At 41.3% G+C, this 43,116-nt stretch carries 38 protein-coding genes and 1 other annotated feature (1 of these 39 cut by a window edge); of the genes, 7 read left to right on the top strand and 31 right to left on the bottom strand.

Annotated features, from left to right (window positions below; translation table 11 throughout):
• Window positions 1–151: 151 nt before the first annotated feature.
• From CSV80_RS01460 to CSV80_RS01420, 9 genes are all read right to left on the bottom strand, one after another.
• Window positions 152–1,408 (bottom strand): YeeE/YedE family protein, encoded by a 1,257-nt coding sequence (locus CSV80_RS01460; RefSeq protein WP_099669296.1) that lies wholly within the window; start codon window positions 1,406–1,408, stop codon window positions 152–154.
• Window positions 1,409–1,571: 163 nt separating this feature from the next.
• Entirely contained in the window at window positions 1,572–3,035 is a 1,464-nt protein-coding gene (locus CSV80_RS01455; protein WP_099669295.1) for an MDR family MFS transporter, read from the bottom strand.
• A gap of 153 nt (window positions 3,036–3,188) precedes the next feature.
• Window positions 3,189–4,058 carry a conserved phage C-terminal domain-containing protein gene (locus CSV80_RS01450; protein WP_099669294.1) on the bottom strand — a complete coding sequence of 290 codons (870 nt, stop codon included), beginning with the start codon at window positions 4,056–4,058 and terminating at the stop codon, window positions 3,189–3,191.
• A 167-nt stretch (window positions 4,059–4,225) separates the two neighbouring features.
• Window positions 4,226–4,579 (bottom strand): hypothetical protein, encoded by a 354-nt coding sequence (locus CSV80_RS01445; protein WP_099669293.1) that lies wholly within the window; start codon window positions 4,577–4,579, stop codon window positions 4,226–4,228.
• Between the two features lie 573 nt (window positions 4,580–5,152).
• Window positions 5,153–5,677, bottom strand: a complete 525-nt coding sequence (locus CSV80_RS01440) for a YceI family protein (RefSeq protein WP_099669292.1) — start codon at window positions 5,675–5,677, stop codon at window positions 5,153–5,155.
• Between the two features lie 152 nt (window positions 5,678–5,829).
• Window positions 5,830–6,426: an NADPH-dependent FMN reductase gene (locus CSV80_RS01435; protein WP_199083905.1), complete on the bottom strand. Its 597-nt coding sequence runs from the start codon at window positions 6,424–6,426 to the stop codon at window positions 5,830–5,832.
• 377 nt (window positions 6,427–6,803) lie between these two features.
• Window positions 6,804–7,541, bottom strand: a complete 738-nt coding sequence (locus tag CSV80_RS01430; protein ID WP_099669290.1) for a pirin family protein — start codon at window positions 7,539–7,541, stop codon at window positions 6,804–6,806.
• A gap of 97 nt (window positions 7,542–7,638) precedes the next feature.
• Entirely contained in the window at window positions 7,639–7,944 is a 306-nt protein-coding gene (locus CSV80_RS01425; protein ID WP_099669289.1) for a monooxygenase, read from the bottom strand.
• A gap of 2 nt (window positions 7,945–7,946) precedes the next feature.
• Window positions 7,947–8,870 carry a DsbA family protein gene (locus tag CSV80_RS01420; RefSeq protein ID WP_199083909.1) on the bottom strand — a complete coding sequence of 308 codons (924 nt, stop codon included), beginning with the start codon at window positions 8,868–8,870 and terminating at the stop codon, window positions 7,947–7,949.
• 264 nt (window positions 8,871–9,134) lie between these two features.
• Between CSV80_RS01420 and CSV80_RS01415 the strand changes: the two genes are divergently transcribed.
• Window positions 9,135–9,695: a TetR/AcrR family transcriptional regulator gene (locus tag CSV80_RS01415; protein WP_099669287.1), complete on the top strand. Its 561-nt coding sequence runs from the start codon at window positions 9,135–9,137 to the stop codon at window positions 9,693–9,695.
• 448 nt (window positions 9,696–10,143) lie between these two features.
• Window positions 10,144–10,395: a binding site (T-box leader), on the top strand.
• Window positions 10,396–10,643: 248 nt separating this feature from the next.
• On the top strand, window positions 10,644–11,945 hold the full coding sequence (gene brnQ / locus CSV80_RS01410; RefSeq protein WP_099669286.1) for a branched-chain amino acid transport system II carrier protein: 1,302 nt from the start codon (window positions 10,644–10,646) through the stop codon (window positions 11,943–11,945).
• A gap of 57 nt (window positions 11,946–12,002) precedes the next feature.
• Here brnQ and CSV80_RS01405 read toward each other — a convergent pair whose 3' ends face one another.
• The 4 genes from CSV80_RS01405 to CSV80_RS01390 form a co-directional block, all read right to left on the bottom strand.
• Window positions 12,003–13,811 (bottom strand): M3 family oligoendopeptidase, encoded by a 1,809-nt coding sequence (locus CSV80_RS01405; protein WP_099669285.1) that lies wholly within the window; start codon window positions 13,809–13,811, stop codon window positions 12,003–12,005.
• A gap of 107 nt (window positions 13,812–13,918) precedes the next feature.
• Window positions 13,919–14,416: a peptide-methionine (S)-S-oxide reductase gene (locus CSV80_RS01400; RefSeq protein WP_099669284.1), complete on the bottom strand. Its 498-nt coding sequence runs from the start codon at window positions 14,414–14,416 to the stop codon at window positions 13,919–13,921.
• A gap of 105 nt (window positions 14,417–14,521) precedes the next feature.
• Window positions 14,522–14,722, bottom strand: a complete 201-nt coding sequence (locus CSV80_RS01395) for a cold-shock protein (protein WP_029054604.1) — start codon at window positions 14,720–14,722, stop codon at window positions 14,522–14,524.
• A gap of 211 nt (window positions 14,723–14,933) precedes the next feature.
• A complete protein-coding gene (locus tag CSV80_RS01390) occupies window positions 14,934–15,455 on the bottom strand; it encodes a GNAT family N-acetyltransferase (protein ID WP_099669283.1) in 522 nt (173 codons plus the stop codon).
• Window positions 15,456–15,696: 241 nt separating this feature from the next.
• On the opposite strand from CSV80_RS01390, the gene CSV80_RS01385 reads away from it, so the two are divergent.
• On the top strand, window positions 15,697–16,395 hold the full coding sequence (locus CSV80_RS01385; RefSeq protein WP_099669282.1) for a pseudouridine synthase: 699 nt from the start codon (window positions 15,697–15,699) through the stop codon (window positions 16,393–16,395).
• 84 nt (window positions 16,396–16,479) lie between these two features.
• Here CSV80_RS01385 and CSV80_RS01380 read toward each other — a convergent pair whose 3' ends face one another.
• The 7 genes from CSV80_RS01380 to CSV80_RS01350 all read right to left on the bottom strand — a co-directional run bounded on the left by CSV80_RS01380 (window position 16,480) and on the right by CSV80_RS01350 (window position 27,268).
• Window positions 16,480–18,237, bottom strand: a complete 1,758-nt coding sequence (locus CSV80_RS01380) for a GMC family oxidoreductase (RefSeq protein WP_099669281.1) — start codon at window positions 18,235–18,237, stop codon at window positions 16,480–16,482.
• 27 nt (window positions 18,238–18,264) lie between these two features.
• Window positions 18,265–19,056: a gluconate 2-dehydrogenase subunit 3 family protein gene (locus CSV80_RS01375; protein ID WP_099669280.1), complete on the bottom strand. Its 792-nt coding sequence runs from the start codon at window positions 19,054–19,056 to the stop codon at window positions 18,265–18,267.
• A 300-nt stretch (window positions 19,057–19,356) separates the two neighbouring features.
• A complete protein-coding gene (locus CSV80_RS01370) occupies window positions 19,357–21,036 on the bottom strand; it encodes a hypothetical protein (protein WP_099669279.1) in 1,680 nt (559 codons plus the stop codon).
• 162 nt (window positions 21,037–21,198) lie between these two features.
• Window positions 21,199–23,502, bottom strand: a complete 2,304-nt coding sequence (locus tag CSV80_RS01365) for a PAS domain-containing sensor histidine kinase (RefSeq protein WP_099669278.1) — start codon at window positions 23,500–23,502, stop codon at window positions 21,199–21,201.
• A gap of 210 nt (window positions 23,503–23,712) precedes the next feature.
• Window positions 23,713–24,978, bottom strand: coding sequence for a YbfB/YjiJ family MFS transporter (locus tag CSV80_RS01360; protein ID WP_158231842.1), 1,266 nt, complete (start codon window positions 24,976–24,978; stop codon window positions 23,713–23,715).
• 606 nt (window positions 24,979–25,584) lie between these two features.
• Window positions 25,585–26,340, bottom strand: a complete 756-nt coding sequence (locus CSV80_RS01355) for an SDR family NAD(P)-dependent oxidoreductase (RefSeq protein WP_099669276.1) — start codon at window positions 26,338–26,340, stop codon at window positions 25,585–25,587.
• The gene (locus CSV80_RS01350) at window positions 26,327–27,268 is read right to left on the bottom strand and encodes an MBL fold metallo-hydrolase (protein WP_099669275.1); all 942 of its coding nucleotides are present in this window, start codon (window positions 27,266–27,268) and stop codon (window positions 26,327–26,329) included. The genes CSV80_RS01355 and CSV80_RS01350 overlap by 14 nt, the downstream gene beginning before the upstream one ends.
• A gap of 191 nt (window positions 27,269–27,459) precedes the next feature.
• On the opposite strand from CSV80_RS01350, the gene CSV80_RS01345 reads away from it, so the two are divergent.
• From CSV80_RS01345 to proC, 3 genes are all read left to right on the top strand, one after another.
• Window positions 27,460–28,599: an SPFH domain-containing protein gene (locus CSV80_RS01345; RefSeq protein WP_099669274.1), complete on the top strand. Its 1,140-nt coding sequence runs from the start codon at window positions 27,460–27,462 to the stop codon at window positions 28,597–28,599.
• Between the two features lie 10 nt (window positions 28,600–28,609).
• On the top strand, window positions 28,610–29,716 hold the full coding sequence (locus tag CSV80_RS01340) for a TFIIB-type zinc ribbon-containing protein (protein ID WP_099669273.1): 1,107 nt from the start codon (window positions 28,610–28,612) through the stop codon (window positions 29,714–29,716).
• 307 nt (window positions 29,717–30,023) lie between these two features.
• On the top strand, window positions 30,024–30,833 hold the full coding sequence (gene proC, locus CSV80_RS01335; RefSeq protein ID WP_099669272.1) for a pyrroline-5-carboxylate reductase: 810 nt from the start codon (window positions 30,024–30,026) through the stop codon (window positions 30,831–30,833).
• Between the two features lie 48 nt (window positions 30,834–30,881).
• Here proC and rnz read toward each other — a convergent pair whose 3' ends face one another.
• From rnz to mce, 6 genes are all read right to left on the bottom strand, one after another.
• Window positions 30,882–31,829, bottom strand: coding sequence for a ribonuclease Z (gene rnz, locus CSV80_RS01330; protein WP_099669271.1), 948 nt, complete (start codon window positions 31,827–31,829; stop codon window positions 30,882–30,884).
• A gap of 16 nt (window positions 31,830–31,845) precedes the next feature.
• The gene (locus CSV80_RS01325; protein ID WP_099669270.1) at window positions 31,846–33,036 is read right to left on the bottom strand and encodes a DNA polymerase IV; all 1,191 of its coding nucleotides are present in this window, start codon (window positions 33,034–33,036) and stop codon (window positions 31,846–31,848) included.
• Between the two features lie 108 nt (window positions 33,037–33,144).
• A complete protein-coding gene (locus tag CSV80_RS01320; protein WP_029054587.1) occupies window positions 33,145–33,609 on the bottom strand; it encodes a chemotaxis protein CheW in 465 nt (154 codons plus the stop codon).
• Between the two features lie 36 nt (window positions 33,610–33,645).
• Complete coding sequence (locus tag CSV80_RS01315; RefSeq protein WP_099669269.1) at window positions 33,646–34,770, bottom strand: M20/M25/M40 family metallo-hydrolase; 1,125 nt, start codon at window positions 34,768–34,770, stop codon at window positions 33,646–33,648.
• A gap of 18 nt (window positions 34,771–34,788) precedes the next feature.
• Entirely contained in the window at window positions 34,789–36,336 is a 1,548-nt protein-coding gene (locus tag CSV80_RS01310) for an acyl-CoA carboxylase subunit beta (protein ID WP_099669268.1), read from the bottom strand.
• A gap of 3 nt (window positions 36,337–36,339) precedes the next feature.
• On the bottom strand, window positions 36,340–36,747 hold the full coding sequence (gene mce, locus CSV80_RS01305; protein ID WP_099669267.1) for a methylmalonyl-CoA epimerase: 408 nt from the start codon (window positions 36,745–36,747) through the stop codon (window positions 36,340–36,342).
• A gap of 124 nt (window positions 36,748–36,871) precedes the next feature.
• On the opposite strand from mce, the gene prli42 reads away from it, so the two are divergent.
• Window positions 36,872–36,967: a stressosome-associated protein Prli42 gene (prli42, locus tag CSV80_RS17445; RefSeq protein WP_155979530.1), complete on the top strand. Its 96-nt coding sequence runs from the start codon at window positions 36,872–36,874 to the stop codon at window positions 36,965–36,967.
• Between the two features lie 171 nt (window positions 36,968–37,138).
• Here the strand turns inward: prli42 and CSV80_RS01300 are convergent, their stop codons facing one another.
• From CSV80_RS01300 to CSV80_RS01280, 5 genes are all read right to left on the bottom strand, one after another.
• Window positions 37,139–37,579 carry a BrxA/BrxB family bacilliredoxin gene (locus CSV80_RS01300; RefSeq protein ID WP_099669266.1) on the bottom strand — a complete coding sequence of 147 codons (441 nt, stop codon included), beginning with the start codon at window positions 37,577–37,579 and terminating at the stop codon, window positions 37,139–37,141.
• Between the two features lie 117 nt (window positions 37,580–37,696).
• Window positions 37,697–38,746: a methylmalonyl Co-A mutase-associated GTPase MeaB gene (meaB, locus tag CSV80_RS01295; protein WP_099669311.1), complete on the bottom strand. Its 1,050-nt coding sequence runs from the start codon at window positions 38,744–38,746 to the stop codon at window positions 37,697–37,699.
• Between the two features lie 32 nt (window positions 38,747–38,778).
• Window positions 38,779–40,935 carry a methylmalonyl-CoA mutase gene (scpA, locus tag CSV80_RS01290; RefSeq protein WP_029054581.1) on the bottom strand — a complete coding sequence of 719 codons (2,157 nt, stop codon included), beginning with the start codon at window positions 40,933–40,935 and terminating at the stop codon, window positions 38,779–38,781.
• Window positions 40,928–42,601, bottom strand: a complete 1,674-nt coding sequence (locus CSV80_RS01285; protein WP_099669265.1) for a methylmalonyl-CoA mutase family protein — start codon at window positions 42,599–42,601, stop codon at window positions 40,928–40,930. Before CSV80_RS01285 ends, scpA begins: the two co-directional genes overlap by 8 nt.
• Before the next feature lie 503 nt (window positions 42,602–43,104).
• Window positions 43,105–43,116, bottom strand: partial view of a dihydrolipoamide acetyltransferase family protein gene (locus tag CSV80_RS01280; RefSeq protein ID WP_099669264.1) — the end only. 1,311 nt of this gene lie beyond the right edge of the window; 12 of the gene's 1,323 nt are visible here — the last part of the coding sequence; its start codon lies beyond the right edge, outside the window — the gene reads right to left on this strand; the stop codon is at window positions 43,105–43,107.

Genomic DNA, 43,116 nt, shown 5'->3' with positions numbered 1-43,116 from the left:
TCAGGAGTCGGCCTTTCTCCGTTCCGGTACACTCTGATACTCTAAAAAATATTTACTGATAAGAACAGAAAAAAGCGTAAAGGACTCATTCCCCTTACGTTTTTTCTGTTCTGTCCCAACCTCTTTTGTGAATTTCATTGTTTCATTTTCATTAGCATATTGAATCATTGGATTTCGGTACCGTAAGTCCAAACAAAGGCCGGAGATATAAGGCCAAGAACGTTCCAGCAAGTGCGAGAATTCCCCAAATATATCCGTGTAAACTAAATGATGCAATGCCGCCGAAGTAGGCACCGATATTACAGCCAAATGCAAGACGTGCGCCATAGCCCATCATCAAACCACCTATGACAGAAGCTGCGAAATTACCAACAGTCACTCGTGTAAATTTGAATAAACCGCCAGCTGCTGAAGCGACGAATGCTCCGATTATAACCCCAAGGTTCAATACCGTAGTGGAATCAGTGAAAATGGATGCTTCTAGCGCGGATGCGTTGGCCCCTTGCCAATACCCCCAACTCGCTACATCAAAGCCCATTACAGAAGCTATTTTGGAACCCCATAACGCGAAAGCAGAAGTAATGCCCCAAGGCGTACCACGCGTAAGTAATGTTAATGCGTTCAACACTGCTAATACAATTGCAGCTGCAAACAAAGGCCAAGATCCACGGAAAATTCGTTTCCATCCTCTCTCAGTAGGAAGTGCCGCCATTTTCGGCGCTTTTTTCTTTTTCTCGATAATTAACGTAATCCAGGCAATGAATCCAAATAGCGCAATTGATACAAGCCAAGCGCCACCATAGCCTAAACCAGTAGAAGTAGCCAATGAAATTGGAGCAAATGCGGGCATTTCTTCCGTCCAGAATGGTAAGTGGTACGCGCCAACTGTAGCGCCGACAATGAAGAATGCTAGAGTTACGAACATAACAGTACGTCCGCCACCTATAGCATACAGAGTACCGGAAGCACAGCCACCGCCGAGCTGCATGCCGATTCCAAAGACAAAGGCACCTACGATGAGGCTAACACCTACAGGCGAAACATAGCCGGCTACCGGGCCGCCAAAAAATGTAGTGCCATAAGCTAAAATGGGAGCGAATAACGTCACCGCTATTGCCAACATAAGCATATGCGATCGCATCGCTTGGCCGTTTCCGACTGACGCCATGCGCCGGAATGCGGATGTAAAGCCAAAGCGCGCATGGAAGAGAGTGAAGCCAAGTAATAACCCAATGCCGAGAAGCATCGATTGAGAAATATGCTGAGTGGCTAGTAAATAAGCGAATAACACTACTGCCACAAGTACGCCACCCGCAATCAATAGTTTTTGCGGAGAATTTAATAAAAGATCTTCTCGTTCAACCGGTCCTTTTACGTCATTTACCGGTTGTACTCTTATCGTAGTCATTGCATAACACCCTTTTCCTATTAATTTACTAGGTATACTAATTCATATTAGTATTATATGTTTTTAAAGTCAACTTGTTGAGCTTATAGCGATTTTTACATAGATTTGCAGTAAACCACATAAAAAAACCTCAACCCTTTTGTAAGGATTGAGGATTCTTCATTTATTTGATTCCTTCCACATCTTCCCGTGGAGTCGCACGGTACACAATAAACGACAGCACAACCGCCACAAGCGACATGGCAAACGCGATAAAGTACACAAGCTCCACACCTGCAACGAGAGCCAAATCAGCAGTAAGCGCGTCTTCAGGCGTCGTAGACTTCTTTAGGAAGTGCAATTGTCTCGCGTTCATTATACTAATAAATACCGACACGCCGATAGCTCCAGCAACAGGTTGTAGCGTCGACATCACTGCCGTGCCATGCGGGTATAACCGCTTAGGTAATTGATTCAGTCCATTCGTCTCGGCTGGCATCATAATCGCAGAGACACTGAGCATAAGCAAAATATAACTCGTGACAACAACCCAAATCGGTGTATCGAGCGTCAATCGACTCATCATGAACATCGTTCCACTAAGAACGATTGTGGCTGGAATCATCAGTACACGTGGACCAAATTTATCGAATAATGACCCCATGAATGGAGACATAATACCATTCAAGATACTGCCTGGCAGTAGGATTAAACCTGCTGTCGCTGCGCTAAGTGCCAGTGGTCCTTGCATATAGATAGGCAAGATGATTTCAGAAGCGAACATCGCCATAATAATGATCAGGAACAGGAAGACCGCGTGTGTGAACATTGGGTAACGGAACACGCGCATATCCATGACCGGCTCCTTCAACTTTAGTTGCCTTATAGCAAAGAGCGCAATTCCGATTACACCGACACCAATCAACAGCAAGACGCGAGGATTCGCAAATCCATCTGCACTTTCACCGACTGAACTGAATCCATAAACGAGTGATCCGAAACCAATTGATGAATAGACCAATGAAATATAATCAATTTTAGGTTTTGTAACTTCCGTAATATTGATCAAGTATTTATAACCGAATCCGATAGAAAATAATGCGAATGGAATGACGAGGATAAATAAATAACGCCACCCAAGATATTCCACGATCACACCTGATAACGTGGGACCAATCGCTGGTGCGAACATAATGACGAGTCCGATGATGCCCATAACCTTACCGCGTCTATGCGGTGGATAAATGAGTAAGAATACGTTGAAGATGATCGGCATCAGTAACCCTGTTCCAACAGCCTGTATTAGTCGACCCGTTAATAGAATAGGAAACGTCGGAGCACTCGCAGCTACGATCGTTCCAATCGTGAATACGGTCATCGTACCGAGGAATAATTGCCTCGTCGTGAACCATTGTAAAAGTAAAGCCGAGATTGGGATGACGACTGCCATGACAAGCATGAAGCCTGTTGCCATCCATTGCACCGTCGGTAACGTGATGGAAAACTGATCCATCAGTGTGATCAGTGCGATGTTCAATAGTGTTTCATTCAAAATGGCGAAAAATGCACCGATGATGAGAGCCAACATAATGGGCATTACTTTACTATTTGGGTTATCCGCCAAGTATTCATATTTCTGTTCTTCCATCTCAAAACCTCTTTCGTTGATCACGTGTATTCGGCAATATAATTACCGTACATTTACTCTAATCATGCTTTTTTATAGGCGACGTGTCAATCTTTCGAGATCCAAAATGACAATCTTTTTTTAACGTTATAGTTTCTCGTTTACGCAGGCGGTCTAGCCTAAATTTTCCCCTTGGCTAAAATCCAATACAGGTGACTGAGGCACGCGTCTTTGCGTAGCTTGTACAGGAACTGCCGGTTGTTCATTCAAATAGTTTTCAAAGTTCGTCGGGTTGAATAACGTCGAAGGGCGTAAGTATGCTCGGTATTCGGGATTGTTATTCCACTGTGACACTTTGAGATCAATAACCTGTACGAAATCCTGTTGTGTATAGCCCTCTTTCACTCTTGCGTTAATAAATTTCTTAGTAGCTGCAGATGCAGCTTTAAATTGCTTACCGGTTTTCTCATTCAAATAAGCAATGACGAAATGCGTAACGTCGAGAGGCTTCTCGACAAGCTCTTTATTCTTTATTTTTCTAAGTTCTTTAAGTTCTTTGGTTATAGGCCGTACCACATTGGTACAGTCCTTCGTTTCACTTTGGTACGACACAGCGTTTCGAAGTGAAACGTCCGTTGTATCAGATTGAAACGTCGCATGATCTATTTCCAGTTCACTATTTGCCGGCACCACTTCTTCAACCGACGTATCATTTTGAATAGAAAAAGCGGGTAGTTTGGAGTAATCAATCCGATACCATTTCGTCTTATCGATTTTCATCTTATTGTATTCTGAAGTCGAAATGAGGTAGCCTTGTTTTTCCAAATTATAGATCGTGCGTTTGATCGTCATACGTGACAAGAATGAAAATTCCTCTAGCCATTGATCATACGTTTTATACACCCACAGATGACCGTCGCGCTTATTTTGGGAAATGAGTGAACGGAAATGCAGTTGTTGCAGAAATAATGCCTCATTTAATCCGACTAAATGTACAAGTGACGGTAGTAATTGTAATGGCTGTTCATTGATTAATAACTTCATACTGAATTCCTCCTAGAATGTATGTAAGTGATAGCAATCCACCACTTCACTTACTATATAGAAGGCTTTTTGCATAAGGATACTAGTTTTGAAACTATTTTTTCAAGTTAAAAATGCACACGACAAAAGAGCGGATGCGCTAGGCCTCCACTCTTCGGTATTAGTCGTTAATTGATGTTCAATACTTCTTCACTCGCTGGTTGTAGCAGATGTATCGCATTCGACTCGCATACTTCATAATTTACGAGATACATCTTTTCCCCAAAGTTCTGTCGCTTTGAACGAATGTAGCCGGATTTCTCCAGTTTTCGTATCGCGCGGATAATCGTAGCCATTGACCAGAAACTCATCCCGGCATACCACTCCTTATACGACCGGCTCACCCATTGTGTTCCTTCTTCCGTATCAGTCGGACCGAAAGACAGCTCATGGATTTGTTGCAGGAACATCGATTCATTGAGTCCGATCTTCGCTGCTGTGTGTGGATGAAATTGCAGAAATTCTTCATGGTTCATTTGCATTATGGTTTCCCCCTACTAACTTGTTGTAAGCGACAGCTATTTGCCTCTTCACTAGCTATATAGAGAGCTTTTTGAATAAGGATACACCTTTTTAAAATTTTTTAAAGATACGCACTAAAAGAAGCTAGTTCAGAATGAAAATGTCGTTTGTTAAAAATGTAACGAACATTTAAACTCTAATCACTAGCTTCTTTTAGTTTATACATCGGGAAAAGATCAGTAGATGTGTTGTAATTTACGCAATAACCATTCTCTGAAGCCACCCAATCGTTTAGTCTATATTACATGGTCTACCCGTTATTCCCAAAACTTTAGCGCTCCAGTCGAAACAATATACACTTAGCACCAAACCATTTATTATGAATTCGAGATATCAAAGGACAAAACTACAAATTTTATTGTAGCATATATAATCTGACGATTTTTCGGACGCGGTTATCTTCTTAACACGTTTTTCTTTTCTAACTAATCTACCACGGATGTAATGCATCTATTGGCAATTAACACGTTCTCACCATTTTCTGTATCGGTTGATCGCCTTTTCTGTAAATAAACTCAACAACTGCAAATTCATTATGCTGGATTTACTTGAAGTTCCACTGTGATTTTAATATCATCGCCTACTAATACGCCACCTGTTTCTAGTGTTTGGCTCCAAGTCAAACCATATTCTTTTCTAGAAATTTTTATTGCTGTTTCAAAACCAACTACATCTACACCCCAAGGGTTTTTTCCTGCTCCCGTACGCGTTACGTTAAACGTAGTTTTCTTCGTAACATCTTTAACTGTCAGATCCCCTGTTACATCATATTCGTCTTCTCCTGTTTTAACAATTTCAGTCGAATCAAATGTAATATTCGGATACTGTTCTACATTAAAGAAATCAGCTGAACGAAGGTGGTTATCACGATCTTCATTATTTGTATTAATGGTGTTCACATCAATCGTAAAGTGAATTTTTGCATCTGTTAAATTGTCTAGATCTCCAGTAACTGACCCTTCAAGTCCAGTGAAGCTACCTCTTACATTTGACACCATCATATGTCTAACCGAAAATCCTACGTTCGTGTGCACTGCATCTACATTCCATTTTGTCATTTAAAACTCTCCCCTTTTTGTAAGTGTTAAGATGATCACATAGTATGATTATCTCTTACTCAATATATTTTACTTAGTTGTATCTGAAATCATAATTACTTAGTTCATAGCTCAATTCCTATGAACCATTTAGAGATTTTTATACTTTTGCATTATTTACGAATTGTATTTAATGCCGTTGTCCATGGGATGACTTGGTCTAACATTTGATTGACTGAAGCAGCTTGCACATTAGCTGGTTTGAGTTCTGTGCCGTTTTCAAAGTCTGTAAATAATGATAATGCAGGGTGAACACGAACATGTGCCACGGATAATTCACTCAAAATACCACGTAAATGTTCTGCAGCACGAGCTCCGCCTACCGAACCGTATGAAACGATACCTGCTGCTTTGTCGTTCCACTCTACACGAAGGTAATCTAATGCATTTTTAAGTGCAGCTGAAATGGAGTGATTGTATTCTTGAACGATGAATACGAATCCGTCTTGTTTTGCGATGATTTCTGACCAAGCTGCTGCGCCTGATGCATCGCCACCCGCTTCACCTAAAAATGGTAATTTATAATCAGCGATATCGATAATCGTGTAATGTGCGTCTCCACGTTGATCTGCCAATTTCTTTACCCATGCTCCCACTTGTGGACTAACGCGTCCCTCACGTGTTGATCCTAAAATAATACCGATGTTTGATTTTGTCATAATAATGTCCTCCTCTTGTTTTGTTCCAAATAATTTACTAAAAAAGCTCATTCAACATTTCAACTCCCGGCAATTACTCTTTATCGATTAGTTTCACTGCTGCTATTATTTTGTTCCTTTCAATGAAACCATTTTTTCACGAAATGCATTTCTAATATATAGGTAAAAAATTAAATATTCTTTACCTTAGCTAGATATAGCTGTTACGTAATAAATTGCTTTTAATTTATTCGAAATACTCCCCTCTATCATTAGACTGAATTAGCATATTATTAATTCGAGGTAATTTTACTCAAAAAAAATGAGATTGCGTGAATTGGAAATCCGACTACATTTGCAATTAATTAATTTATCTCGAATTCGATATAAATATACCATGGGTCCATTTCATATGTCAACACTTTAAATTATGTTAATGAATCCGTCGGCTAGTTCTTCCAACCACTAATAGTTCCATCCATAGACATGGGTGCATTCAGATCAACAAAGAACAGTACAATAGTAGAGTCTTCATTCGCAATAAACGATGGGAGTGGATTGACTACATCGGTTACCGCTTCTTGTTTGCCGATTGTGAGATGCTGCATCGTAATCTCCCCGTTCATGACGTATAGAAAAGGAGTGAGACCTGTATAGGCTGGGACGTCTACCACTTCACCCGCTCTAGGATGCGCGTCTAGTATGTAGACATGTTGTTGTACATAAAGAGGCGCTTCGCTTCCTTGAGGACCTACCATGACATACCAATCCTCATTGTCTACCGGCTTATTATGAAATTGAATTTCTGGTGAGAGATCCGTTTCATTCGGTCGGATGAAGATTTGCAACATTTCGACCTCATCTTCTTTCACTTTTTCTTCATGCCAAAAGCCAGCACCTGCATTCATCATCATTAATTTCCCTCGTGCAATAGGCGCTTCAAAACCCGCCGAATCTCGATGATGCATGACGCCTGTGCTAATATAGCTTAAAATTTCATCATTTTTATGCTGATGCATGTTAATCGTTAAACCTTTTTTCATTACCGCATGATCAATGATAGCTAACGGTCCAAATGCAGTGTCTGTCGTTTCATCTCCAAGAATATCACCCGGTTGAACGCGTGTAATGGAGAATGGCCCTCTAAACGGCACTGCATGATTTCCTGCTGTAAGTTTTTGTAACACTAGTAACTCCCTCTTTTCACCGTATATAATAAAATCGACTATCCTAAAGGAAGTCGATTTTATATTGTTGTAAGTGTTTGTACAAATACTTCAATTTTTATTTTACAGGTCCTTTATTAATCGCAGTAAGTGTAGAATTGACAGCAAAGATTTTCGCGTTAATGTCAGTAATGCCAAAGCTAGCTAATCTCTTTGTGTGCATCTCTACATATTTTTCAGCTGATTCCTTTGTTTCAAAATTGTAAATTCCACCGGCTTCATTTGCTTCAGGATCTTCTGTCCATATTTTCCAAATGAATCCCTCTTCCTCATTGATACTTTTCGCTAAGTCAGCAAATCCCTCTGCCATTTCTTCTCCAAATGGCCCATTCATCTTAAAATCGACTTGTAATACGTATGTCATGATCATTCTCCTTTTGATTCAGTAGTTGTGAAATAGATTTCTCCTAGCATTTCTTTTGCTTGATAACGATTTGATGGTAGTTCTTTTTCTACATAAGAAGGTATATCGGATTGTTCAACACCGTACATGACTTCAATTTCTTTTGAAAAAAGCAGTCTCTCTTTTTCAAGTAAGCTAGAAAGTGCTGGTTGTTGCTTCGGCTGAAGTACTTCCACGTCTAGCACTTTTTTTAATCCGTCAACGTATGATTCAAGTGGACGGCCACCTACAATTTTTACGCCCTTATTTTCCGCATTAATCATTATAATACTTGGGAAACCTCTAGCACCTAAACTTCTAGCTAGAGCAAAATCTTCATTCAATAATTGTTGTCCGATTGGTTGTTCAGCTTCATTGACAATCGCTTCCCCATCAAGGCCTAATGTATTGACGATTTCCACCATTACAGAACGCTCCGAAATATTTTGATTGAATACGAAAAGTTCTTCTCTAGTACGACGTAAATAAGCAGATGCTAGTGCGTCACTATGGTTTTTTTGAATGATTTTACATACACGAGATGGTGGATACGAAGATTGAACGGGATGATCAATCATTACACTACCATCAATCGGCATTCTTGAATGTTCTCCGACTTCTCTCCAGTGACCGGCGACGTCAGCTGGCTTATAAATTCCGTTGGCGGGATCAATCGGCCGGTCATGCCATTTTTCTAACAAACCGCCCATAACCGTATGAATGTTGAAATAACTACCATACTGCTCTACAAAACGACGGAGCTCAGGTTCAATCGCCCAACAATGAGAACAAATAGGATCCGTCACATAATAAAGATTAATCTCTTTTGCCGGCTGATTAAAGTCGATGATTTCCATCTCCTCATTTCCAGCTTCTCCACATACACCTGTTTCTATATCACATATCATATTCTTGTTGTTTTTCAATGATTTGTTCCTCTTTTCTATAAAATACGTATCGATCACTTTCGTCCGTTTGAATTAAGTTACTGATCGTGTTTACTCCTACTGTGTATTCAAATTGTAGGAAGTATTCATTACTTCACGGGTTAATCATTTGATTACAACTACATTCTATAACATAATGAAAATTATCGACACCAATAGAAACTTGATTTTGTCGGTTATGCAACACATTGATGAAATTGTTGGAAAAGTAGGAGGGAAATCAACATGAATCAACCAAAGACGGACCCACGAATTCAACGGACCCGTAAATTAATCATGGATTCTTTTATGGAACTGTCGGGTAAAAAAGAATTTAAAGATATTACCATTACAGATATTGCAGCTGAAGCGATGATTAATCGTGCCACGTTCTATTACCACTTTGAAGATATATATGACTTATTGGAAAAGGTATTATCGGAAGTATTATTAGTAAATTTGGATTGCAGTAATTACCAACACAACGAATTAAATGAAGAAGTCATCACAAGTATATTTGTAGCGATCACGAACTTCCAACAATCATTATCGAATCGTTGTCACAGAGGGTATGAGGATACGATTGCACGGAATATTAGAGAACAGCTCGAAATCATTTTTTATAAAATGCTGTTAAAACCACATCACACGGAAGAAGATGAAGGGTTGAAAATTACCGCTGTTATATTAAGCTGGGGAATTTACGGCGCTTCTGTAGAATGGAAAAGAAAGAGTAACGAAATTACACCGGAAGAATTTATTCAATTAGCCATCCCTCATTTATTGCCAAGGGATAACGGTGTATAAACATGTAACATGTACATAATAGACGAGATATGAAAATATATGAATGGATTATATACAGGGTTTCGTGCTGTCTTAGTCATTCTCTGCATATTGCTGCTACCCTCAATTATCATTTTTTAGGGAACCTTCCGCCAAATGAGCTATAATCATTGCAGCGCTACCTGCAAGCGATGCTAAATGTAATGAACGTAGAGGTCATTTTGAGTTTCCCCACGCTAGTCAAAGCGTTACTTAATAGATAGCAAGGAAAAGTATTAACTAGCAAAAAGCCCTAGAAATTGGCGATTTATTAAACCTATTCTCGGTACTACGATAGAAAAACTCTAAACCTTCCACTTTTGGTTGAATTTTCCTCCTATTCAAGCAAATAATCCCGTGTTAATATTCTGAATATATTAAAAGGTATTGACCTTTCTAATAGTTGTCTGTTAAATTATATTGTAGTATATAATATTCAGTGACGAGAAAAAGTACGATAGGAAACTTGTTCCCCAGAGAGTCGGCGTTTGGTGAAAGTCGATGAACAGATCATATCCGAATATCATCTCTTAGATGCAAAGTTGAAAATAGTAAATTTTGCCGGATTTCCAACGTTACATGGAACACGTTTAATCGTACGATGACTTAGAGTCAGATTTTTCATCGTTTTACGAAGTTTTTTTGAAACATAGGTGGTATGCGAGTAAAACTCGTCCCTATTTAGGGGGCGAGTTTTTTATGCGCAAAAATAAAGAAGAGAAGATTGACGATGCACACCGCGCCAGGTTGATAGGAATCATCTTGTGCAGTGAAATGTATATGTCGAAATCAACTGTGTTGGTGAAATAACCGACATAATTAACACTATATTTTGCAAATTCTCAATATTCTATATTACAATTACACTATATTTCAATATTATATACGTTCATTTTTGTTCTAAACAGATAAACATCAGGAGGTACTCTAATGAGTAAAAAACACATACTATTCACAGGATTCATGCTCTTCTCTTTATTTTTCGGAGCTGGAAATCTCATCTTCCCCCCATTTCTCGGGTTAGAATCAGGAACGAACTTTGCCCCCGCAATTGCTGGCTTCCTCATCACAGGCGTTCTACTACCGTTTATGGCAGTCATGGCGATCGCCTTGTCTGATAACGGTCTATTATCGATGGGTAGCCGGGTACATAAAGTGTTTGGAATAGTTTTCGCGATTATCATCTATATGTCTATCGGTGCTTTTTACGGCATACCAAGAGCTTCAAATGTTGCATATGAGTTAGGGTTCAAACAAATAGTTCAAGTGGACGGCAATTTCCCTTTGCTTGTATTCTCTATACTATTTTTCGCCTTAACATACTACATCAGTTTAAACCCTAAAAAAATCGTGGATCGTATCGGCCAATTTTTAACACCTATTCTATTGTTGGTTTTAGGAATGCTAGTCGTCCAAGCGTTTATCAAATTTGATAATATATCCTTTGCTCCGAAAGAAGATTATGCGTCAGCTCCATTTGTTAACGGGTTCTTGGAAGGCTATTTCACGATGGATGCTGTCGCTGCGCTGGCGTTTGGAATTGTCGTAATCAACGCTTTAAGAGATAAAGGTTCGAAGTCGAAGTCGGAACTTGTTAAAGGCACGTTTGGTGCCGGCATCATAGCTAGCATCGGATTGGCCACTGTCTATTTCTCACTAGGATGGATTGGCAAGGTGATTCCAAAAGAACAAGCTCTTGGAAATGGCGCTGAAGTATTAACTGAAGCAGCCCGCATGTTGTTCCCAAGCGGTGGTGGACTTCTTTTCGGAGTCATCGTCATGCTGGCATGTTTAACGACTTGTGTCGGTCTAATTAATGCCTGTTCAAGATTCTTTAATGAAATATATCCGAAGATCAGTTACCAGGCATATGTCGCTATTTTTGTATTATTCGCCTTGTTAGTATCTAATTTAGGATTGAATGCTATATTAGCATTGGCAATCCCTTTATTAGTATTTATTTATCCGATCTCTATTGTGTTAATCATTTTGTCTTTATTCCAACATGTTGCAGGTGGCGGAAAGATGATGTATCGGCTTTCCATATGTATTACATCCATTTTTGCGTTATACGAAGTATTGACTAGCACAGGGTACAGTCCGGATCGGGTTACCGAGTGGTTAAAAATTATCCCGTTTTTCGAATACGGACTTGGCTGGGCTTTACCAGCGTTCGTCGCAGCATTGGCTGGTTACATAATCGATAAGTTCAGCCGGCAAGGAAATAAGTAAAACAAATAGAAAATCCCGCTTCTTTTATAAAAGGAGCGGGATTTTTTGTCTTCAGGGTTACTTCTGTACTGTATTCGTCAATCCAATAAACTCTTCTACGTCTTTAGCAACTAGCGCAATGCCGGCTGCCCAAAAATCTTCTTTCGTAATATCTACGTTTAGATGTTTCTTCGCTAGGTCTTCTACTTTCATCGATCCTGTATCACGCAATAGCGCAATATACTTCTCTTCAAACCCTTCAGGCTGTTTCAAGTATTCTGCGTAGATCCCTAGGCTGAACAAGTACCCAAATGTGTACGGGAAGTTATAAAACGGCACGCTATCGATAAAGAAGTGCAACTTAGCTGCCCAGAAATGCGGATGATAAGAAGATAAACTAGTACCAAATGCTTCTTTTTGTGCTTCTACCATTAATTCATTCAAGCGATTTTCTGATACAATGCCTTTTGCACGTTCAGTATAAAAGCGGTCCTCAAATAAGAAGCGGGCGCGGATATTTAAAAACATCGCTGTCGCGCCTTCTAATTTATTGGCTAAAAGAGAGATTTTTTCTTCATCCGATGCAGCATTTTTCACCGTCGCATCCGCAATAATCGTTTCAGCAAACGTACTCGCTGTTTCTGCGACGTTCATCGCATAACTACGGTTCAGTGTCGGTAAATCTTTCATTACGTGACTATGAAATGCATGGCCTAATTCATGTGCTAATGTACTCGTATCACTTGGTGAACCCGTGAACGTCATGAAAATACGTGACTCTTCAAGTTCAGGCAAGCTTGTGCAATAACCACCTGGACGTTTGTTTGCACGATCTTCCGCTTCAACCCAGCGATTTTCTAGTGCATGTTTCGTAAATCCAGTCAGTTTCGGACCAAATGAAGCGAAGTTATCAATAATAAAATCACAAGCCTCGTCGTATGTGAAGCGTGTTGGCTCCGTTTCTCCCACCGCAACTGGAGCCGCCACGTCTTGCCAACCGAGTTGATCCATGCCAAACAAATCTGCTTTTCTTCCTAAATAATTAATAAATGTTTGCTTCTGCGCGTCCACTGCGGACCACATCGCAGTAAGCGTATCTTCAGACATCCGGTTATATTCAAGGGGCTCTTCTAAATGGCCCTCTCTTCCGTGAGCTTCTTGTAACGTTAAACGATACCCCGCTAAATGATTCAAGATGTCTGCAAAAATTGGTCCGTTTGTCGACCATGTCTTTTCCCAGTTCTCAAAAAGCGCTGCACGCACTTCTACATCAGGATCTGCGTACATTTTGTTCATAGCTTGCCCAATAGATAATTCTGTTGTTTTCCCGTCTTGATCTGTAAAGGGAACGGTCATAGTCGAGCCTACTGTATTGTATAGATCACTCCATGCAGCGAGACCATCTTTATTTAATTTAGCAATGAGCTTTTCTTCTGCTTCTGATAATAAACGTTTACCTTCTTCACGTATTTCATTTAACGAGAAACTAATTACGTGTAACGTATCGTCTGTAAGAAGTGTATCCCAGTGTTCATCCGAGATTGCTACTAATTTTTTAGTAAAGATTGTAGATAGTTGCTGGATTTCACTGCTTAGTTCCATTACTTGGCCTTTGACAACGCTTGCATATGGATCATCCATAAAGGCGTCACGCCACATATTGATAAATGTTCCTACTTGGCCCAGACTTTTACCGATGACTTCTTGCTTTTTTAATAGTGCTTGCAAAGTAGAAGCATTGTTTGCTCGGTCACTGTTCCACGCGTTTAACTCATCTGCATAAAGGGCAATATTTTCTTTGACAGCCAAAAGTTTTGTTTGTACTTCCTCAGAATTAGTTCCACCGGCAAAAATACTTTCTAAATCCCACGTGTTACTATATTTCACTGTATGTCACTCTCCTTTGATCTCTCTACTGTAAACTTTGTTACTCAAATAAGAAAGTTTTGTTAACTGAGTCCATTATAAACCAACTCGTCATACAGTGTTTTCATTCAGTTTGTTTCAAGTCGGTATCCTTCATTAGTATACTTATTTAATAATCTATCAGGTATATGGCAATAATCAGTTGGACATGTAGCTAATCTGTCTTGATGTTCGTCTGCACTTCTCACATAGTTTGTTAGGGGTAATACTTCTACCACTATACGGTCAGCATCACTTCTGTCCTTAAGAAACGCTTTCGCTTCTTTCAAGTGTTCAGGATTTTCACTATAGATACCTGTTCTGTACTTCTCGCCAATGTCTGCCCCTTGTTTATTCAAACTATATGGATCAATGATTTCAAATAAATACTCCATTAATCTCTTGATTGTTACAACTGTAGGATCAAATTCTGTTTTTACACATTCAGCGTACCCATCATAATCGCCTTCCAGTGTACAGCCCGATCCATTTGCCCTCCCAGCTTCCGTACACGTCACGCCAGGTAAAGTTTTTATAAAAGCCTGTACTCCCCACAAACAGCCACCGGCAATATATACTACTTCCATATTGACACTCCTCTCGTGTGTGAATAATCGACATGATGAATATTTATAAATAAATTTTAACAAATAAAAAAAGACCCTACAAGTAGGGTCTCTTTCAAGCTGTTATTAAGCTTTTTGAACGTTTGTAGCTTGTAGGCCACGTTGTCCTTGTTCGATTTCAAATGTTACACTTTGACCTTCGTCTAAAGATTTGAAACCTTCGCCTTGAATTGCTGAGAAGTGTACGAATACGTCTTCCCCTGCTTCACGTTCGATGAAGCCAAAACCTTTTTCTGCGTTAAACCATTTTACTGTACCTTGTTCCATAATTAATTGCCTCCTAGTGTGGTTGTCCACACAATAAGTTACTATACTTGCTCAAAACTTTAGACGAAAAACAAAATATATTTACTGGAAATATATTCTCGATCTGAAAAAGAACAAAGATAATACTCTTTAAATATAACAGAGATTAAATAAAAAAGCAACTCAAATATTTTTACATAAATTAAAGACCAAGAAGAACATCCATCAAAGATTAAAAACACTTCTCCATACGGATATCAGCCCACATGTTTCCTTCATAATATGTGAAGTTTTCTATGCGTCCTATTTCTTGATATCCTAATTTCTTATACAGCTTCAACGCAGGCTCATTAAACACAAATACGCCTAGCTCGATTCGCTCGAGACCATGCTTTCTCACTTGCTCTTCCAAGTACTCCAAAGCCATTACACCAATCCCTTTTCCGCGACATTCAGGTTCACCAATCAAAATACTGATCCATGCTGTTTCCGACTTCTTGTGAAACAGATGTTCAGGGTCAACGGTATAACTCATTTCACCTATTAATCGGTTTTCCAAATAAATCAGGTATACATGTTGGTATTTTAAACGATGGCATATATCTTCTATAGTCAAAATGCTTTCTCGTTCCAATTCCGCTCTACTTGGATTAGGTTGAGACAATGATTTTAAATTCATATCGTTGCCCCACCGATTGAGCGTATTTACAAGCATGGATGTTGGTTCGGTTAATGGTATGATTTCAACATTCATTGACAGCAACTCCTCATTTCTACGTTTTGCAATATAATGACTTTTCTTAACCAGTAAGCTTTGCACACTACTATTATAATATAACCACATGTTTTCTACATACTGTAAAGAATATGAACCACCTCATAAATTGAAGCCGCGAGTTGATTCCCTTCTATAAGAAGCCCACATGAAGTCATTATGCGAAGTAGCAAACATGTTATAATAAAAGAAACACCTAGATAGACAAGGAGCGGACACGTTGAGGTTGAATCAATATATTAGTTCTTCGGGATTTTGTTCCAGAAGACAAGCGGAGCGCTATATTACGGCAGAGAAGGTTCTAGTAAACGGTGAGATTGCCTCACATGTTTATTTTGTTGAAGAGGATGATCACGTCGAAGTAGACGGTCAGACCATCACGCACACGGCACAAGATATTTATATGATGCTTAATAAACCGAGTGGGATCACTTGTACAGCCTCTCCTGCTATTGCCGGTAATATTATCGACTTTATATCCTATCCTGAACGCATATTTCCCGTTGGACGCCTAGATAAAGAAACGGAAGGTCTCATTTTATTAACCAATGATGGCACTATTGTAAATGAGTTAATGAAAGAAGAAAACCAGCAGGAAAAAGAATATGTCGTAACCGTCAATAAAAAAATCACGAGGACGTTTATACAAGATTTATCAAATGGTGTAGCTATTTATAATCCAAGAACAAAAGGCTATACGACGACTAACCCTTGTCCCGTTACGCAGTTGGATGACTTTACGTTTCGCATAACATTAACTCAAGGATTGAATCGACAGATCCGTAGAATGTGCAGACGGTTTCAATATACCGTTACGCACTTGCAAAGGGTTCGAATCAAGCATATTGAGCTCGGAACACTCGAACGCGGACAGTGGCGTTACTTGACTGAAGAAGAAATAGCGAAGTTGAAACTATAATTCGTTAATAATAGCCTAGCATCGCAATTGCGACGCTAGGCTATTTTAATCAAAAATATCATTCATACACGTGCTGTTGTGAAATTACGCTTTGCTCGTTTGTTTGGCTTCTACTAACAAGCCACCCTCACCGCCAAGGTACTCGATCATACCTTCTGAAGCACGGTAAGCGAACGCACCGATTGTTTCAGTAGGATCATGGTTACTGTTATGCGGGAAGGAAGATCCACCAAGCACAAACAAGTTGTCCATATCCCACATTTGCGAATAATTATTCACAGCGGATGTAGCAGGGTCTTCACCCATTATGGCACCACCAAGGAAGTGGTTTGTATAAAACTTACTATCAAACTTCACGTCGTCCGGCACGTCGACTAGGTCAATAATATCCGCGCCCATTTCTGTCATGATTTCTTTACACGTTTCAACGCCATGTTGTGCACGTTTAATGTCTTGCTCTTCATAATGCACAGTCGCACGAATTAGCGGATCGCCTAGTTCATCTTTATACGTAGGATCCAAATCCAGGTACGTATAGCGATTAGGCAGGAAAGCAGTTTTCGCTCGAATGATTAAACTACGGTTATGATAAAACAAATTCTTCTCTTTATATTCCTTACCCCATGCAGGCGTGCCCTCTGGAACGTGGTTATTATCAATCGGACGTTGCCCCAAATGGTAGTAGCGGATTTCATAACCATGAAGGAAATCAAGGTCCGTATGATCTACGTTATCACCTGCATAGTCATCCACTTTTGCACCTAGAGCGCCTGTACCCATTGATAAATTCCACTTTTCATTATCAAAGAAGCCACGTGCACCTATGTAGGTACTAATATTACTAAAGTGACCTGTAAAGTTTTTCCCGATCACGCCTTCTTGTGTTTCCGGATTATACGGCTTACCTATTTTAGACTTTAATAATAATTTATTATTCGTAAAGACAAATCCAGCTAAAACGACAATATCTGCAGGCTGGATATATTCAGTACCTGTAATATTATCAATATACTTTAACCCGATAGCTTTCGTTCCATCATGAATGACTTCTGTTACGGTGGATTCATTACGAATTTCAAAGTTCCCTGTCTTTCTCGCTGTTTCCAATACCGTTACGATTGGATCTCCTTTGGCGCCGAAATCACAACCATACTCTTCACAGAACGCACAGTACATACAAGCATTGATCGTTTCGCCGTCTGGATTTGTATAGGTCTCAGACATATTAGCGGCTGGCAAACGATACGGGTGATATCCAAGATTTGTCGAAGCTTTTTTAAACAACTCAATCGATGGCGTCGTTTTCAAAGGCGGATTTGGATACTTATCCGAACGTGGAGGTCCGACAGGGTTTTCTTCACCTGATACACCAGCTGTTTTTTCGAATTTATCATAATACGGTTCTAGTTCATCGTATGTAATGCCCCAGTCTTGAATCGTACAATTTTCCGGAATTTTTTTTGCGCCGTATTTTTCAACTGTTTGACTATGAATCTCAAAGTCATACGGTAACCAGCGTAAGCTGACGCCATTCCAGTGGACACTAGCGCCCCCTGTATCATTTCCAAATCGTGCATAGTTATTATTTCGGACCGGCTTTGCTGTTTCTTCCATACTACCTCTAGCCGTCACAGTATCTTTAGATAAATCTTGCATCATGTCGTAACGAATGGAGTATTTTAATTCATCTTTCGCACCAATAAAGTCGTTTCGTGATTGTTCTTTACCTCTTTCAAGCGCCACCACTTTGTAGCCTTTTTTAGAGAGTTCAGCAGCAGTAATTCCACCAGCCCAGCCAGTACCCACAATTACAACGTCCACTTTTTTTAGTTCTTCAGCCATATCTTCTACCTCCTGAAAATGTTGAATTTATTTCTTTCTTTGATAGTCCGTCAAACTAATTGGATCTAGTTTAACAAATTCTTCACTTTCAATGACGTCTGCATAAGAAGGTCGAGCACCAGCAAATTCTTTCATACGCCAACCGTCCATGTTTTTATTGCCACCATATAAAGGATCTGAAAACGCGCCTTCTAATGTTGCTTGCTTGAGTAGTGCAAAGAACGCATCTGAAGGAATAGATTTCATGTCGAGCTTACCCGCTGCAAGATCACCCATGATTTCATGTTGTTGCTCTTCAGTAGCCTGGTCAAAAGAAGCATCAAACCGCTTCATACTTTCTGCATTCATCAAGCGTAAACCTTCCAAGAAAATTTTCCCTCGGTTCGCCCGTGAATGATTCACTTTTTCATCAGCCTTCTCGATCTTCTTCAAACCTTCGAGATTGGTAAAAGGCGCTTGGCGATAGTCGTCGCCATTTATGCCCCAAGTCCCCGCAAGTTGTTTATCGATAAAATACGGTACATCTAACCCGATAGCCCCCGGGCCGTTGTCGTCTTCAGGGAAAATCAATTCTGTAGCCGTTGCTAGCACGATAAAGTCTTCAAAGCGCCCGAAAAACACCCGTGCATGGGACGGATCCACTTTGGCCGTTTCTTCATTCATTCCTTTTTTTCCGTCATCTGATTTCATCTGATTCGTAAATAAACCACCTAGTAAAGATCCACCTGCTACGCCACCTACAACTAGACCGGTGTTTTTCAGAAAGTTTCTACGCCCTGGATCATGACTTTCTGTTTTTGGGTTATTGTTATCAGCCATTTAATCACTCCTATACACGAAAGTTAGTAACTATTAGTATCCGTTGCTTTAATGCGTTGCGCTTAATTGTTAATTCATTCCTACCCAATTACAGACTACCTTTATCGCCAAAATATTAGCAATTTCACCATAGTATCCCGACTTTACCACAGTTCATTTTGCTATTCAATACGTTATGTATGAATATATTTATTCTTTCGATAATATAGATATATAATAGTCTTATAAGTATAAGTAAATAAATAATTTATAAAAATAGCCTGACAACGCGAATGCGCTGTCAGGCTATTTCACACTCAATTATTTCACACTTTTATTAACCAATTCCTTCACAGGTAGGAATAACTCACCCGTTTCCAAATACGTCACTGCCAGCTGATCGCCTTCTTCCACATAAATCGAAAGAGGCTCGACTTCTGATGAAACAAGGAAGTTTCGACCATCTTTTGCTAAGATTGAAACGAGTGTAAAATCACCGACGCGTTCTTTAAACACGCGCATGGCTGTAATCGTCGCTTTCGCTTCTTCTGCATCAGAACTTCCATCGACTGTACTACCACCACGTTGAAGTGCTGTCTTATACAATTTCAACGCTTCGTTTGGTGAATTTGCAAACACCGAGATCTCAGGATTCGCAGCGGAAACAATGAAGTAATTTTGTAAGAATCCATTCGAATCGAGTACCGGTGTCAACCAGCTTGCTTCACCGTAGAAGTTATACAAGACAGGCATTTCACCATTCCATTTCTTTTCGATAAACTTCTTTTCAATAATCTGGAGCGCACCTTGTGAATCCATGTACGACTCTTCCAAATCCCCCGTATAATACGTAGCTTTCCCTGTTCGACCATCTGTTAACGCATAGCCAAGCATGGAATCCACGCCTTCTTTCGGACTGGTGAAATCAGTGAAGTAATACATATGTCCTTCCGCATCAAAGATCGGGCTAACATTTGCTTCTGTCCCTTCATCTGAAGGGATCTTCACATCTTTTTTCCCAACAAGTGAATTCCAAAAACCATGAATATAATTCCCGAAATAGCTATTTTGAAGACTTACCGCTTCAGGTGAAACTGCTCCATTAATAAATTCTGGAACATCTTTTAACGCATATTTCTTCGTAGCACCTGTTTCAGGATCCAACATGACAATTCCTTTGGCGTTAAATCCGTTACGTGCCGAAATGAATTCTCCATACGTGCGAATATAATGCGGCTTCCCTTCATCATCAATTTCTAATTGAACATCTCCGTAAAAAATCAAATCCGGCATTTCCATACGCATTTTACGATACACTTTTTTATGGAAGTAAGAAGACGTCGTATAGGCCATTTCCGTTTTAATGAATTTCGGATTATCCGATGAATCCGTTGCACTCATCGTGAAGTATCCAGGTGTCGTTTTCCCGTTAAACCATTTGAAAAAACCTGAAAACTCAACAGGTGCAATATAGACAAATTCGTCATTCACTTTTTGAATTTGTAAATGCCCCAGTTCATAATAACTCGTATCCGGTACTTGACCAAATGCTTTTTTCATTTTATTGCGTGCAAACTTTGGTGGTACACTCGCTGGCGTTTTCGTTTCATCAAACGCAGTAATTTCCACTTTTTGCGTCATCGCAACCGTTTCATACTTTTTATTTGCGTTGAAAAGAGGTGCACTTAAGACATACACTCCAACGAGTAACGCTGCCAACGATACGACCATTTTGACTTTACGCTCTATACCTTGGGAAACAACTGCCCCTAAAATAGCAACGATCAGTAGCAATGCCCACAGCGAGGTCCAGTTGCGATCTAAATTCGTCACGTAATAAAATATGAATACGCCAATCGAACTGATCACCGTCAGTGACCCAAAAGCGACCCAGCGGTTAAAAGACAATGGTTCTTTTTTGTTATTTACAGAGAGGAATGGAACGATAATCGCACTCGCCACGACCCCTACAAGTAATGAAAACAGTAGTAAACTCAACATATCCAACACTCTTTTCCGGTTACTAGATTTTGCTTCCTACTACGTATACGGATAAAGTAGGAAATCGTTTCATATTTATTGAAATTGTAAAAAAGTACCTATGCACGAAACTTTCATGGATGTTTATACATTCACGTAAGTTTCTCACATAGGCACTCATTTTTAATATATATCTGAGAATTCATATTTTATTATCTCAACTCGATCAATGTCAGTCGTATCTTCTTGGTTACTATTTGTAGTATCTATTGTCTTAATAGGAAGTTCAATAGTAAATGTACTCCCTTTGTCGAGAATGCTTTCTACGGTTAGACTCCCTCCATGAAGTTCAGCCATAGACTTAGCTAAGGGTAAACCAAGCCCAGTGCCTTCAGATATACGATTTAAATTCCTGTTTAATTGTATAAACTTTCCGAAGATAGAGCCCATACTCTCCGGAGCTATACCTATACCTTCGTCAGTTACAGAAATTCTTACTGTTTGATGATCTGTTACCTCTAGCTGTATAAATATAACTTTACCCGTTATAGAGAATTTTATTGCATTCGAAATAAGATTGAGTAAAATTCTATCAAATTTATACACATCCAATGCTATTAATAGTTCCTCCACATCTGGGTCAAATATAATTTGAATATCTTTAGACTTGGTGTATTCTGAAACTGATTGTACAATACTATCTATGATCTCCACAATATTGTAATTGCCTAAGTATAATTCATTTAGTCCCGATTCTATTTTTGAAATATCTAATATATTATTTATGAGTTTGATTAGTCTATAACAATTCCCTATTATTGTTTTATTAATATTAAAAATATCGTCTCTACAATCTTCCAGAGAATCATTTTCCAAATATAAATTCAATAATTGAGCTCCACTAAATATTACACTTAATGGTGTCTTTAGTTCGTGAGATGTGTTGATGAATAATTCTTCTTGGGCTGTAAGAAGTTTTTCCATTCTTTTGTTAGCTAATTCTTCATCGGAAATATCTAACCCCAAGGCAATAATCTTTTCTACTTCATTATTTTGATTGAACATAGGTTGAAAAATGGTTTTTGTATAGTGAGTAGTCCCATCTACACAAAAACTAAGTTTATGTGTATACGAGGATTTGTTTTCAATAGATTTATAGATTTCTTTAATCAATTCATCTACATCTAAAGTCTTATAAAAGCCAAAAAAACTTTTCCCGATCACATCTAATTCTGTATGTACATCGGGTATTTCTTTTTTAAATATTTCAAATGCATAGTCATTAATATATGTTATTTTGAAGTCTTTGTGAGAGAATGACGCATAATAAAGTGAAATATCTTCTACATTTTCCTGCAAGGCTTTATATTCTTCAGTCTTATAAATTTTTTCTATATTTTTATAATTTAGAATACCACAGTCTACATTCCCTTGCTCATTATAATTAGGCGTTCGATCACATCCAAAATAAGTAGTGAGAAATTCACTTTTTACAATTCCCGTATGATCAATAAGCTTTTCTCCACGTACTATCCTTTGATTGGCAGTATCTTCAAAGAGTATTTTATTCCCATTAACATCGTTCATTTCAAAAGAGTTATATGCTATTTCACTAGTTACTGAGTGTATATCCGGAACATGCTGTGGGATATGTTGTGATAGGTTTTGACTGCCGACTTTATTTATATAGATATGTCGTCCGTCCATATCTATGCCATTTATAATATTTGACATATTGTCTACTGTATCTATAGTACTTGCAATATTTGGTGTATTGCTATCTAGTAGTTCCATTTCGCATCTTTGTTTAGTAGTACGTTTTCTTTCACGGGTGATGTCTGTCACATGGTAAATAGAAAATAGTACATACTTGTTGTTTTTATCTCCACATATCATTTTTACATTTATATCCCAATAAGTCGCTACTCCATTAGAACCTTTTGATTCCACCTCAAATTCATGGAAAGAAGTGCCTTGTTTTAATAACTCTAAAATATTATTCGAAAATGAAGGATGTTTACCTAGTGGATTTTCCGAAATCATGTTCATTAAGGACAATGTATGAATATAGTTCTCATCATGTTGTAGAAGAATACCATCCGGATAGCTAAATATTGCTACAGATCCGTTTTTATAAGTATCAGTACAAACAAAGTTATCTAATGTAAATTTTAATGCTGAATCTTTCATCTCTTTAAAGTAATAGACTTTAACGTCTCCATTATTTACGATTTCAATACTTATTTCAACTTCCATTGGCAAATTATTACTAGTGAAAATATATAAATAATCTGTCACTTTAATATCCTGAATAGATATTTGGTGTTCAGATCGTAATAATGCATCTATATCAATAAGGGATTTTCCTAATACATCACACTCTTCATATCCAGTTAATTCCAGGAACCCATTGCTCACGTAATGAATTATATTGTCTTTAGTATATAGATGTGGGTTTTTAGCTACTCTCTCTACGTCATTTTTCATAATCTCTCACCTCCATGTTTTATACTTTACTGCTATTTGGTAATGGTTCGAAGTATTCAAATTAAGTTTACTTATTATACCATTAAACGAGATGAAAAGGTACCAGATCCCTTCATCTGTGGGATGCTGATACCTTTTATTTTTACAAATTTGCTGTTGTCAGGCTCACGTACTTTATTAGAAAATACACATTACTAAAGCAATGCTCTTTTATACTTCCTTAGCAGAAGTTTCTTTCTTACAAAAAGTAGCCAACATAGGCTTCGCTTCCAACTCCGTCACATCCACATCCACCGCATGCGCGTTCATTCGAATCGTCAGCAAGAACGCCAAAGCGAGTAGGACACTGCACATAATTAGCGCGAGTGGAATTTGCTCGAAACGGTCGATGATCCAGCCACCGATGCCCGGTCCGAGCAACTGTCCTGCTGCAAAGAAGAACGTTACATAGCCTAGTGCAACCGGTGCGTACGTCGGATGCACTTGTTCCGTAGACAACGCTTGGCAGAGCGACAGCATCCCGACAATTGTCGTACCCCATAGGAATTGACTGACGATAAGTCCACTATACACTGGGAAAATCACAGGAATAATGAGGGATACTGCACCAATCCCGAGTGTCGCTAGCAACGCAGATTTTCTTCCGATCCGGTCAGATACTCCACCCCATAACGGACCACTAAAAATCGTCATGATACCGCTAATCGCCATGATCTGCCCCGCTTGAAATTTCGTAAGTCCCACTTCGAGAATATAGCTGAACAAGAAGCTTTGCGGGACCAAATAAGCAAATCCAACGAGTCCGTAAATGAATGCGACACGAAGCACGCGTTTATTTACGTATACTTTCGTCCAAAATGAGCGTTTCTGGGTTTCCTTTGGCAGTAATGGGATCGGCGGGTCACGTAAAATAATCATCGCAATTATTATTGAAACAATCGACACAGCACCATAGAAGAACCATAGATAGCGCCAACCCATATCGCCGAACCATGTGGTGAAGAACGGAATTAACGCGCTTGAAATGAGTGTTCCTAACCCCATGCCACTAACGAGAAATCCGATAAGCATGCCGCGCTTCCTCGGAAACCAACCGACGAGTATGGTGATGAGCGGCGTATAGGTGAAAGCAGTTCCTATTCCGAGGAGCAGCATGGCGAAAAGTGTCCAGCCATAACCAGCGACGAATGAAAGCATAAATAGTCCGAATGAAACGAGACCTGTTCCAAAAATCACGAGCTTTTTCGCGCCGTATTTAGTCACAAGCAATCCAACAAATATCACCATCAACAAATAGCCAATTGACACCGTCGTTGCGAGCAGTCCTGCTTGTTTATAGGACATGGCTAGGTTTTCTTTCATGAAAGGCATAATGATTCCATACGACATCCGTCCAAATCCGAGAGAACTGACAGTGACGGCGACGCTTGCAAATGCGTATTTCCAAATGTTTCGTTCGTGTTCCTTAGCTAGCATACGGATCCCACCCTTTTTCATTCATTGTAAAATTTCTAGTGAAGATATTTACTCAGAGTTGCGTCAGGGTGTTTAATCATAGTAGGTTTGGCAACATTTCTGAGGTGGTTAACTTATGTCTAATGTGTGAACTCTAACATTTACACTATAGCATTCATGATAGAATATTCCAACTTCTTTATAATAAAATTCATTCTAGTTTACATAATAATATTATCGAAGAGTCGATATGGAAAGCAAGTGGGATGGCACCGTTGATCTGCGTTCCGCAGGCACGGCTTCAATCTCCTCGTCACTTCGTTCCTGCGGGGCTTTCAGCTCGCGCTGTTCCCGCTGGAAGAGCCGTCACGAAGAACGGCTTTTGCGAGTAAAAGCGAAGCGTTAGGAGCACATCTTTGCACTCGCCGCCTGTAACGAAGATCAACTAGTTTATTCTACTATTTAATGTTACGTGTAAAGAAAACCCACTAACCAAACGCAAGGGCCATCCACCAGCTTTATAGTGGTTCCGGTAATATCATCTACTTTTACTCCCCCATTTCAAAAAAACGCTGCCGCCACAAGTCGGATCGTTACGACTTCTAGCAACAGCGCTTTAGTATCTCTTTACTTTTTATAGAAAAACGGCTTCCCGATGGTTTCTACTACACTAGGTGCCAATGCATATAGTCTGCTTGTCAGACCTGTGATTTTTGGCAAGTTTACTTCACGTCTAGGTCGCTCGATGGTTTCCATAACAGCGCGTACGACTGTGTCTACCGACAGTAACTGGCTGCCCATTGCTTGTTTGTAGCCGCCGGTGACGTCTGCTAGCTCTATAAATGGTGTATCGATCGGTCCTGGATGGATGACGGATACGTCGACGTCGTAAGGTGCGACTTCCATACGCACGGCGTTTGTATAGCCAATCAGTGCGTGTTTTGTTGCGGCATAGACTGACGTTTTCGGTGTGGCTACCTTTCCTGCTTGTGAACCGATATAGACTAGATGACCGTGCTTGCGCTCAATCATTGCAGGGACTACACGCGCAGTTAGTTGCATAGGCACGAGTACATTCGTCTCGAGCATCGCGGACGTGTCTTCATCGGTCGTCTCATGTGCTAGATGGAACTTCCCTACTCCAGCGGAAAATACGATGAGATCCGGTGTTCCAATACAAGATACCAGCCAATCGAGCTGCTTCGTATCTCGCAAATCGGCACAGTATCCTTCTACGCCAAGTACGCGTAACTCTTCTAATGCCTTTGCATTGCGTCCTGTTGCGATGACACGATACTCGTTCAACACCGCCAAGCGCTTCGCTAGTTCAAACCCAATCCCACTCGTCGCTCCCGTAATCAGCACGGTTTTAGATGCGGACATAGTGATGAACTCCTGCTGAATCGACCGTTTCTGAGATTAATTCTGCCGCCACTAGATAATCTAGCTGCCCGATTGTTTCAGACAGCGTCAATCCCAACTCTTTTTCATAGACTGCTGGGAACAATCGCTTCGTTACGTCAAAGACCGTTTTCGATTCATCTAGCATCGCGAGAACTTTCATGGCGCGGTCGCGTTGCTTTGCTAAGCGTTCCGTTATGAGCTCATGTGCATTCGTAATCTCTCCACCATGGCCTCCATAGACGAGTGACACGGGTAAATCCAATAACCGTTCCAGTGAAGCATTGTATTGAAGCAGTGACTTCGGACGTCCTTGTTCTTTCTTAAAAGGCGGCTCGATCAATGGATTGGATGACACTTTCTCAAGCAATAAATCACCACCGATTAGAATGCCTTCTTGTTCATTGAACAATGATAAATGACTTTGTGCGTGACCTAGAGACTCTTGGATTTTCCAGCCTGGATGACCCGGCAAGTCGTCACCTTCATTCATCATGCGATCGACGGGACGTCCCCCCATTAAATCGACTGATCGACGGAAACGTTTAACCCATTTCAAATATTGCTCCGGTACGCCTTCTTCTATTAATGATTGTTCATAGAAACGGTCATGGCGATCCAAAAACTCGGTATCGCGTGTAAGCCAGTAGTTTAAATACGGATGACCGAGGATTTCCGCGCGGTCAAACATCTCGACTAATCCGCAATGATCGGGATGGTGATGCGTGACGAATACTTGCTCAATATCATTGAATGTATAGCCCATTTCTTTTAATTTCATCTGCAACACTTCTCGCGCTTCTGGCGTTTTCGTTGCCGCGTCTACCAAAGTTAGTGTGTCGCCTTTTAGTAAAAAGCAGTTCACGTCACCTACCGCAAACGGCGTAGGTGTAATAATTTTTGTGATCATCTACTGTTCCCCCTATAAAATGAATGACTGTTCAGTCTATTGTACTCTTTATTTCCATGTGCGTCACGTCTTGATTGTTCATTTACCGAAAGTTATTTCGCACAAAGTGAAACCATTTTGTCTATTCTTCGTATGGTATACTACAATAAATCGCATGATTTGCATAATGATGTCGAGTTGGAGGGATCACAATGGGATTTTTTAATATGTTCAAAAACCAATTTATTGAAGTAATCGAGTGGCAAGCACAGGACGCTAATACATTAGTCTATCAGTTCCCCGTGCATAATAGTGAAATTAAAATGGGAGCGGAGCTGACAGTCCGAGAATCGCAAGTCGCGGTCTTCGTCAATGAAGGGGAAATCGCGGACGTATTTGGTCCAGGACGTCATATTTTATACACGCAGAATATGCCCATTCTAACGAAGTTGAAGTCATGGAAGTACGGCTTTAACTCACCCTTTAAAGCGGAAGTATATTTTATTAATACGAAGCAGTTTATCAATCAAAAATGGGGCACATCGAATCCTATTATGATGCGTGATCCAGACTTTGGTATGATTCGTCTTCGTGGGTATGGAATTTATTCGTATCGCGTATCAGATCCTACCGTGTTCTTGCGCGAGCTATTTGGAACGAACAGTTCGTATGATACAAATTCTGTGGAAGGTCATTTAAAGAAAATGATCATTTCGGGATTATCCGATTTATTCGCAGAGTCTCAAATACCCGCGCTTGATTTGTCCATGCATTACGACGAATTAAGCGAACAAGGCAAAGAGAAGATGATCTCTCGTTTCGCAGCATTCGGTTTCGAGATCACATCACTTTATATCGAGAACCTTTCACTACCAAAAGAAGTCGAAGAAGCGATGGATAAGCGTACATCTATGGGTGTGCTCGGCAATATGCAACAGTATCAGCAATATCAGGCCGCTGAAGCGATGCGTGATGCTGCGCAGAATGAAGGCGGCATGGCGGGCGCAGGTGTCGGCATGGGAGCTGGTATGGGCATGGGGCAGGTTATGGCAAATGCGATGAATCAAAACCAAACGCAGCAGCCTCCCGCACAAGCCTCGACGAAATCCTGTCCGCATTGTCAGGCAACGATCAACGCCGATGCCAAGTTCTGTGGCCAGTGCGGAAAATCCGTTGAAACCGATAAAGTACCATGCGTTAAGTGTGAGACCATGATTCCAAAAGACGCGAAGTTCTGTAGCAGCTGTGGTACATCTCAGGTTACAGAAAAAACTTGTCCTGCTTGCTCACACGCCAATCTGCCGGGTGCAAAATTCTGCGCAGAATGTGGTGAGACGTTAGACGAAAAGTGAGGGATGGACGTTGACTTCATTTGATGAACAACACACTGTCGTAGAAGATACTGAGAACATTAAATGCCCTTCTTGTGGCGGAAATACGGAATATAATCCAGAAAGCCGCGGCTTGAAATGTCCTTTTTGTAGTCATGAAATGCCAATTGAAGCAACGTTTGAACATCATGTAGAACTGGAGTTCAATGAGGCAGGAAATAATCTTCAACATGTATGGAATGAAGAGAAACGGGTTTTCTCCTGTGATAACTGCGGGGCGGAATCGGTACTGGACGCACATATCGTGGCGGATTTCTGTTCGTTTTGCGGATCTTCTCACATATCCGTCACGAATCACGATGCCGGGATCCAACCGGGGTTATTAATTCCGTTTCAAGTCTCCGAGGAACAGGCACAGGCGAAGTTTAAAGACTGGATCAAAGGGCATTTCTTCGCACCGAATACATTGAAGAAAACATATCGAATGAATAAAATATCCGGCGCTTATTTGCCATACTGGACGTATGACAGTCAGACACAGTCACAGTATGTCGTGAGTGTCGGAAATTACTACTATGTTACCGAAACACGGACGGTCTATGAGGACGGTAAGGCTAGACAAGTGACCGAGCAAGTGCAAAAAATCCGCTTTCATCAGGAAAGCGGTAATTATCGTGAATTCTTTGATGACATTTTAATTAAGGCGTCTAGTACAGTAGAATCGAAACTATTGCAGAAAGTACAGCCTTTCCAATTAACAGGTCTTACCGATTATAAAGTGGAATACATGTCCGGTTTTCTTGCTGAGCGTTATTCTGTTTCATTACAACATGGATTTACGCAAGCCAAGGACATCATGACTAGAAGAATTGTCAACGGGATCGAGAGCAGCGTAGCCGGAGATATCGTACAGGTCGTTAACGTCTCGACAGATTATACGGATATTACATATAAACATATTTTATTGCCGATTTGGATTTCCTCGTTTCATTTCAAGGAAAAAATCTATCAATTCGTAGTCAATGGCCAAACGGGAAAAGTGTCTGGAAATTATCCCGTGAGTGTGGTAAAGATCGTTTCGTTGGTTATCTCGATTGTGGTCATTTTGTTCATCATTTACTTGTTCATCGGCAGCTAACGACAATTTGACATTTCATTGAGTACATGACATAATCATGAAAATAGTATGGAACGGGCATTGAGGAAGATCAGTAGACGGGTGACGGATAGAAGAGAGCATGGCCGAGGCTGCAAGTCATGTATCCCACTCCCCTTCGAACCTCCTTTCGAGCTGTCGTGGAAACACGACCGTACCTTCTGCGATAAAGGAGACTTGAAGTTGTGCTGTCTCAAACAGCAAATTTAGGTGGCACCGCGGAAACCAAGCGTTTTCGTCCTGAAACACAGGACGGGAGCGCTTTTTTATTTTGGGGAGGATGTAAGACATGGAAAAGATTTTATTTGTAGGCGCCGGACAAATGGCAGAAGCAATTATTGCGGGGATTGTCAATAAACGAGTTATATATGAAGACAATGTCTATGTGATGAATCGTTCAGATACCGAACGTTTAGATGAACTGGAGGCGCGTTATGGCATTACGAAAGTATGCGAAGACCGAGATTTCATTAAAAAAGTGGACTTGGTTGTACTCGCGACGAAGCCGAAAGATGTAGAGAAAGTGATGGAGGATATTGCACCTTACCTCGGGGAAGATACGACGGTTCTCTCCGTCATTGCAGGCATTTCCATCAATACATTCGAAAAAGGTCTAGGCAAACGTCCGATAGCACGCTCAATGCCGAATACGTCGGCGACAATTGGAAAATCAGCAAGCGGGATCGCATTTAATGATGCAGTTTCAGAAAGAATGCAGCAATCGATCTTAAGCTTGCTGAATGCAATTGGTATCGTCAAAGTCGTCGAAGAAGATGATTTACATGCCGTAACCGCCCTTTCTGGTAGCGGTCCTGCGTATATCTACTATTTGGTAGAAGCGATGGAAGAAGCAGCGGTAGCGCAAGGTCTAGATGCGGTGGATGCACGTGAATTGATCGTCCAAACGATTTACGGTGCTGCGTCCATGTTGAAGAAGACTGGCGAAGAGCCGAGTTTATTGCGAGAAAATGTTACGAGCCCTGGCGGTACAACAGCAGCGGGTTTGCGATCACTAGAAGACCACAACTTCAAGACCATTATTTCGGACTGCTTGATCAGTGCGGAAAACCGTTCACGTCAACTAGGTTCGTCAAAATAAAAACTAAGCATCCATTGGTCCCCTTCAAGAGTGAGCCCATCTGGATGCTTAGTTTTTTTGTAGCTTAATCAATTGTCCGTGTTTCCATTGAAAACGCGCGAAATCATCTGCAATCGAAATCGCATCGAATACGTCGGTACCTTCTGCTAAGAAAGCTGGCATTTCGCCTGGCATGAAACGTGCGCTAATATGGTTCGCAATGAGGTTTTTCGCATTGGCTTCCTTTGCGACGGTTGCCGCTTCAACAATCGTTGAATGACCGAATTCCTTTGCACCTGCTGCATATTCATTCGTAAACGTCGCTTCGTGAATCAAAATATCGACGTCTTGTGCCAGTTCAACCGAAGCCTGGCAATATGAAGTATCTCCGATGATGGCAATCACAAAACCTTTTTTCTTATCTGTCGTCACGTCTTGGCTGTATACTGTCTGCCCGTTCTCAAGCTCCACGTCAAAACCGTCTTTCAAACGCTGCAACATAGGACCTTTTGGAACGCCTTGCTCTATTGCTTTGTCGATCAATAACGTCCCTGGCAATTCTTTTTGTTCAATACGGAAGCCGAAACTTTGAATGACATGTTGGACTTCTTTTGCATAGACTTTGAATTCATCCGTTTCAAGAATTAACCCTTCATGGACTTCATGCACGTTCAACTTGTAGGGCAAGTACGTTCCCGTCACTTTATACGTAAGCTGCAACCATTCTTTCAAACCGGCAGGACCGTACAGATCAACGGAATCATCTCCGCCTAAAAATGCCCGTGAGCTGAGGAAGCCGGGTAATCCGAAAATATGATCGCCATGCAAATGGGTGATAAAGATTTTTGTAATCTTCTTCGGCTTGATAGCACTGTGTAGCAATTGATGCTGTGTTGCTTCACCGCAATCGAATAACCAGTTTTCCTTATTCTCGTCTGTCAAATCTAAAACGAGCGCTGACGTATTGCGCTGTTTTGACGGCATCCCTGCGCCTGTGCCAAGAAATTCTATATCCACATTCTTTGCCTCCTTGCTATTTCTTCGTACATCCTTTTTTAATAATACCATCTCCGAAACGCTGTGTCAGACTCGACATTAACTGATCCATTTCATATTCTTTTTCCTGTTGCTCAAAATTATCGAATGTAAGTTGCTTCACCATTTCAGATCGTTCGATGACGTTGGCCGCCGTGATACCTAGCAAGCGGATTGGCTCATGGTTCCAGTGTTGCTGGAATAATTGAAGAGCTACTTTCGTAATATCTTCCTCAAGATAAATCGCTTGTTGAAGTGTTCTGCTTCTCGTCGTGTTTTGCCAGTCAGCATAACGAATTTGAATGCTAATTGTCATGCCGGCCAGCAGTTTCGTTTCCAGTCGTGCAGCTACCTTTTTCGCGAGCCGTTCAAAAATCGGAACACAATCATCGAGTTCTGTTAGATCAACAGGCAATGTAGTGGAACTGCCAATACTTTTACGTTCGTCTGCACTTTCAGGATCAACTGGCCGTGTATCCATTCCGTTTGCCCGTTGTTTAAGGCGCAAACCATTTTTGCCAAGTAGCGCTTCCAACGTGATTTTTTCAGCAGTGGCCAAATCACCCATCGTTTTAATATCTGCGCTATGCAATTTTTCTTCCGTTCGTTTGCCTATGCCGTGCATGTCAATGACTGGCAACGGCCACAGCATTTTCGGCACTTCGCGTTTACGTAAAATGGTGATACCCATCGGCTTTTTCATATCAGACGCTGTTTTCGCAAGAAATTTATTCGGTGCAATTCCTATTGAACATGGCAGATCGAGTTCTGCTAAAATACGCATCTGGATTTCCTGAGCCAAATCATACGCACGTGTCAATCCGCCAATCTCCGTCGTATCGATATACGCTTCATCGATTGAAACAGGTTCGACCCATTCTGTATAACTTCGTAAAATATCAAATACTGAATCGGACATTTGCCGGTATAGTTCATGCCGTGGCGGAACGATCGTTAAATTTGGACAGAGTCGTTTAGCTTCTCCTACGGTCATAGTCGTGTAGACACCGAATGCCCTTGCCTCATATGAACAGGTCACGAGAATTCCTCTGCGTTCTTTCGGGTTGCCAGCGACCGCTAGGGGTATTCCTTTTAATTCAGGATTCGCAGCCTGTTCAACAGAGGCAAAGAAGCTGTTCATATCAAGATGCATAATGACCCGTGGATTAGCGATTGTCAGATCCGTCATGTAAACACCTTTCTTTCCTGGGAAATAATTATGTAATAGGAAAAAGCGGCAAACCGACTTCAGTCTGCCACTCTTTCCATTTTATCAAATGTATGTTCTTTTTGCCTACTAATTTGATTGGTGCTGCTCTTTCATATAACTGGAGATTTCATCCATGCCATGGAGGGAATCCGCCATAATATTTGGATCAATAACCGTCACTACACGATCATCTAGATTCGCTACTGTTACAAAGTAAGGCGTCTTGGAATACGCTTTTAATGCAGTAGACGTTAACCGATCTTCTGGCAATTCGAGGATCTCTCTTGCATCTAGCACTAATAAACCGACTTCCAACTGATCCGTTTTCACAACCACTACGTGCGTATCATTATCCCGTGGGGTCGCCTGATGATACAGGATCTGACTTAAATCTAGAATAGGAACCAGTTCGCCACGCGATTTCATCAGTCCGAGTAAATACGAAGGAAGATGAGGAATCGGTGTGACGTACTCCAGTTTCTCGATGGATATTACCGATTCCACTGGAAGCGCATATTCTTCATTGCCCGTCCGTACAATCACAGTTTGCATAGTTGCACCTTCTTTCAAGGCTGTTTGTTGAGACTGTTACACCGCGCGGATTGCTTGACCGACAATCTCAAGTACTAATTCCGTCAGCTTTTCCAACTCTTTCACCGGCATACGTTCATTCTTCGTATGAATCTCTTCATAACCAACAGACAATGTCACAGTAGGGACTCCCATACCGTTGAAGACGTTGCCATCACTTCCACCGCCACTCGTCATGATCTTCGGTTCACGTCCTACGTTGCGGATGGACTTCATCGCCACTTGCACGACTTCTTCGTCATCCCCAATTGAGAAACCAGGATACATAAGTTGTGTAGTAGTTTCAGCTTTGCCGCCTAAAGCTTCAGAAGTCGTTGCGAATTTCTCGACCATTAAGTCGATTTGATTCTTCATTTTATCAGGATTAATCGAACGAACTTCCGATAAAATGAAAGCCTCTTCACAAACGATATTCGTTGCTTTTCCACCTTCAAAACGACCGATATTCGCAGTTGTCTCTTCATCTATACGGCCAAGCTTCATGCCCGCAATAGATTTAGCAGCGAGTGAAATCGCAGAAATTCCTTTTTCAGGGGCAACGCCAGCATGCGCTGTTTTTCCGTAGATCGTCGTCCTTAATTTCGACTGGTAAGGAGCAGCTGTAACAATGCCGCCTACCTCGCCGTCGCTGTCGATCGCAAAACCATATTTTGCGTGTAAGTAGTCCGGATTCATCGCTTTCGCGCCTACTAATCCACTTTCCTCACCCGCTGTAATAATGAATTGAATCGGACCATGTGGTTTGTCTGACTCTTGGATCACTTTGGCCATTTCCAGTAGAGCGGCAATGCCTGCTTTGTCGTCGGCACCTAAAATCGTCGTACCGTCACTGTAGACATAGCCGTCTTCTTTGACGATTGGCTGAATAGATTTCCCTGGCACTACTGTATCCATATGACATGTGAAGAATATCGGATCCGCGTCAGCCACTGTACTCGGCAAGTTGGCAATCAAATTGCCCGCGCCGTGACCTGTCTTTTCCGCTGTGTCATCTTCTGTTACGTCAAAGCCCAATGCTTGCAGTTTCTTCGTCAAAATATCTGCAATGTTTCGTTCGTTTTTAGTTTCAGAATCAATTTTTACTAACTCCAAAAATTCTTGGAGTAATCGTTGTGTATTCAAGATGTAAGACTCCTTTAGTTATAGAGGTATGTTGCCGTGCTTTTTCTTTGGACGATCTTCGTGCTTATTGCGCATCATTTCAAGTCCTTGAAGCAATTTGATACGTGTTTCGCGTGGATCGATTACATCGTCGATCATGCCGTGTGAAGCTGCAACATATGGATTCGCAAACTTTTCACGGTATTCTTCGATTTTCGCAGTACGAGTTGCTTCTGGATCTTCACTATTTGCAATATCACGTGCGAAGATAATGTTCGCCGCACCTTCAGCACCCATTACAGCTACTTCTGCGTTCGGCCAAGCGAGTACTAAGTCTGCACCGATCGATTTAGAGTTCAATGCAACATATGCGCCACCGAAAGCTTTACGCAAGATCAATGTGATTTTTGGTACAGTTGCTTCCGAATAGGCATACAGAATCTTCGCACCGTGACGAATAATTCCGCCATGCTCTTGCTTGATTCCAGGGAAGAAGCCTGTCACGTCTTCAAATGTAATCAATGGAATATTGAATGAGTCACATGTACGGATGAAACGTGCAATTTTATCAGAAGAGTTAATATCTAGTCCGCCTGCCATTACTTTCGGCTGGTTACAGACAAATCCTACTGTTTCACCTTTCATGCGTGCATAGCCAACTACCGCGTTCTTTGCGAATTCAGGCTGGATTTCGAAGAATGAACCTTCATCCACTACTTGCTCCAACACTTTACGCACGTCATATGGACGAATTGTTTCGAATGGAACCGTATCCGCCAAATCTTCGCGATAATCATCTTGTTCTTCAAATGGCTGAGTTGGTGTCTTTTCTGTATTGTTCTGTGGTAGATATGTTAATAGATCGCGAGTTTTTTGCAATACTTCTTCTTCACTTGCCCCACGAAGATGCGCGTTACCACTGATCGTGTTGTGAACTTTTGCTCCACCCAGATCTTCAGAAGTAATTTTCTCGCCTGTGACCGTTTCAATAACTTTTGGTCCCGTGATGAACATCTGACTCGTTTTATCTGTCATAATCACGAAGTCTGTGATCGCAGGTGAATACACCGCGCCACCTGCACAAGGCCCAAGGATAACTGAGATTTGTGGAATAACTCCAGAATAGATTGCGTTACGGTAGAAAATTTCCCCGTACCCATCAAGAGACAATACACCTTCTTGGATACGCGCGCCACCTGAATCGTTCAGACCAATAAATGGTGCACCGTTTTTCGCAGCCAAATCCATTACATTGGCAATTTTCATTGCGTGCATTTCACCTAAAGCACCGCCAAATACCGTAAAGTCTTGGGAGAATAAATAGATAGGACGACCATGGATTTTACCGTAACCTGTTACGACACCGTCACCAGGTCCTTCTAGCTTGTCCATACCGAAATCACGTGTACGATGAACAACGAATGGATTCAACTCTACGAATGTACCTTCATCAAGTAAAATTTCAATACGTTCACGTGCAGTAAGTTTACCTTTTTCGTGTTGTTTCATGATTCGCTCATCGCCGCCACCCAACTCGATTTCGCGTTTCTTGTCGTAAAGTTCATTAATTTTATCGTAGATGTTCATCTATTATTCCCCCTTAGTCTTTTCGCATAATTCATAGAGCACGCCATATGATGATTTGGGATGCAAGAACGCGACTTCTGCTCCGCCAGCACCTGGTTTTGGTTCATTTGAAAGTAGTTGAACGCCCTTTTCTTCCAATTCCTTCATTCTTGAACGAATATCCGTTACACCGAATGCGATATGGTGAACCCCTTCACCGCGTTTTTCAATAAACTTCGCAATAGGGCTTGTCTCTGTCATCGGTTCAAGCAACTCGATCTTGACATTATGCGCATCTATGAACGCCACTTTAACCCCTTGGCTAGCCACTTCTTCTATAGCGATGACTGTCAAACCGAGTGTATCTATGTAATAGTTAACTGATTCATCTATACTTTTTACAGCAATTCCTATATGATCTACTTTGTTCATAGCACATTCCCCCTTTTACTACGATTCTACTATCTGAACACATAACAGCCATTCTAGTTGTGAAAATCCTTATTTCTGTTAAAATAGAAACAAACCAATTCCAACGCATAAGGAGTTTTGCTGCATGAGTAATAAAAAAATTCAAAAAACAGTTGTTTACTTAATGATCGTCGCTATGATCGCATCTACCATGGTCATGGGTCTCAGCATGTTCTTATAATTTGTAATGACAGTTCGCATATGAAAATATGCGAACTGTTTTTTATTACCTTCTAGCTGCATGCGCCAGTCTCTCGGATCGCTTCGGTCCTGATTCAAAAGGCAAGTTCGGCCTTTTGCTTCAGGCCCTCCAGCGTCTGTCGAGACTAGACGGCGCATTCCGCTTTAGTTATTAAAGCTCTTCACAGTGCTCTTCAAATTGTTCTTGAAGATTGACAACGACTGACATCGGGTCATGTCCTTCGATTTCAAAACGTCCTACTTCACCGATCAGTTTGCCGTCTTTTAGCAAAGCGAATGATGGAGAAGATGGGATGTGATCTTCACCGAAGTGCATACGTGCTTGTGCAGTTGCTTCTTTGTCTTGTCCAGCAAATACGGTTACTAAGTGATCAGGACGCTTGTCGTAATGTACTGCGTGTGCAGCTGCTGGGCGTGCAATTCCGCCAGCACATCCACAAACCGAGTTGATCATTACTAATGTCGTACCCGGTTGCTTGAATGCTTCCTCTACGTCCTCAGGTGTTTTCAACTGCTTGTAGCCGCTTGCTTCCATTTCGGATCTCGCTTGGTTCGTCATATCGTTCATGTAAAAATCAAAGTTCATAGTCATTTTACAGTATCTCCTCTCTTGTACTCTATAATTGTGATAGCCTCTTCAGTTCCGCTACGACACTTCCCTGATCATTATTTGACTATCCTCTTCAATCATAGCATATCCCTACAGGAATTAAGAAGAAAACAATCGATCAATTGCTCCTGTTACAGTTAAATGTCCGTCTAACAATTCTTCCTCAAGTGCCTTCACCTGCGTTTTTCGTCCTGGCTCCGAGAAAAATGAATCAATCAAGCGATCTCGGATCATCGAATGGAACCAATCACGAGTCTGATGCTGACGCCTTGTGTCCCAATGATTCTTTTCTTTCATTTCATTTTCAAATTCCAAAACCGTTTCCCATACCGCTTCTAAGCCGGTCTTTTCTATAGAAGAAACCGGTTGTACTCTCGACGTCCATTCGGGAGATGCAGGTTGCAGCATGTGCATGATTCGAGTATATTCACGCACCGTTTTTTTAACGAGCGGCTTATTGGCACCATCATTCTTATGCACCACAACACCATCCGTCAGCTCCATGATCCCCTTTTTCATTCCTTGCAGTTCGTCACCGGCGCCAGTCAACACAAGCAATAAGAAATAATCGACCATACCGCGGACAATCGTTTCACCTTGGCCAACCCCTACCGTTTCAATCAATATGACGTCATAACCCGCCGCTTCACAAAGTAACATCGTTTCGCGAGATTTCTTATGCACGCCACCAAGTGTTCCCGCTGACGGAGAAGGACGGATAAAAGCATTTTTATGCCGTGCCAACTCCTCCATACGGGTCTTGTCACCTAAGATACTTCCACCAGTCAATGTCGAACTTGGATCAATCGCAAGCACCGCCACTTTATGGCCCATATCCGCAAGCATTAGACCAAACGCCTCAATAAATGTACTTTTTCCGGCACCCGGCACACCTGTAATCCCAATCCGGATACAGTTGCCCGTTTTCGGCAGAAGATTAGTCAACACTTCCTGACCGACCTTCTTATCGCTAGGCTTCGTACTTTCAAGCAACGTAATACCTCGTGCCAAATACAAACGAGAGCCATTTTCTATTTCCTGTTGCAATACATCCAAGTTTTTGTGAGATGGATCTTTCTTAACAAAGCGTTTACGTGAAGAGGCAACAAATCCATCATGTGTGGATTCTATTCCGCGCATCACATGCATTGCTGATTCATCTCGTCCGTTTTGTTTTTCTGTCAATCCGTCACTTCCTCATAGCCGAGCTGTCGGTAAATCTCCTCAATGACTTTTTGAGCTGCCACTGGAATGACTGTACCCGGACCAAAGATTGCGGCCGCACCATTCTTGCGTAAGAAATCGTAATCCTGTGCCGGAATAACGCCACCTACTACGACTAAAATATCTTCACGATTAATTTTTTTCAGTTCTTCACGCAATGTCGGCACCAATGTTTTATGACCTGCTGCTAGTGAACTCACACCGATGACGTGCACATCATTTTCCGCGGCCTGCAAAGCTGTCTCTTCAGGGGTCTGGAATAAAGGACCAATATCTACATCAAAGCCTAAATCAGCGAATGACGACGCGATGACTTTTGCTCCACGGTCATGTCCGTCCTGACCCATTTTCGCGACCAAAATACGTGGACGACGCCCTTCGTTTTCCAGGAACTCATCTGTCATATCTTTTACTTCTTGAATTTCTTCTTCATTTGAGAAGTTCGCGCTATATACACCACTCACTGAACGGATCACCGCCTTATGTCTGCCGGATACGGATTCAATCGCATCCGATATTTCACCGATGGTTGCGCGCGCTCTTGCTGCGTCAACTGCCAATGCAAGCAGGTTCCCTTCACCGCTCTTCGCCGCTTCCTTGATCGCCGTAAGAGTCGCTTGAACTACTTTCTCATCACGCTTGTCCTTCATATCGTTAATGCGGTCAATTTGCTTCTGACGTACCATCGTATTATCGATGTCTAAAATATCAATTGCATCTTCTGTATCCAAACGATATTTATTAACGCCGACGATTGTTTCCGCCTTCGAATCAATTTTTGCCTGACGCTTAGCTGCAGCTTCTTCAATCTTCATTTTTGGCAAGCCGGTTTCAATCGCTTCCGCCATGCCACCAAGTGATTCAATTTCACCAATTAATTCCCATGCTTTCTCCATTAACTCTTCCGTTAATTTCTCCACATAGTATGAACCGCCCCAAGGGTCAATTACTTTCGTCATCATCGTCTCTTCTTGTAAGAACAACTGTGTGTTACGTGCAATACGAGCCGAGAAGTCTGTCGGTAATGCGATCGCTTCATCCAATGCGTTCGTGTGCAATGACTGCGTGTGACCCATGGAGGATGCGTTTGCTTCGACCAATGTGCGTGTTACGTTGTTGAACGGATCTTGCTCCGTCAAACTCCAGCCTGATGTTTGGGAGTGTGTACGCAATGCGAGTGTCTTCGGGTTTTTCGGTTCAAACGACTGCATCATTTGTGCCCAGATTTTTCGTGCCGCTCTCATTTTCGCTACTTCCATATAGTAGTTCATGCCAATCGCCCAGAAAAATGACAAACGAGGTGCGAATGAATCGATATCAATCCCCGCCTTCAAACCTGTCCGAACATATTCCAAGCCGTCAGCAAGTGTATACGCAAGCTCGATATCCGCTGTTGCTCCAGCTTCTTGCATATGGTAACCCGAGATCGAAATCGAGTTGAATTTCGGCATATTTTCAGACGTATACGAGAAAATATCCGCAATGATCCGCATCGACATAGCCGGTGGGAAGATATACGTATTACGTACCATATACTCTTTTAGAATATCATTCTGAATCGTACCAGAAAGTTTTTCAGGACTTACACCAGACTCTTCAGCCGCTACGATATAAAATGCCATGATCGGCAATACCGCACCGTTCATTGTCATCGATACCGACATTTGATCGAGCGGAATACCTGCGAATAAAATCTTCATATCTTCAATAGAGTCTATGGCAACACCCGCTTTACCTACGTCACCTGTTACACGAGGATGATCAGAGTCATACCCACGGTGAGTCGCAAGGTCAAACGCAACAGAAAGTCCTTTTTGCCCCATCGCCAAGTTGCGACGGTAAAACGCGTTACTTTCTTCCGCTGTAGAAAATCCAGCATACTGACGAACGGTCCAAGGACGCGCTACATACATCGTCGGATACGGTCCACGCGTGTTTGGCGCGATACCGGGGAAGTCTTTCAAATGCTCCGTGTTTTCAATGTCTTTTGCTGTATAGACAGGCGCTACATTGATTCCTTCATTCGTTAAAAAATTCTCTTTTGACAATGCGTGTTGTGAGAGTTCATTGAGTGATTGCTCTATATTCACTTTACGGAAATCAGGTTTACTCAACGGAACGGCCTCCTTTAGTTTGCGTAATAATAGTATTCAACTTTTCAATTTTATCCTGTCCTGCGAAAATGAAACCATTTAGTCCATTTGCAAGCCACTGATCTGCTGTTTCTGATGGATATTTACCCGCTGTATCGATTAAACTATTTCCTTTATACGAAGCTAAGAAGTTGGTTACAGCCTCTTCTGTATCAGCAGCCGATGCACAAATCACTGCATAATCCGGCTGTTGCTCATCGATCCAACTGAGCGCTTGATCGGTTTTCTCGAAAGAAGGACTCCACGTCGCTTCGATGCCACCAACTGCCAAGAATCCACTGACAAAATCTGCACGTGGTTTATAATCTTTCAACGCGCCAAAGTTCAGTAATACAGTTTTCGGCAACTCAACTTTTTGCTTAGAACGAATATGTTCAAACGGCTCAGACAATCGTTTCGATACCGTCACGGTTGATTCATTCGCATAATTCACATCCGTCAATTCCGCATAAACATTCGTGCCGATCAACGTCTTCTTGCCCGTCGCCATTTCTTTCTGGCGCTGCGCGTAAAGCTTGCTTAATTCACCAGACTGCAAGAAGGCTTGATAACCGCCATTCTCTTCAATCTCAAGAAACTTCGCCCATGATTTACGAATTAATTCAGTAGTCAACGATTCAATGAAGTATGAACCACCTGCAGGATCAAGAACTTGATCGATATGTGTTTCTTCCTTCAGAATCAATTGAATATTTCGAGCGTAACGATTCGAACTTGGTGACGTTCCCGTCAAAACATCATGTGGTAATACCGTCAGCCAATCCGCGCCACCTAAAATGGCTGAGAATGCCGAGTTGCCGCCACGTAATAAGTTTACATACGGATCGAGTTTCGAGTATGAACGCAATGAGGTAATACCTAGCAAAGGCACTTGCTTCGCATTCTCTACGCCGTATGCTTCGTTAAATAATTTCCACAACACGCGGAACGCACGGAACTTCGCAATTTCCATAAAGAAGTGTGTGTCAGCAGCAAATCGTGCATAGAAGGCGTTTGTGAATTCTTCAAACGAAGAGACTTCTTCCGCAAGTTCAGCTGCGATTGAAAGTGCTAGCGCGAGTTCTGTTACCGCGTCCGCACCTTCATGATGCGCTGTCCATAAATCGGCACCCTTTGTGCGGACTCCTGAGAATCCCTCAGGTATTACCGAAGCCGCACTGATGCAAATTCCTGTAACGTCTTTGCGCTTTGCATCTTCTATATAAGTAAAGGCTTGCAATATCGGATCATTGCTTTGCACTTCAGTGAATAAAATTGGGTAGTGCGTAATCAGTTCAGCTACTTGCTTAATGTCCGGTTCCGCCCAAACTAAAGGCTTCAGTCCGTTGTAAGCGATTGCTTCATTTCCCCGCGCCAAAGATTCTTTCATCTGCTCGACAAACTGTTCCCCATTTGTTGCACTAACAGGTTGTGCAATAGTCCAGCCGAACGCAGGTTTCGTTACGCGTGAAACTTCCAATTGGTCCAAGTCTTCTTTAGTATAAAGTGGATTGAGTTCAATGCCCTCAATCGTTTTTGTGTACAACGAATCAAAAGACTTTCCTTTAAGTGATAATACAGCCGCTTCTTTCCATTCAGTAAAGTTGGGGGCTGTGAATGTAAATGTTTTCATATTATGTATAGGCATAATGGTGCTCCTTCCCCTTTTTTAAACCATTAATAATTCTAGTGTACCGCAGAGTACGTTATGAAGAAAGGGGGAAATCAGAAGTTTCCGTCTAATATCGTTATATTCATACAAATTAATGACTTTTTATGCGTGAGCTATTGAATTATTTGAGTGAATGGGATACATTCAACATCTTTTAATTGGAAAAATGGAAAAATTAATGAAAGCCAATTCGTTTGCGCTCATTCATTCGTGTAAGCGCTCATACTTTCGCTGTATCCGCTCTTAACTTCCTACAAACGCTCATACCTCACACGTATCCGCTCTATATTTACCTCTAACTGCTCATAAAGTTTGTCTAGCCGCTCATTACGCAATTATTAGCCCACTTCATATCAAAATTTCACTGCACTTTATAGCTACTAAGTGATCAACATCTATCGTCAAGATCCCACACTCACTACTTTCCCTCCAAAAGATCAAAAACAACCTCCAAAACCAAGTTTGGAGGTTGCCGAATCTCAATATAAAGA

The organism is Sporosarcina sp. P12(2017) (assembly GCF_002743035.1).
Taxonomy (GTDB): Bacteria; Bacillota; Bacilli; order Bacillales_A; family Planococcaceae; genus Sporosarcina; species Sporosarcina ureae.
This window is presented reverse-complemented; position numbering and strand designations above follow the sequence as displayed.

Bases quoted from the DNA above. Each gene is read 5' to 3' on its own strand.
- CSV80_RS01460 (WP_099669296.1), bottom strand. From the start codon at position 1,408: ATGACTACGATAAGAGTACAACCGGTAAATGACGTAAAAGGACCGGTT.
- CSV80_RS01455 (WP_099669295.1), bottom strand. From the start codon at position 3,035: ATGGAAGAACAGAAATATGAATACTTGGCGGATAACCCAAATAGTAAA.
- CSV80_RS01450 (WP_099669294.1), bottom strand. From the start codon at position 4,058: ATGAAGTTATTAATCAATGAACAGCCATTACAATTACTACCGTCACTT.
- CSV80_RS01445 (WP_099669293.1), bottom strand. From the start codon at position 4,579: ATGCAAATGAACCATGAAGAATTTCTGCAATTTCATCCACACACAGCA.
- CSV80_RS01440 (WP_099669292.1), bottom strand. From the start codon at position 5,677: ATGACAAAATGGAATGTAGATGCAGTGCACACGAACGTAGGATTTTCG.
- CSV80_RS01435 (WP_199083905.1), bottom strand. From the start codon at position 6,426: ATGAGCTTTTTTAGTAAATTATTTGGAACAAAACAAGAGGAGGACATT.
- CSV80_RS01425 (WP_099669289.1), bottom strand. From the start codon at position 7,944: ATGACATACGTATTACAAGTCGATTTTAAGATGAATGGGCCATTTGGA.
- CSV80_RS01420 (WP_199083909.1), bottom strand. From the start codon at position 8,870: ATGATATGTGATATAGAAACAGGTGTATGTGGAGAAGCTGGAAATGAG.
- CSV80_RS01415 (WP_099669287.1), top strand. From the start codon at position 9,135: ATGAATCAACCAAAGACGGACCCACGAATTCAACGGACCCGTAAATTA.
- brnQ (WP_099669286.1), top strand. From the start codon at position 10,644: ATGAGTAAAAAACACATACTATTCACAGGATTCATGCTCTTCTCTTTA.
- CSV80_RS01400 (WP_099669284.1), bottom strand. From the start codon at position 14,416: ATGGAAGTAGTATATATTGCCGGTGGCTGTTTGTGGGGAGTACAGGCT.
- CSV80_RS01395 (WP_029054604.1), bottom strand. From the start codon at position 14,722: ATGGAACAAGGTACAGTAAAATGGTTTAACGCAGAAAAAGGTTTTGGC.
- CSV80_RS01390 (WP_099669283.1), bottom strand. From the start codon at position 15,455: ATGAATGTTGAAATCATACCATTAACCGAACCAACATCCATGCTTGTA.
- CSV80_RS01380 (WP_099669281.1), bottom strand. From the start codon at position 18,237: ATGGCTGAAGAACTAAAAAAAGTGGACGTTGTAATTGTGGGTACTGGC.
- CSV80_RS01375 (WP_099669280.1), bottom strand. From the start codon at position 19,056: ATGGCTGATAACAATAACCCAAAAACAGAAAGTCATGATCCAGGGCGT.
- CSV80_RS01370 (WP_099669279.1), bottom strand. From the start codon at position 21,036: ATGTTGAGTTTACTACTGTTTTCATTACTTGTAGGGGTCGTGGCGAGT.
- CSV80_RS01365 (WP_099669278.1), bottom strand. From the start codon at position 23,502: ATGAAAAATGACGTAGAGAGAGTAGCTAAAAACCCACATCTATATACT.
- CSV80_RS01360 (WP_158231842.1), bottom strand. From the start codon at position 24,978: ATGCTAGCTAAGGAACACGAACGAAACATTTGGAAATACGCATTTGCA.
- CSV80_RS01355 (WP_099669276.1), bottom strand. From the start codon at position 26,340: ATGTCCGCATCTAAAACCGTGCTGATTACGGGAGCGACGAGTGGGATT.
- CSV80_RS01350 (WP_099669275.1), bottom strand. From the start codon at position 27,268: ATGATCACAAAAATTATTACACCTACGCCGTTTGCGGTAGGTGACGTG.
- CSV80_RS01345 (WP_099669274.1), top strand. From the start codon at position 27,460: ATGGGATTTTTTAATATGTTCAAAAACCAATTTATTGAAGTAATCGAG.
- proC (WP_099669272.1), top strand. From the start codon at position 30,024: ATGGAAAAGATTTTATTTGTAGGCGCCGGACAAATGGCAGAAGCAATT.
- CSV80_RS01325 (WP_099669270.1), bottom strand. From the start codon at position 33,036: ATGACGGATCTGACAATCGCTAATCCACGGGTCATTATGCATCTTGAT.
- CSV80_RS01320 (WP_029054587.1), bottom strand. From the start codon at position 33,609: ATGCAAACTGTGATTGTACGGACGGGCAATGAAGAATATGCGCTTCCA.
- CSV80_RS01310 (WP_099669268.1), bottom strand. From the start codon at position 36,336: ATGAACATCTACGATAAAATTAATGAACTTTACGACAAGAAACGCGAA.
- mce (WP_099669267.1), bottom strand. From the start codon at position 36,747: ATGAACAAAGTAGATCATATAGGAATTGCTGTAAAAAGTATAGATGAA.
- prli42 (WP_155979530.1), top strand. From the start codon at position 36,872: ATGAGTAATAAAAAAATTCAAAAAACAGTTGTTTACTTAATGATCGTC.
- CSV80_RS01300 (WP_099669266.1), bottom strand. From the start codon at position 37,579: ATGACTATGAACTTTGATTTTTACATGAACGATATGACGAACCAAGCG.
- meaB (WP_099669311.1), bottom strand. From the start codon at position 38,746: ATGCATGTGATGCGCGGAATAGAATCCACACATGATGGATTTGTTGCC.
- CSV80_RS01285 (WP_099669265.1), bottom strand. From the start codon at position 42,601: ATGCCTATACATAATATGAAAACATTTACATTCACAGCCCCCAACTTT.